Origin of the sequence: Moorena sp. SIO3I8 (assembly GCF_010692325.1) — a bacterium.
Taxonomy (GTDB): domain Bacteria; phylum Cyanobacteriota; class Cyanobacteriia; order Cyanobacteriales; family Coleofasciculaceae; genus Moorena.
The window spans coordinates 1-57,671 of the sequence record NZ_JAAHHW010000034.1 but is presented as its reverse complement, the minus strand read 5'-3'; the positions used below and the strand labels follow the sequence as shown (position 1 = coordinate 57,671).

Below are 57,671 nucleotides of genomic sequence, written 5' to 3'. Positions count from 1 at the left end.
TCTATAGAATTGGGGGTTAGGTTCAGAATGACCATTGGAGTCTGTATAAAACTCTTTGAGTCCTACATCCAGACCAATCATTTCACCTGTGTGCTCTACTTCCTCTTTTACGTTAACTGCAACGCAAAATTGAACATAGTACCCATCAGCTCGTTTAACTATCCGAACCCGATTAATTTGCTTCTTGTCGAAGCGCCACAAGTCCCAAGTCCCCTTTAGCTTAAGCTTTCCAATCCCTTTTTTGTCTGTGAACGTTATCGACTTTTTATCAGGAGATAACTTCCATCCTGACTTCTTGTACTCGACAGAGCGAGCACGCTTTTGGAATCTAGGAAAACCCTTTTTGCCTGGAACTTTTTTCTTGCAGTTATCGTAGAAGCGAACAATCGATGACCATGCCCTCTCAGATGCAGCCTGACGAGCGGTAGAGTTTAATTCATTAGCAAAGGTAAACTCTTTAGCTAGTATTTTAGAGTACCGGCTAAGGTCACTTTTTCCTGTCCCTTTGTTGTCTAACCACAGGCGAATACAACTATTTCGGATAAACTTAACTGTCCGGATAGCTTCGTCTATAGCTGAATATTGATACTTTTTGCCCTTGGCTTTAAACTCTAGAATGATCATTGACCTTAGATCACGCTACGCGAACGAAATTCGACCTCCTCGACCTTGACCAACGGTCACGCTACGCGAACGGTCGCGCTACGCGAACGATATGTCTTTACTCTAGCAATTTTATATAAAAGCGTCAAGTACTAGTCAAGATTTTTTTCACGGCGACTCAAGTCGCTGCTAGTCTTCATCCCGGAGACGAAACCTTAGAATAGTGGAGCCTTATTACAAAAACCTTCAAACTTTTACTCATAACCTGCCGACTATAAAGGCTCCACTATTCTTGCGGTAAATTCTAACCCGGTTTAAAAACGCGGGGCTTTCGACTTGTGCGTCCCCTCGTAATGGGATTATGCTTCTGCCTTACTGGCGTTGCACAATAACAGGATGATGTACCTATTTGCCGAAGGAAGTTTGAACTGTAGACTATAAGCCACTTTTAGTTATGTGCAAAAAATGGTAACATCCCACAATTGTGCAACGCCCCCTCACTAACCTAAAGCTTGAGCGAGATCTTCTAGTAAATCGTCAGTATGTTCAAGACCAACAGACATCCGTAACAGATTGTCTGGGGTTCTGGTACCAGGAAATTCCATCGAAGCACGATGTTCGACTAAACTCTCGACACCACCCAAGCTAGTGGCTCGTGTAAATACTTTCACCTTGCCAGTAAAGGCAAAGGCATCTTCCCTGTTTCCTTTAACTTGGAAAGAAATCATACCCCCAAACAGGTTCATCTGAGCAGCAGCAATTCCATGTCCTGGATGGTTTGTCAACCCGGGATAATGAACAGCTTCTACTTGGGAGTGTTCTTCTAAAAACCGTGCCACCTTCAAGGCATTTTCTGAATGAGCTCTCATGCGGTAGGGTAAGGTCTGAATGCTCCGCAGGAGTAACCAACAGTCGAAAGGGGCGGCTACTGAACCGCCAGCCATCTGAATTGTTTTAATTTTGTGAAAAAATTCATCCTTAACCTTAGTAATCACGGCACCTCCTAAGACATCACTGTGTCCACCGAGATACTTGGTTGTGGAGTGGATAACCAAATCTGCCCCCAACTCCAATGGACGTTGGCTAATCGGTGTTGCCCAAGTGTTATCGCAAACACAATAGACATTATGCTGATTGGCAATGTGGGCAATTTTGCTGATATCGGTAACCCTTAACATCGGATTGGAAGGGGTTTCTATCCAAATCAGCTTGGTGTTGGGTTGAACTGCCTCCATGACTGTGGTAGGATTAGCCATATCTACAAAAGTAACCTCCAAATTCCAAGGGCCGAAAATTTCTCGCAAGAGAAACCCAGTTCCTGTGTAACTATCTAGAGGTGCAACTACATGGTCTCCAGGAGACAAAGCCTGGAAGATACTCAAGGTAGCTGCTGAACCAGAAGAAAAAGCGGCGGCGGCTGCTCCCCCCTCCAATTTAGACAGGCATTTCTCCAAACTATCCCGATTCGGGTTATTGTCTCGACTGTAGTTATAACCCTGAGGGTAGCTGCCGTCTGGCTGACGTTCAAATGTAGTAGATAGATAAATTGGGGACACTACTGCCCCTGTGGCTGAGTCAATATTATGGCCAGCATGCACTGCCAGTGTCTCAATTTTCATGCAACCTTTTGCTCAAATCACTGATAATACCTTTTCATAGGGAAGACGCCACATCATCTATATATGTATATATATAGAATATAGCTTTCCTCATACTTATGAGGTACAGTCAATTTTCTCCCGCCCTTATTAAGGGGGGCAAGGGGGGATTATTACTCCCTACTCCCTACTCCCTACTCTCTACTCCCTATTCCCTAAAACCCAGGACTTTGTACCTCACCCAATTGAAAACTACTATATATACATGTTGGCCATATCATGCCGCATTAATCCGGTCTACGTTGTGTGATTGACTACATAAGACTTGCTTATCACTGACAATAAGGGTAAAACTTAATCAAAACGCATATTCACTAAGGTTTGTTGCCAAATTGCCAGTACCATAATAAAAATTTACCAATCGTTTTAATTGGGTTGAGTTACTTATAGGCTTCCCATTGCCCCGGTATGATAGGGGAGTTGTTGGTAATTATAAAAAAATTGTGAAAAAAATTACACTCTTAGGTTCCACTGGCTCAATAGGTACCCAAACTCTCGATATTGTTAATCAATACCCCGAGCAATTCCAGTTAGTGGGATTGGCAGCTGGGCGCAATGTGGAAATGTTAGCCGCTCAAATTCGGCAATTTCGACCGATAATTGCCGCAATTCGTGATCAAGAGAGATTGCCAGAACTCAAAGCAGCAATTGCTGACCTTGACCCCCAACCTATCCTCCTAGGGGGCGAAGCTGGAGTGGTAGAAGTGGCACGCTATGGTGATGCCGAAGCTGTAGTTACTGGCATTGTCGGCTGTGCGGGTTTGTTGCCTACTATTGCTGCTATTGAAGCGGGTAAAGACATTGCTTTAGTGAATAAAGAAACTCTAATTGCAGGTGGTCCAGTGGTACTACCGTTAGTCGAAAAACATGGTATTAAGCTGCTACCAGCTGACTCAGAACATTCGGCAATTTTTCAGTGTCTTCAGGGAGTGCCAGCAGGGGGATTGCGGCGGATTATCCTAACTGCATCTGGGGGGGCTTTCCGAGATTGGTCCGTGGACAAGTTAGCTTCAGTGAAGGTGGCTGATGCCCTCAAGCATCCCAACTGGTCCATGGGACGTAAAATTACTGTGGACTCTGCCACTCTGATGAATAAGGGATTGGAAGTGATTGAGGCTCACTTCCTGTTTGGCATGGATTATGACCACATCGACATTGTGATTCATCCCCAGAGTATTATTCATTCCCTGATTGAACTACAAGATACTTCAGTATTAGCTCAGTTAGGTTGGCCAGATATGCGCTTACCTTTACTCTATTCCCTGTCATGGCCGGAGCGGATCTATACCGATTGGGAACCACTAGATTTGGTGAAAGCTGGTAATTTGACTTTTAGGGAACCGGATCATCAGAAATATCCCTGTATGAACATCGCTGATGCGGCTGGTCGGGCTGGTGGGTCGATGCCAGCGGTATTGAATGCAGCGAATGAGCAGGCAGTTGCCCTATTCCTAGAGGAGAAAATTGGTTATTTGGATATTGCTCGTTGTATTGAATCTGTATGCGATCGCCACCAAGCTGATAACTGTTCCAATCCTTCTTTAGACGATATCTTGGCAGCAGATCGATGGGCAAGACAGGAAGTTTTAGCTGCTAGTAAGTTGCTCCGGGATTCGATCACTTTTCCGCAGCCTGTCGCTTCAACAAGTTGATTGGCTTCAAGACCTGCTCAAAAATCCAAAAAACGTTTTGGGAATAGTCGCCCATAGCCCCGACCTCAAGGCATAGCTCAGTCGGGGTAGTTTACGCTATGTGCTTGCCTTAAACTTGTGAGTGGACAATAAAAGAAGTTGGAGAGCTACTTATGGACGCCGCTGCACTCTGGCAACGCTATCAGGATTGGCTTTATTACCACGAAGGATTAGAGCTTTACCTCGATATCAGCCGTATGGGGTTTGATGATGCCTTTGTGGAGGCGATGCTGCCTAAGTTTGAAAAGGCATTTAAGGATATGGATGCCCTAGTCAACGGTGCGATCGCAAACCCTGATGAAAACCGCATGGTCGGTCACTACTGGCTAAGAGACCCGGACTTAGCCCCAACTCCAGAACTCCAACAAGACATTGTCAACACTCTCGAAAAAATTGAAACCTTTACCCAAAATGTCCACACGGGTACCATCCATCCCCCTAGGGCAGAAAAATTTACAGATGTTCTTTCCATTGGTATTGGGGGCTCTGCCCTTGGTCCTGAGTTTGTCGCTGAAGCCCTTGCGCTAGACTCTCCTCCTTTAGCCATTCACTTTATTGACAATACTGACCCAGCTGGCATTGATACTGTCCTGACCCGACTCCAAGACCGATTGTCTAGCACTCTGGTATTAGTCATCTCCAAATCTGGGGGAACACCAGAAACTCGTAACGGCATGGTGGAAGTTAAAACAGCCTACGAGTCTCAGAATCTAGACTTTGCTGCCCAGGCTGTTGCCATTACGGGTGTTGGCAGCAAACTAGATCAATTGGCAAAATCTGAAGGTTGGCTAGCCACCTTTCCCATGTACGATTGGGTAGGAGGACGTACCTCTGAAATGTCCGCCGTGGGACTACTTCCAGCGTCACTACAAGGGATTGATATCCGTCAGATGCTGGCTGGTGCTAAAGATATGGATAGCGCGACCGGTAGCAGCCAGCTCAAAAGCAATCCAGCCGCCTTACTTGCCCTATGCTGGTACTTTGCTGGCAATGGTAAGGGGGAGAAAGATATGGTCATGTTGCCTTACAAAGACAGTCTATTGCTATTCTCCCGCTACTTACAGCAGCTGGTAATGGAATCTCTAGGTAAGGAAAAAGACCTAGAGGGCAATACGGTTTATCAGGGCATTGCAGTTTATGGTAACAAAGGCTCAACGGATCAACATGCCTACGTACAGCAACTTCGGGAAGGTGTTCCCAATTTCTTTGTCACGTTCATTGAAGTCTTAGAAGACCGACAAGGCAAGTCTCCAGAAGTAGAACCTGGTGTAACTGCGGGAGACTATCTATCAGGTTTATTACAAGGCACTCGCCAGGCGTTGTATGACAATCAACGGGATTCCATTACCGTAAGCATTCCTCAGGTCAATGCTAGAACGGTGGGGGCATTAATTGCCCTGTATGAACGTGCTGTTGGTCTTTATGCATCCTTGGTGAATATCAATGCCTATCACCAACCTGGGGTAGAAGCGGGTAAAAAAGCCGCCGCTGCCATTCTGGATTTACAGAAACAGGTGATGGAGGTACTACACCAGGAAAGTGTTGCCATATCTATTTCAGAGTTAGCTGAGAAAGTGGGAGCCCCTGACCAAATTGAAGGGATTTACAAATTGCTGCGTCATCTGGCTTATAACCAGCGGGGTATTGTCTTAGAAGGGAATCTGGGGCAACCAAGTAGTCTAAAAGTTTCTGCTGTATAAGCTAAGACACATTTGACCTTTTTTGTTGACGGTTGACTGTTAATCCTTGACAGCCAACTGTCAAATTTAAGGCTAGTTAACAAAAAAGACGTTAGGCTTCCTAGTCAACCCAAGAAACTTGCTAGAATGGAAAGCATAAAAGAGCAAGTTTTAGGTTAGATGTAACGTTTTTTACAAAAAATTAACGTTTTTTAAAATAATTGGCATAAAGGTAGCTTAATTAAAGAGGTCAGAGGTGCAATGGCTCAGTCTGATGTAGTAACTGTCGGTCAATACCTTACTCAACGGCTGCAAGCCGCTGGTGTCAAGCATATTTTTGGCGTAGTGGGAGATTACGTCCTGGGTCTGATGGATGTCTTGCTAGAGAGTTCTGTAGAGTTAATCTACACCTGTAACGAACTCAATGCCGGATATGCAGCTGATGCCTATGCCCGCCTTAATGGTGTTGCTGGGTTGTGCGTTACCTATAATGTCGGTGGACTCAGTCTAGTCAATGCGGTGGCGGGTGCCTACGCTGAGCTAGTCCCCTTGATCGTGATTAGTGGAGCGCCTAACAGTTCCCAGCGGCAACAGAAGTTACTCCTACATCACACTGCCGGTAATTACAATCTACAGCTGGAAATTTTTGAAAAAATTACAGTGGCAGCCGTGAGGCTTACCAGCCCTAGTCAAGCGGCAAGGCAAATCGACCAGACTATTGCTGCTTGTTTGCGCCACCGGAGACCTGTATACATTGAAATTCCCTCAGACATAGTCAATCAACCTTGTCCTGTTACTGGGGAACGTGACTTACCAGAAACCCCAATTATGGATATCAACGCTTTATCAGAGGCAGTTGAAGAGGCTGTAAGTTTGCTAGAGCAATCCCAGCATCCCGTTATTGTAGCTGGGGTTGAACTCCACCGCTACGGAATAGCAGACCAACTTACCCACCTGCTGGAGCAGACAGGATATCCCTTCGCTACGACTCTGTTAGGCAAGTCAATCATCTCCGAAAGCCACCCACAATTCATTGGTAGCTATGCAGGAGCGTTTAGTCAGGAGTATGTACGCCAACGAGTTGAAACAGCAGACTGTATATTGTGCCTGGGTGCCTTCATGTCAGACATTAATCTTGGTGGTTTCACTGCCCAACTGCCCGAAGATCGATTAATTAACGCTAATTCTGACAAAGTTAAAATCAAACACCACTTTTATTCTCCAGTGTATCTAGCCGATTTTATGGCTGGTGTAACTGCCAAACTTAAGAAGAAAAAATCTGATGTCTTGGATATCAAGCCAGCTATAGAGTCTTTGTCTAAACGCTTTAAGTCACAACCTGACCAAAAGCTAACTAACGCCAGATTCTATGAGCGGATGACTCACTTTATTGATGATGACTCAATCGTGATTGCTGAAACTGGTGATGCTTTAATTGCTACTGTTGATTTGGTACTCCAAGGAGACAGCGACTACATTGGACAGGCGCTTTACACCTCTATTGGTTTCTCAGTTCCTGCCTGCCTAGGAGTCGCTTTGGCTGTTCCTAACCGTAGACCGATTGTTTTTGTTGGTGATGGTGCCTTCCAGATGACCTGTCAGGAACTTTCTACGATTATTAGGCATCAACTTAACCCGATTATCTTCTTAATTAATAATGACGGGTACACTATTGAGCGGGCTATCCATGAAGGCTCGTATAACAATATTCAACCTTGGAAATATCATCAGTTACCCCAGGTTTTTGGCAATAGCTGGAGTTGCCAAGTGCGTACTGAAGGTGAGCTAGAACAAGCTTTAGAACAAGCAAAAGTTAACCACAATAGTATCTCCTTTATCGAAGTTCATTTAGATCGCCTCGATTGCTCTGATGGTGTCAAGCGCTTGGGGAAAGCGTTAAGTGCTATGCAAGGATTATCAGAGTAGTAGCTGCTCTAGGCCAGAGGGGGGCTGAGTGACTAATTAATCACAAGGGTGCTTCTTTCAGCAAGCCTAAGCTATGTTGTTGTCTAGGTATCTATATTAATTTTACCAGGCAACTCCTATCTCCAGACAGTTCTGATTGAGCTGGCGTCGCCTTTCGGCGACGCTACGCGAACGAAGTATTTTTGGTAACCAATTGAGCACCAGATGACCTAGCTTAAGAGTAGGTTTGTTCTAAATGTCAGTACTATAGTTATCCCATGCCATTGATTATTCTGGTTGCAGATGACGACCTGGGCACTCGTCTGTCTGTAAGCGATTATCTGGAAATGTCAGGTTATTCAGTTATTACTGCTGAAAATGGTCAGCAAGCGCTGTCTATGATTGAGACTTATCACCCTCACCTTCTGGTTACAGATATTAATATGCCGCGAATAGATGGCTATGAACTGGTGAGAAAAGTGCGTCAGAAGCCCCCATTGCGGTTGTTACCTGTTGTATTTTTAACCGAACTCAATAGCACCAATCAACGCATCAAGGGTTATCAGTCGGGGTGTGATGTCTACCTACCTAAGCCCTTTGAGATGCAAGAATTAGGTGCAGTCATTCAAAGTTTGCTAGTGCGATCGCAAATGATTCATACGGAGTTACGATTCTCATCACCACAGACTACAAAAGAGCTAGTTGATAAATCGGCATCGAGATCAATCAACTCCGTAGAGATTAATCATCAATCAGGGAATAATACCCAAGCTCATGCTCTACAGCTGACCGAGCGGGAACAGCAAGTATTGAATTTACTGGCTACAGGTTTATCCAATGTCGAAATTGGTAACCAACTACACCTGAGTCCCAGGACAATCGAGAAGTACGTTAGTCGTCTGTTCAGAAAAACTGATACGAGTAACCGAGCCGAACTCTTACGATTTGCCTTAGAACACCATTTAATCAAATGAATTCATCCAGTTAACCGCCAATGGCACAAAAGCTAAGTTCACCATTGGCAATTAGTAGTAGTTGGCAGTTTTTAGTTTTGCCTAGTCTTGGTGTAATTGTCAACAACGTGTTCCAGCAGACCTTCGCAAGCGTCTAGCAGTAAATCAATCACCTTATTAAAACCCTCTGGTCCACCGTAGTATGGATCGGGGACTGAGCGCTCGGTGTGATGACGGGCAAAATCACACATTAGCCTTACTTTATCTTTATACTTCCCAGCTGGATCAAGAGAGATAATATCTTCGTAGTTTTGCTGATCCATAGCTAAAATCAGGTCAAATTCTTCCAAGTCAGACCGATTAAACTGCCGTGCTTTCCCCTGGAGTACAATCCCCCGACGTTTGGCAGCTGCTGTCATACGCCGATCCGGGGGAGAGCCAATATGATAACTGGAAGTACCAGCGGAATCGCCGACAATTTGGTCAGAAAGATTTGCTTGTGCTATCAAGTGATTCATGATGTTCTCAGCTGAGGGAGAACGGCAGATATTACCAAGGCAGACAAAGAGTAACTTGCAGGGCATGGGTATATTATTTGGTCAACTACGAGCTGCGCCGTGTTAAGTTTAGCAACGAAATTGCTCTATGGGATAGTTGAACCCATGTGGTGGGATGTCGCTTCATGGTTCAATGTCTAGCAACGCAGTGATTTAAAGACACCAACTTGTAAAGGGATACCTCCTAATTTAACGGTTATGCAAGGAAGAGATTTACTATTTAAGTCGCGCCGTAGCCTTTACCGCAAGCGCCGCCGACGGTTTAACCTACTGACGATGCTCGCAGGGATAGTTCTAAGTTTGATGATTGTGGAATTGTTGGCTCGTTTATTAGTGGCTGCGGTCGGCAAAATTAATGAGATAGCTACCTACAAGGGGGCACCCAGAGATTTCACTGTTTACCGTCCCAAGTTCCTTGACCAGACACAGCAGCTTTATGATGGATTACCAGACCTTGGTGATCTAGCTGTCCAACGGGATCTAGCTGTAGGTTACAGTTTATTAGGGAAGCAACAGAGTGATTTCTGGCGCATTAATGAGCAGGGTTTCCGGGACGACGACCCCGTTCCCTTGGTCAAACCCAAAAATGAAATTCGGATTTTTTTGTTAGGTGGCTCGACAGCCTTCGGTCAAGGGAATGCCAATAATCAAGTTACCATAGCCAGCTACTTAGAAGCTCGTCTCAATCAACGGATAAAACAGCAAAGGCGTTCCCCACAGAAATACCGGCCAATGACCTTACCCCCCTCTGAACCGGAATTAAAGCAAGCACTTGCTCTGCCGCCAAAGATTCGAAATGGTAAGTATCGTGTCATCAACGCCGCAGTACCAGGGTATACCTCTGGCAATGCACTAGCTCAGTTAGCTCTCAAAATTTTACCTTACAGCCCAGACGCAGTAATAGTGTTGGGTGGATACACAGATTTGATCACCCCCAGTGACCAAAATTTAACAGATATTCCTAACACAGAAGCCTTCTTACAAAATGCGACTGGGCATTTTTGGACTCATCTCACCCAGCAGTTGAAGCATTTAGTTACAAAAACTTATCTCGCTAAAGCAATCACATACTGGGTCTTTGATCCTCAGCCGTCAGTGAGTCAGCGGTCTCTAGTGGTGAGGGGGGAGGTTATGCCACTGAAGAAGTATCTTCCTCAGAAATCCGATGAACTGGAACGTCGATTGACGCGCTATCGCAATAACCTCAGACATATGCTGCGTTTAACAGCAGGACAGGGAATTCCTTTACTAGTTGCTGTCCAACCAGAAATAACTGGTCGTGGCAACAAAACGATCAAACCAGCAGAAAAGGAAATTTTGCAGCAGTTAGGAAAAGTTTACCAAAAACAAGTGCAAGCCAATTATCCCAAATTGGTGGTAGCGGGTCAGCAACTGGAGAAAGGCTTTCCCAAAAATATCAAGGTTCTCAACTTGTACACAATTTATCAAAACTTTCCCGAACTCGCCTTTAATGATGCCATTCACTTGACAGAAGCAGCCAATATAGAGGTGGCTAAGAGCTTATATTATGGACTTACGTCACTGCCAAAGCTACAGGTAGCTTCGTTTTACTCAAATATTGATAAATAGTCAGGCATTAATGGGATATTCGGCATGAGGTTTGGAACCATTGAGAATGATTAATTTCCTCATGCCTCTAGTTTTTTCCTACGGAATCCCGAGCGGGGATTGACCGATCAGGTTATAAACCTGGCAAATTTAACCCACTGGTAAGTTGTTCCATGCGTTCCCGCATAGTGGCTGTGGAGGTCTCATAGGCATTTTTCATGGCTGCTAACACCAGTTCAGATAAAACCTCAGCTCCTTGATTGATAGCATCCTCAGAAATCTCTACACGTAGGGGTTCCTGATTGCCACTGAGAAACACCTTCACCTTACCGTCTTCCCCTGATGTTCCCTCAATTTCCATTTGCTCCAACTGATCCTGGAGCTCTTTGGCACCCTTTTGAACTTCTTGAGCTTTTTTGAACGCTTCGGCTAGTTCTTTCATCTTGCCGAGACCGAGACCAAATCCTTTTCCTTTGTCTTGTGTCATAAAAAATCCCAGTTAAGTTTAGAAACCCCATGTCTAATGACCGGGGATGAAAAACAAACATCAAGCGCGGTTTGAACCGCTGCCCAAGTCGGCACGAAGTCCAGTCCATGGGCAACGGGTGCGCTGACATTAGAAATCCTGTGCTGATTTACCTTTATCTATTGTGTATCTATCGTGTATCTATTGTGGTGCTATTGGAATTTTCCTCACCTTAACAGCAATAGGAAATAGGGGAATAAATTCCCGGTGTCGTTATTCATACATGGGCTGAAGCGATATAGTTAACTTCCTGCCGTTCTTTTCTAGTTTAGCCAAGCACAAATATAAACTAAAAATTGATCATGTTGGTGATCAGCTTGGTGATCAGCTTGGTGATCAGCTTTGAACTGATTCCCCAACAGGATCGGTTTTGGGATATCCACTGGAACCATAGCAGGGGATAAATCCCCTCGCTAGTTTTTATCCCTGCTCTAAAGACATAGGGCTTTCAACTGCTAGTTTTTTGGTAAAATCACCTAAAATCCTCACTTCAGGCTCTAACCACAGTGACCAGTGCTTTTCTACTTGCTCCTGTATATGGTGGATCATGCGGAAGATATCGCTAGCCTTAGCATCACCACAGTTCAGTATAAAGTTGGCATGGCGTTCAGCTATTCTAGCACCACCAATTTGGTAGCCTTTTAGACCAATTTGTTCAATTAGCCAACCAGCAGCATAGGGGTCAGGGTTGCGGAACACACTGCCACAGCTAGGTAGGTGGTAAGGTTGGGTAGTGTGTCGTCTTGCCAAATGCTCCGATGTCAGTGAGCGCACCTGTTTTGGGTCAGCACCTGGTTTTAACTGAAATGTGGCCTGGGTGACTATGCGATCGCTACCTTGAAGGATTGAGGTGCGATAGCTAAAGCCTAGGTCTTCGCTACTGAGTTGCGCCATTGAGCCATCAGGAGATAGAACATCTGTATTAAACAGAAGATCAGCTGTGGAACTTTTGTGGGCACCAGCATTCATCACCACAGCACCACCAACAGTTCCAGGTATGCCCACAGCCCACTCTAGCCCTTCCCAGCCTCGTTTGGCAGCCTGCCATGCTAGACTGGCAATCGGTACACCAGCACTGGCGGTAATTCTGCCTGTATCTGCATCAAAGTGAGTATGGCGCAGATAGCGAGTACAAATTACCAAACCCGGCAAACCGATATCGCTGACTAGAAGGTTGGAACCCGCCCCTAACAGGGTTAGGGGTAATTTTTGGGAGTGAGCCCACTGGAAACTAGCTTGTAGGTCTTCTAGGCTCCGAGGGGCGACGTACCACTGAGCTGGACCTCCCACACGAAATGAGGTGAGTTTGGCTAAGGATACCTGGGACTGAAGTGGACAATTGGTTCCTGGAATATACAACTGTAACTGGGAAGGAGTTTTTTTCTGGGTTAGCACGCTAGTTATCATCAGGAAAATCAGGGTAGAGATTCGGATCTACACGCAATGAGAATAATGCCGATCCGTTTTTGGCAGTGAAATTGGCTGAAGTTGCTAGGGGGTAGAATACCTAGAAGAGTTTGTGGAAAGTTGATTCACGAATATCATCGAGACTTGAGATCATACTGACCTTCTCTTACGGTCTATAGTTAAAATTCCCTAGCTTGATTCACAATTATTGATGCTTTCGGGCTAAACTTTGGTTAACTAAGCCGTCATGCTGTTGGTAAAACCCCATTACCTTAGGAATAATCTGATTCAGATTACCGGCTCCCAAAAATAGGGCTAAGTCCCCAGGACAGAGAATTTGGTTCAGAAACTCTACCACTGATTCGAGAGTTGGTTTGTAATGTACATCCTTATGGTTAGATGCGATCGCCTGATAAAGGTTTTCCCCACTAATTTCTCCTAAATCTGGTTCCCCAGCACTGTATATATCACTGATAACCACCAAGTCAGCGTTACTAAAGGAAACACTAAACTCGGGGAGAAACCTCAGGGTACGACTATATCGGTGGGGTTGGAAAATTGCAATTATTCGCTGATCAGCGTTGACCTGGATTCTTGCGGCAGCTAGGGTTGCCTTAATTTCACTGGGGTGGTGAGCATAGTCATCCACAAAACTAATATCATTGCACCTGCCCCGCAGCTCAAATCGGCGTTTGGCTCCCTCAAAGCTAGCGATCCCCAAGGCAATTGCCTCAAACTCCAACCCCAAATTTCGTCCTACTGCTACTGCGGCTAGGGCATTGCTGAGATTATGTTTGCCTAGCAATTTCAGCTCCAACCGACCTAAAACCTGATTGCCTTCCCAAACTCTGGCGGTAGTGCCATTAGCTTCATAAGTTACATCATCAACGCTATAGTCGGCCCCCATATCTCGCCGTAGACTATAGCTGATATTCGGTTTTAGTTGCGATCGCACTGTCTCGCAATCAATACATCCCACTAACTTCTTACAGCGCTTGGCGAAAGCCTGGAATATTTCAACAACCTCCTCTAACTTCTGGTAATGGTCTGGATGATCCAGCTCAATATTGGTTACTACACCAATCTCGGCGGAGAGCTTAACCAACGAACCATCGGATTCATCAGCCTCAGCAACCAGTAATGGTCCATTTCCCAGCCTGGCATTACCACCGATAGCATCCACCTCACCACCGATAATCATGGTGGGGTCACAACCGGCTTGCCACAATAGATACCCGATCAAACTACTGGTTGTAGTTTTCCCATGAGTTCCAGCGACTGCTATACTGTAATAGTCTTCAATCAACGCCGCTAGTAAATCTGAGCGATGGAAAATTGGGCAACCTAGCTTTTTTGCTGCCTGGTACTCAGAGTTCAATGGGTTAATTGCTGTGGAACAGATAACTTGAGGCAAGCCTAAACAGGGGTCAGCTACAGATATAGTCGGACTTGATTGTGAGATTTCTGTGAGCGCTTTTGGATTCAAACTCGTGCTAACCCTTTTAGCTGCTACGTCTTCACAAGCTGGTGCGTTCCTGGATTGGAAAAATTCTAAGTTGGCGGCACACTGCTGTTTGAAGATATGAGCACCTACTGCTTGCAAACTTTGCGTGATATGCGTTGTCCGAGTATCTGAGCCGGATACTCGGAATTGGCGTTTTGCTAGGATGTAGGCAAGAGCTGACATCCCAATTCCGCCAATACCAATGAAATGAAATGGTTTATTACTGAAATCAACAGTCTTTGGCATTTTAACTCCTTACACACCACACCGCACACGCCTAATTTGCCAATAACACGCGCTATCATATCAGGAAAAATAGAGATCGAGGAATAATTTTTGATAAATAAGTACATCTGTACTGTCAAACAGGACAATAATACCTTAAGTTTGATAACGTAACTGTTACATAACTGATTTTTGAGTACCTAGATTATTGTCGTATATATTACACGTCAACCAGACTTCTCAATCCGGAAAAACGTCCCAAGACCCATAAACACCCAGAAAATAGCAGTAGAGCAGAGCTAGTGGTAATTTTTTGACTTATCTCTATCACTGCCTCCTTTGGGGGTAATGGACCTACATACCAAACTAATCGGTTGAGACTGGTTAGGGGAGAGGGGTTTGGGGATGGTGTGAGTAAAATCAGGTTGCCGAGGCAATATCAGATCTGTGCCATCCCCAGAGCGGACTCTCCTGCCAAAACTTCCAGCTTTAGGGTAAAGTATACCCATCTGGTTTAAAAACGAGTACATCAAACCACATAAGTTCAGTAAAAGTTTCAAATTGTTTCAGCCTTTGCGATATTATTGGGATCATTAAGAAAATATTTACTTTGAATTACAGAGGGCAAGAAGTAGTGATTAGAGTAGCGATCAATGGTTTTGGACGCATCGGACGCAACTTTATGAGATGCTGGCTGACTCGGGAGAATAGCCAGTTAGATATAGTGGGAATCAATGATACCTCTGATCCCAAGACAAATGCCCATCTGCTCAAATACGACTCAATGTTGGGCAAACTTGATGCAGATATCAGTTGTGATGAAAATTCCATAACAGCTAATGGAAAAACTGTCAAGTGTGTATCCGACCGGAACCCCTTGAACTTGCCCTGGGACTCTTGGGGTGTTGACCTAGTTATCGAAGCTACTGGTGTCTTCCGAGATCAGGATGGAGCTGGCAAGCATATAGCTGCTGGTGCTAAGAAAGTGCTAATCACTGCTCCTGGCAAAGGAGACGTCCCCACCTACGTCATGGGTGTTAATCATGAAGACTACATCCACGAAGGAAATGACGTGATTAGCAATGCTAGCTGTACTACCAACTGTCTAGCTCCCTTTGCCAAAGTACTGCATCAACAGTTTGGCATTATCAAAGGAACAATGACCACAACCCACAGCTACACTGGTGACCAGCGGCTTCTTGATGCGAGTCACCGGGATGTACGTCGGGCTCGGGCAGCAGCGCTCAACATTGTCCCTACCTCTACTGGTGCGGCCAAAGCGGTAGCCCTAGTGATTCCTGAACTGAAAGGGAAACTCAACGGTATTGCTCTGCGGGTGCCAACTCCCAATGTGTCTATCGTTGACTTGGTAGTTCAAGTGGAGAAAAGTACCATTGCTGAGCAGGTCAATCAAGTGCTCAAAGAAGCAGCTGAAGGCCCACTCAACGGAATTTTGGCTTACGGCGACGAACCTCTTGTTTCCTGTGATTACAGGGGTCATGATGCTTCGTCAATTGTGGATTCTAGCTTAACTATGGTCATGGGTGGCGATATGGTTAAGGTTGTTGCCTGGTATGACAATGAGTGGGGCTACTCTCAGCGGGTTGTAGATTTGGCTGAGTTAGTTGCCCAAAAATGGTCGAATTAGTTGTTAGAGCCTAGTTCGTAAAGCAAGAGACTGGGGAAGAGTGTTGATTCGTGATGGTTCATTGTTTATTGAACCAATACGTTGAACTTATTCCCCTCTCTCGCTCATCGGTCTCCCAATGTTGTGGTAGGTCTGTTTGATAGAATAATTTTCGTGCCTAGTTATCGAACAATTTAAGGTTTTGTTAGTCGTTTCAGTTGATTGAACCAGGCTAATTAGTCTGGTTTCAAAGAGTATATTGGCTTAGTTTTAATTAAATTTAGTTGTATTTCCTCGATTCCCCAAAATCACTAACTTATTGCATTTTGAAACAGCCCTGCTCCCAATGTCAGGGCTGTTTCATTTTCGTGGATTAGAAGTTGGTTGGGGTAAGGGTGACAAATATAGCACTACGGGCAAGGCAAGAGGCAAAAGGCAAAAGACATATGGTGTATGGGCCAGAAGCCTAAATTACCGACTCTAGCAGTTAAAATCAGGAGTAAGGTAGAAAACTACTATGTTAGACCTAAATCTTGAGAGTGACCAATGCCCTCACTTAGACGCTTGAAGCAAAAACAAGAAGACTTTGAAGAAATTTATGAAATATTAAGCGAAAAGTTGAGTAGGCTCAGGAGAAGGTACAATATTGAGACTGATACAGCAGTGAAGTTTAAGCTAAAGGAGGAAATTAAAGAATGTAAAGAAGAGATAGAGGAAATAGAAGAAAAACTTGATGATATAGAGGAAAAAATCGATAACTATCAGAAAGGCAATCATTCTCAGGCTATAGACAAACCTCAAAACGTTGATACCTTACATAAAGTTTTGCTCAAGTTGGGGTATTGGCAGCAACAACAGCTATTTGAAAAAATTGTCAGAACCCATCAACAATCTCACGGTGCATTTCTCATTCATGGTAAGTCTCGTGACTATGGTCAACGATGGTTAGCGAATCGATTAGCCTTTAATGCTGCCCGAAACTTGGCAGGGAAAACTATCCTTATTGATCTAAACCGAAGAACCTTAAGGACTGATATGTCCAGTATTTGGGAAGAATTTGCTGGTAGAATTAGTTTAGCAGAAGAAAGCTCTGCTGGTGAGATTGTGACTGGACTGTTAAAGTTATGGCAATCCCAGCATGTTTTGATCTGTTTTAATAATGTCGATGAATCCATTGAAGATAATTTGAGAGATTTAATTGATAATTTATGGACTGGGCTAGTTCAAAGGATATCCCAACATCAACCAAGTCAATTTAAGTTGTTAATCTTTTTTCTAGATTATCAAGGATTGGTAAAGTCATGGAATATTGGTTTTGTCACTGATTACCAACCTGATTTTAAAACTAGACTTCCCTTTGAATTACCAGAAATTATCCCCTTTTGTCGCGAAACCATTAGAACTTGGCTCGATTACCAAGAAGACTATTTACCAGAGACTCTTTCCCTTGATAAAGAGCAAACTGTTAAAATACTGTTGGCAAAGAAAGGCATTCCAGAGCCTACGTTTCGTAAAATTTGTGAGCTCTGCGGCTGTAATTGGTATGACCAGGAGGAAAAATGGTTTCGCCTGTAAATAAAGATTATCCTAAATACACCGGTCGAGTTCAACCCAAAAAGTCTGGAGAAACCTATCAGGGCAAACTCATTTATCCCTATCTTCCTAGCAAAGAATTAATAGACGCAGTGAATTTAGCGATTTACTTAAAGCGTCCACTACTGCTAAGGGGTGAGCCTGGATGTGGTAAAACCAAATTAGCGATCGCAGTAGCCTATGAGTTAGGACTGCCTTTCGAGGCTTGGTATATCAAATCCACTAGCCGAGCCAAAGATGGACTCTATACCTATGATACCGTGGGCAGGTTGCGGGATGCTCAATTGGCGGCATCTGGTTCCTTGACACAGGCAGAAAAGCAACGATTTGATCACCCAACCTCCTATGTGCGTCTGGGACCACTGGGACGAGCCTTTAATAATGACCAACGTACAGTAGTATTGATTGATGAAATTGATAAAGCTGATATAGATTTCCCCAATGACTTGCTTCTCGAACTTGAGGAACAAATTATTAAAGTTGAAGAAGTTAGAGTCGATGATCAAGAAATGGAAATCAGTGCCAAAGCCGCACCGATTATCTTGATAACTAGTAATGATGAGAAAGATTTACCGGATGCTTTCCTACGCCGGTGTTTATTCCACTACGTTAAATTTCCTAAATACCAGCAGATTGTGGAGATTGTCAAAGCTCGGTTTCCAGATATTGCCGATGACCTGACCCAAAAATCCGTTTCCCGATTTTTAGAATTGCGTGAATTAATGGCAGAGGAAACCGGACGATCTGCTAAAAAAGTAAGTACCAGTGAATTATTGGATTGGATTCAAGCCCTAAAGCAAGATACTCTGGAAGAGGCATTACGAAAATTATCCCAGAAACCGCTTCCCTATTTAGAAGTATTGCTAAAGAGTTGGGAAGCACATATTAGTTATCTCAGGCTAAGTGAGGATACGGAATGAATGAGCCAGCACTGCTAGAGTTATTCAATCGTCTCCGAGAAGCAGGACTACCCTTAGGGTTAGAGGAATATCACCTGTTGCTCCAAGCAGTGGATGGTGGTTTCGGTAAGGATGACCGCAATGCTTTAGCTCAACTTTGTTCCACCCTTTGGGTTAAATCTGATCAGGAGCAACTCATATTCCAAGAGTATTTTGACCAGTTCATCCCCGAAGATACTAGACAACAGATTTTACCAAGTACTACGGAAACAAGTCGATATCAAGAAAAGATTGTAGATAGATCAGAAGCTGATGATGCCAATACCAAAAAGCGTAAACATGTTCGAGGGATTCGATACATTATTTTGGGAGTTATTGCTTTATTAGTAACAGGTATCACTACCCCTTTCCTATGGCCAAAACCACTGCCAGACAATCCTGGAACCTTAAGCTTTTTTGATACTGATCCCTTGTCTAAATCCCTTGGCGATATACAAGAGAATGACAAAAATTCAAAAATTATGATTGCCCGCACTGGTGGCAGTAGAGGTGAGGTCAGTGCAACAATTATTATTGATGAAACAGATGATTATTATCTAGAAAAATTAGTTAATTATTGTAAATATAGGATATATAAAACAGATGATGATTGCATAAAATCAATAGACTCATTTAAGGACTTCAAAAAAACGTCTATCACTGTGACTTTTAATGATGGTAAATCTGGAGTGCAGGAAGTACCTCTTCCTATCTTAGATGACACAATTTTCGAGGGTGATGAGAAAATCACTCTGCGATTAACTAACCCTCAAAGGCAAGTCATAATAAGTCCAAAAGACACTGCAACTTTGACTATTAATGATCCAGAAGATAGAAGATCAACTGCTTGGTTTTATGATTTAGGAGAACGATTTGGTGCTTGGTGGGCTTGGTGGGAAAGTTATCTGATTACAATTGCAGGATTTTTGATCATACTGATTTTTGTGAAAATTGTTGTGAAAATGAGAAGTCTATGCCAAATAATTAGTGCTTCTGATCACGAAGATACTAAGGAGCCCATGAATCTACCCATAGGTAAACTTTCCCCTAATGTTATTCAGACCCTATTTGACGAAATACAAGTTGCCAAAGCAATCAAACAGCCTGACAGTCAGCTGGGAGAGACTTTCCTGATTATCAATAACGATCTTCCGGTTACCTATCGGCAAATGAAGCAAGGGTGGCGCTATCTGCGACATTTGATGGGAGAGGGGGTACCAAGGGAACTAGACCTGGAAGCAACCGTAGAGCAAATTGGACAACAGGGTATTCTACTCAATCCGGTACTAAAGCCTCGTCGCATTAATAAGATAGAGCTTTTATTGCTGATCGATCAAGATGGCTCGATGGTGCCTTTTCATCACCTTTCACAAGCACTGGTCGATACAGCCTCAAGAGGTGGACGTTTTAATCAAGTCAGGGTGTATTATTTCCATAACTGTCCCAGTGACTATCTTTACCAAGATCCATACCACTTAGAAGCAGTACCAATTGAAGATTGTCTGTCACAACTGCCAAAAACACGAGTAGTTTGCTTAATATTTAGTGATGCCGGGGCTGCTCGTGGACAGTTTAGTTCTAGGCGTCGTCGTCGCACCAAATTTTTTCTGAAGGAGTTAAAACACTATGTACCTCCCATTGCTTGGCTTAATCCTTTTCCCCGTCACCGTTGGGAATCCACCACTGCTGAGGAAATTGCCAAGCTAGTTCCTATGTTTGAAGTTAATCGTCAGGAATTTTATCAAGCTATAGAGACATTACGTGGACGGGATCGAAAATTCTACAACTAAAACTACTTCACCAGACATTATCCAAAGAATTCAATCCTTTAGGGATAAATTTGGTGAACCACATTTGTATTTTGCCTATCATGCGGCATTTCCCATTGCTCTGATGCCTGATTTGCTCTATTGTCTGTGGGCTAACTTTCAGCAAGATATACGAAACGAAAATTTAAAGATTCCCTGGATAGCGGTGGCAGATTTACTACTATCCCCTCTGTGTCATGAAGTGGGACGTGAATTATACGAGCTTGAGCCGGAGATGCGAAATGTATTGCTAGAGCAACTCAACAGTAATCCTCTATTTAACCAACATAATCATCAGCGCATTAAAACCCTAGCTTATTTCCTGCTGGCTTATATAAAACCACAACTCAATAGTCCCAAGAATTCTGTTCGGACTATTGCTCAAGCTCAACGGTGGACTGCCCTAGCATATATTGACCCTGAAGCAGCAGCTCGTGACTTAGCATTACAACTGACCCAATTAAGTCTAGCTCAAAAAACAGAGTGGGTGCGAATGTCTAAGCTAGCAGAAACACTGGCTATTCCCCTCAGGGAAGGGCAATTTCAGCCTTTGTTGACCTACCTTGAAGGGATGCGGGATTTGGCTCGTGGCCATGAACAAGCAGCAGCATCTAAGTTTGACCAGTTGCCAAACCCAAATAATCGCCTAGTCATAGCAGGAGTTATTTTACCTATTCCAGAATTTGAGGAGTCAGTTTGGACTATTAATACTGTTAAAGTCCCTCCTCCTTCCTTACATCCATTGGAGTTTGAAAGGGCTGAACTGATTAAACAACCTAGATTTATAGGATCGAGTTCAGAATGGGTGATCAATCGTGACCGGGGTCAGGCAGAGGTTTTTTATGAACAACTGGGAGAGAATACTGTATTGGAAATGGTGCAGATTCCAGGAGGAGAATTTCAAATGGGCTCACCAGATAAGGAGGGAGACTATCGAGAACAACCTCAACATTTAGTTAACGTTGCTCCCTTCTTTCTGAGTAGGTTTCCTGTGACTCAAGCCCAGTGGAAAGCTATTGCCAGGACAGATAAAATTAGGATTGACTTACCGTCTGCTCCCTCACGCTTCCCAGATAAAAACCTGCCAGTAGAAGGGGTTACCTGGTTCGAGGCAATTGAGTTCTGTGAGCGCTTGCAACTACAAACAGGTAGACCCTATCGCTTACCCAGTGAAGCAGAATGGGAATATGCCTGTCGTGCTGGCACAGCTACTCCTTTTCACTTTGGTGAAACCATTTCTCCCAAAGTAGCGACTTATGACGGTACTCAAAAATACCGTTCTGGACCAAAGGGTAAATTGAGTCAACAGACAACTGAAGTTGGCTCTCATCAAGCAGCTAATGGCTTTGGACTAGAGGACCTCCATGGTAATGTCTGGGAGTGGTGTGCTGACCACTGGTATGACAACTATCTTAATGCACCCGTAGACGGAACCGCTAGAATAACTAATGATAGAGTATCCCATCGAGTGATCAGAGGTGGGTCTTGGCTTGACAGTCCAAACGTGTGTCGTTCTGGCTATCGCAATGGCGTTCCCCCTGGCAATAAAATTATCACCATTGGATTTCGAATTGCTTTTTCCATACAAGCATAAAATTGAGATTAAATCCCATATAATTTAACCTTGTTTCTTGTAACAATAACCTTTTGTGTATCAATCAATATGAGTATTCTCTATGAACTTCAAAGTCGGAAACTCGGATTAATAGAATTAATGTCAATGAGTTTGTATGTTTATCTTAAGAACTTGAAACCTATGCTACTATTGTTTTCGACAATATGGTTACCTTTAATAGTAATTGAATCAGCTGTGTTATTTTATTTTAAAAATAATTTTTCAGGATTGTCATTGGAATTATTGGAGCTTGGTTTATGGGTTTTTTGGTTTTTGATAATAGAGATATATTTTATAGCCACATCAGTTATTATAGAAAATTATGTTTACGGAAGAAATACTAACTATCATAGTGTAGTCAAAAAAATATTTGCGAGCATATTTCCTTTAGTATTCCTATATTTTCGATTGGTTATTAACTCTTCTATACGAATTATGCTACTTATCATACCAGGTATAATTTATCTAATCAATAATCGATACTATCGGCTTGCTTTTATTCTCAGAAACCAAAGAGGAAAAGCCGCTTTTGCTTACAGTTGCTCTATAGTTAAAGGCAATTGGTGGATAGTATTCTTCTTTCAATATTTATTTAGTTTTGTTGCCTTGGTATTACAAACAATCTTTAGTAAATTATTGAATACTATTCCTTTTATCAATGATTTATGGGTTTACATTATTTCACAAACTTTACCCAGTTTTATCATAATTTGGTTTTCCCTTAGTACTCTAATTCTATTTCTTAACTTGGATTTTAATAAATAAAAATTTGGCCAGCTAATTACATCATAATCTACATGATTTAACCAAGCTTTTCTTCAATTTCCTCAATCTGCAACTCAAGTTTATCAAGTTCACCTTGTTCTTTTTCTATATCCATATCTAACTTATATTCAGTACTCGGGTCATTGGCAATAGCACGTTCATTACGCAATCTACGGAGTTTCTCTCTCGCTCTATCATAAGACTGTTGTAAATCTTCCAATTTTTGCTGAAGGCGACGACGCTTTCCAGATGTTAACCGTTGAGAATTAGTCAAAATTTCCCCCAATTGCCGTAATTCAGACCAAGATTGATTCAAAACCTGAGTAGGAACTAAAAATCCGGCTTTAACATTCTCTCTGCGCTTCTCTGCTGCTACTGCCATCCCCACCACTCCTGCTAACTCCTCATCCCACACAGGAGCACCGCTAAATCCTGGCTCAACTTGATACCCAGGCACTTTAATATCTTCTATCTGTAGCCAGCCTTTGGCATTTTTGTCTCGCAATACTGCCGATGCCCATACCCCATGATCATGCCCTTTGGGAAAGCCAAAAACTCTAATCAAATGGTTCCACAAATTCTCTGCTGTCACTAACTGCACTGGTTGAGCGGAGTCAGGTAATTTACTATTGAGCCTTAAGCCAGCAATATCTTCAATTACTTCAGTCTCGGAAACCGATTTCCAAAACACCACACTAGCGGTTAGTTTCTGACCGGGAGCAATGAAAGGAAAATCTAAGTGAATTGGTTCAGTAGGAGCGTCTTGAGTAGTTTGTAAAATTCCTAAGGCTTCAGTAATCACATGAGCACAGGTTAGCAAATAGCCGTTAGAGACTAAAAACCCTGCTCCCACAACTGCGCCATTACTATGATAAATTCTAACAATAGAGGTTTTAAACCCTTCAAAGGAATTAGTGTTATGGTTCGCCATTGACTTACAGTGGTTTGTAATTTCGGTGAGGTACTTTCGTTCTGGGTTTTAGGGAGCAGGGAGCAGGGAGTAGGGAGCAGGGAAGAAGCAAGAGGCAATAGGCAAGAGGCAAGAGGGAAAAAAGAAAAAATCCTGTATACCTCATGGTTATTAAAAACTCTGTATTGAGATTTACGGCGGTTTGCATAACTATCAGGTACACAGGATTGTTTTCCCTCTTACCTCTTTTCCCCTCCTGGGAGGGGTTAGGGGTGGGTTTCTGCTCCCTGCTCCCTGCTCCGAAGTCCCTAAAAACCCAAAACTTTGTACCTAATTGAATGGCAAACCGCTGTATCTTATTTAGATTTATCTTGGGACCATTTCAGAGTAATTTCGTAGCTAACCTCACCACCAACAGAGGTAAAGATTGCCCCAGCATCAGCCGTGAGCGTCAACCCAAATTTCACCTCTACTTGATCAGCAGGAGTATCAAGGTCACGCAATTTAGAAATAATCGTAGACGCCACAGGTTTAACCTTTTCCAATGCTTCTTCAAAGGACTGTTGAGCTTTGAGCACATACTTCCCGGAGGGTAAAGCTACCCGTTCAATGGCGTTGCTTTCTGGTTCTTCTACCTCCACCAGGAACGTAGTGCCATCGGACAATAAAAATTCAGCCAGCTGTTTTTCTTTCATTAAGCTATAAATAACTCTAAATAACTATATAGAATTCTACGACTTGTGAGGTACAAATTTCGGGTTTTTAGGGAGCAGGGAGCAGGGAGCAGGGAGCAGGTAAGAGGCAATAGGCATGCTAGCAATAGGCAATAGGCAAGAGGAAAAAAATCTTGTATACCTCATTAGACTAAAAAGCGCGATCAATAACTCTAACTAACTCTAAATAACTCTACTAGTAGGGTACGTTATTAACTCACCCTACTAGTTATCACATGCCTTATCACATGCCTTAAGACATCTTCTTGTCCCTGCTCCCTGCTCCCTGCTCCCTGCTCCCTACTTCTGCAAGAAGTCTACTATACTTCTCTTGCGATAAGTAACCACTCCCTTCACCCCTGACAACCTACCGTCACCAGTCAAGTCAACCAGCAAAATCAAAGTTTTATTGCGCAGAATAATTTTTGAAACCAAAATGCTTGATAATGAACTTCACGAATTTAACAGACTTAACTCAAGTTCACATCTACTACCGGATTCACTATGTCCTTACCCAACTTGATTGACAAGTCAATAGCTTCCGACCAACTCCAATTAACCCATCGGCCTCGACGTCTGCGCCGTACAGCAGCCTTTCGTCGGATGGTTCAAGAGAATCAACTGACGGTTAATGACCTGATTTATCCAGTATTTGTGATGGAAGGTCAAGGTCTAAAACCAGAGGTTAAGTCCATGCCAGGCTGTTACCGCTATTCTCTGGACTTATTGCTCAAAGAAGTAACCGAGGCATTTGAACTGGGGATTAATGCGATCGCACTTTTCCCTCTGATTCCCCAAGACTTGAAAGATGCTACCGGTACTGAAAGCTACAACCCGGATGGATTAATCCAACGCACCATCAGAGCAATTAAGCAAGAAGTGCCAGAGCTAGTGGTGATTACCGATGTTGCCCTTGATCCCTTTTCCAGTGATGGTCATGATGGCATTGTCACCGAAGATGGCACTATCCTAAATGACGCCACCGTGGAAGTATTGATAAAAATGGCCCTATCTCAAGCTGCAGCAGGGGCAGATATGGTAGCGCCTTCCGACATGATGGATGGACGCATTGGTGCAATTCGCAAAGCTCTAGATAGTGAAGGCTACACTGATGTCGGAATTTTGGCCTATTCCGCTAAATACGCCTCCGCTTATTATGGTCCATTCCGGGATGCCCTAGATTCAGCTCCTAAATTTGGTGACAAGAAGACTTACCAAATGGATCCCGCTAACGCCCTTGAAGCCCTCAAAGAAATCGACTTGGATATCTCAGAAGGGGCAGACATGGTCATGGTTAAACCCGCTTTAGCCTATATGGATGTTATCCACCGGGTTAGACAGCATACTAATTTACCCGTTGCTGCATACAATGTTAGTGGTGAGTACGCCATGATTAAAGCAGCCGGTCAGAATGGTTGGATTGATGAGAAAAAAGTCATGATGGAAACCCTGACTAGCATGAAGCGGGCTGGTGCTGACTTAATTTTGACCTATTTTGCCAAAGAAGTAGCTAAAATCCTGCAGTAAGGCATTGAACCGTAGTTAGCGCTCAGCGGTCAGTTATCAGCAGTCAGCAGTCAGCAGTCAGCAGTCAGCGGTCAGCCGTTGGCCTTTGGTTGATAGCTGATACGCGACACACTGATAGCTTGTAACTGATCGCTGATAGCTGATCGCTGACCGCTGAATGCTTACCTAGGCTGTAGTCTGTAGACTATAGGGAACAACACAAGCAAGCCTAGAGTTGATAGTCTAGAGTCGAGAAAGGAAAAGTCGCTAGGTTACACATAATATGGTGGTGAAGCAAAATGAGCTAGAGCAATGCTATAGAGTTCTTGAACTGGAGCCTGGAGCATCACCGGAAGAAGTGAACCAGGCTTACAAGGATTTGGCATTTATTTGGCATCCCGATCGTGTGCCTGAGGATAATCCTCGCCTCAAGCAAAAAGCTGAAGAAAAACTTAAGTTACTGAATCAGGCACGAGAAAAATTGCGATCGCATCATAAATCACCCACTGCTTCACAAAAGCAAGCTAGGGCAAGAACACCGTATCGGGATTATCGCAATCCAAATCCAAGACCAAAACCACCACCATCAGCCCAGCCAAACCCACCAAACTATTACAAATACAAACAACCAGAACGATCTAGAGCCCAAGCATCCACGACCGCTCAATCTCGGACCCCCAAGACCCCTGCTAACGCTAGAGCCCAACCATACACTCCCGCCCAACCTCGCACTCCCAAGACTCCTGCTAACGCTAGAGCCCAACCATACACTCCCGCCCAACCTCGCACTCCCAAGACCCCTGCTGAATCAAGAGCCCAACCATACACTCCCGCCCAACCTCGCACTCCCAAGACCCCTGGTGACTCTAGAGCCCAACCATACACTCCCGCCCAACCTCAGAATCCCAAGCCCCCTGCTGAATCAAGAGCCCAACCATCCACGACCGCCCAAACTCGGACTACTCAAGCCCAAGCTCGGACTGCCCAGCCCCCCGGTAACTCTAGAACCCAGCCATCCACTCCCGCTCAAACTCGGGCTCCCAAAGCCCCTCCTGACTTGAGTGGTGCTGATTTTAGGGGAGCAGACCTCAAAGAAAGAGACTTCTCAAATCGGAATCTCCAATCCGCTAACTTAAGTCAGGCTAACCTAAAAGACTGCTTTCTCCATCGGGTCAATCTTGCTGAGGCTAACCTCGAAGGTGCTAATCTATTTAGAGCCAATTTATTTCAAGCTAACCTCAGTAAGGCTAACTTACGAGAGGCTAATCTGATTGGAGCTGATTTGAGTGGAGCTGATTTGAGTGGAGCTGACATGAGTGGAGCTAAAGTGGGTTCTAATGGTAAGCTCTTAGTGAAACTGACAGGGGCAAACCTAAGGGGGGCAGTTTTGCCCGATGGCAGTATCCACGACTAATACCAACTCTGTAGTAGATCGATAGCAAACATAACAGCAAATTTCAATTATTGATCATCCCTTTCCAAATCTGGGAAGGGGAGAACAGGCAATCTCTGCCCTCGAAACACTTCCTCACTACTAATACCTGTGGTTTCTAACCATGAACCCATAGCTTTTATTGAGAGTATACCTAAGAGCATTGGAGCAGTCCCTAGACTTACAAAGAATTTTGTGGGCATTTCTAAATTAAAGAAGTCAGCAGACCTGATTTCTGGTATTTCTGGTTGAGAAGAAGACATCTGGGTTAATTTTAGTACAAATGAACTAAACAAAGCCGAAAATTTAACATCAGTTCCCTTGAGCAGAAGTTAGGCAGCAATGGGCTGCTACCTGAGTAGTATTGACTTGGGAACCGATTGTCATGTAGTCCTGTGAGTGAGGATTTCAACCTCTATTGTCAGCTAAATTAATTTTATTTGCCCAACAAATAAGTAGTCTTCAGAAAATTGTGCTTAAATCAAGGCGAGCATCTAAGATATGAAGAAATCATTCGTCCGTTACCAGTCCAGTTAATCAATTTGTGATGTTGGATGTCGATCAGCGTCTCCCAAAAGCTCCTCCCTCCTCCCTTGCCAAGTGGGCTTATTGTGCCATTAGGCAACCCGGGTTATCCATACGAATCCGTTTGCGAGGGAACAATTTGCACATTCTCTGTGAACACCCTCAGGGAGTAGAAGCCAATAAGGTGATCAACCCCCTGATCAAAGCCCTGAAACTGCAACAGGGAGAAGTTCAGTTTCCCCTAGACTTAGCAAACCCGATCTATCAAATAATTGTTTATGGGCGTCGAGTGGGGCAGAAACGTCCAGACTGGATTAAGCAAATCGCTATCAAACTACCGACCGATGATGCCACTAATGCTTATAACCAATCTTCCCAGACGTCTTTCGATGCCATAACCACTGATGCGGAATTAACTGTCTCAAACGAAAGTCTTGCCCGTTCTGGTTCTCCAGATGCGATCGCTCGTTATCTGAGTGAATCCCTCAGTTACCTAGGTGTCAGTGTTAAAGTCCGGATCCAAAACCAAGATTCCAAAGCTAGAAGATTTTCCGGGGCAAGTTCTAACCTTAAACAAACTAACCTTCACCCTTCACCCCCTAACCGACGGCTCTGGATAATTTGTAATTCTAACTACAGCCCCGATCCATCCTTACTATCTGAGTCCATCATCGACCGGTTACATTCCTTGCAACTCCAAGGGTTTCGAGATGCCGTGATTTGCTTTCAGGTAAGTGGCGAAGCCACTCCTGATTGGAAGCTGCGAGTAGATTTGACCCCTCCAGAAGAAGTCCTCAAGGAATGGGCTCGTTGGGGAGATGTAGAAGCAATCCAGCGGTTATTAAATCAGGGGTTAGCAGCGGTGGGAATAACCGTTCGGGCTATTCTTAAAGAAAGCACCCTACATGTATTTTGTAGCGTCATCCACCGCCGGAAAACTATTGCCCCAGAAAAAGAAACTGTAGTCAGTGCCATTGCCTCAGTACTGGATTTAATCGCTCCTCAAGGAATCCAGGGTGCAACTATTTATGGTGTAGACTCAAGTCAGTTCCCTAGTCAAACGTTACTGTCTCAGGAAGCTGAGTCTCTCCAATCCCCCTTTGGAAACAATGGTCAAGTTGCCAAAAATTCCTTACTGCCAGAAACCGAATCCCCAGCCTGGATTCACTGGCTCAACTTACCAGCAGCAGACCACCAGAGTTTAGGAGAATCCACCTATTCCTTAGCCCAAACAGGGCATCACAATGCCTTGACCTTTTTGTTGGAGCGCTTACTTAATCCCGACATTGACCAACGATTGGTAACAGGTGGAGTAAGGGTAAAAATTCGCCGTAAACAAGACTTGTTGCACATCATGAGCGAGGCAACGGTCTGTCCTCGAAAATCTCAGGTCACTCGAAAAATTACCCGCTTCCTAGAGCAGCTGGCTATGTCAGAAATTACTGGGTTACGGCTCTATGGACGTCGGGCTGGTGCTACCTCCCCCTCCTGGAACTATGGAGTTGATTTTGTTCATCGACAGCGTCTAGTCCCAGAAGCTACCCCAGAGTTTGCTGCCTCAGATGCGTACCTGAGTGATTTGGTAACTCCCACTGGGGAACCAGTACTGCGTCGTGATTTAACCCACGACGATCTCAACCAGGGTTTAAAAGGAGCAGTTGATGGTGTAGCTTACATACTCCAGCGTTTACTATGCTACTCTCAGCTATTTGTACCCACTGTAGAAAACCAAAACATGGCAGCCTTCTCAGACAAGAGACAGGCCAAGGGGAAATTATCTATCCAAGGCGTAGGAGTAGCCATGGTATGGGGCGTAGCAGGATTACTACTAACACTGATCACAGATTGGCGTTTTAGTGAGCTCCTACAGTCTCAAGCCTCACCGTCAGCGGAAGTAAAGGCAGTGACTAACTCATCACCCAAACCCATTGCTTTGCCCCAACTATCTTTGCAAAAAGGGGCGGGTCTTGGGACTAAAAACTTCAACACCTCTGGGTTTACTGCTCCTGGGGATACCATGGTGATTGTGAATGAAAACGGCAATGCCACCATGGCAGCCATGCTGGCTGCAGCGCGATCGCCCAATCCTTCATTCAATAACCAGATGTTAGATGAAAAGCTAGCTCTGTACCAACAACGCCTGCTTCAGAGTGGTATCCCTGATGTCCTGATTATGGGGAGTTCCAGGGCCATGCGGGGAATCGATCCCATTGCCCTGCAAGATGCCTTAGAAGAACAGGGCTATCCTGACATTGACGTGTTTAACTTTGGGGTTAATGGTGCCACAGCTCAGGTAGTAGACTTCATGGTTCGGCGCGTCTTAACTCCAGAGCAACTGCCTAAATTGATAATTTGGGCTGATGGGGTCAGAGCCTTTAACAATGGTCGAGTTGATGCTACCTACAACTCGATTATCGCATCACCAGGCTACGAAGCTCTAATGGCAGGAGTTTTTCCGAACCGCACTAAAGAACCGCCATTACCGACAGATACCACAGACCAACCTCTAGAGGTTTTGAATGATGGATATCAGTTCATCAGTGGCTGGCTAAATCAGTCAATAGCCAAAATTTCGTTAACTTATCCTCACCGAAGCCAGCTCAAATCCCTGTTACAGGAAAAGTTGGTTGACCTAGAAAAGTTCCTGCAACCAGACACAACCGAGACTGCCAAAAAGCCTCAAAATACATTATCCCCAACCTGGAAAATTGACTTTGATGGATTCCTTCCCCTGTCAACTCGTTTTAACACCGCTACCTACTACCAAAAACATCCTAAAGTTCCCGGTATTTATGATGGTGATTACCGGTATTTTCAGCTAGGAGGTCAGCAAGACAAAGCCCTAAGAAATTTGATGGAATTTGCCCAGAAGCATGACCTTAGTATCGTTATGGTCAACCTACCCCTGACTAAAGAATATTTAGATCCAGTGCGGACTAAATATGAAAAACAGTTTCAGCGATACATGTACAATTTTGATTTAGAAGGGGGATTAATTTTCAGAGATTTCAATAAAATGTTGCTAACTAAACATGACTACTTTTCCGACCCCAGCCATCTCAACCGGTATGGTGCTTACCAAGTTTCTAACCAGTTGGCTAAAGATCCAATGATGCCTTGGTCATTAGTGATTAGTGATTAGTGATTAGTGATTAATCATTAATCACTAATCAGTTTTAAATTGACGAACACCCAATAATTAGGTGTTGCTTAATAATGGAATGATTTTAATAGACAGTTGCGTAGGGTGCGTGATAAGACGGGACCGCTCTGACCGCCTCTTCGCGCCTTGTTAGGTTGCTGCCCGTAACGCACCACCTTATATTCATTCGAAGATTCAGCAATGCCAATAAGTATATAGCGGTTTGCCAACTTTATTAATTACAATTCTCTTGTTGCGCTTTCACGCTTGTCGGGAAACCCGACCGGGGTCGCACCGCTACGCAAACCGCTATAAGTATTCAAACCGAAACGATATTAACCCTTCAGCCTACCCTACCGTAACGGTATCAGGGGAACATCCTTCATCCTTTATCTTTATGTCATTTATTTCGATTACCTACAGCTGTTTCTTGTTAGCAGTTTTGGGAATCTACTGGTTGGTGCAACGTTCTACAGCTGCCACAGGTTCTCCGAAACTAAAACTTTTGCTTTTATTAATTAGCAGTCTAATATTTTATGCTTCACTACAAATCCAGTACATTCCCCTGTTGGTATTGATTACCTTAATTAATTTTTACTTTGGACAAGCACTAGGTACGAATACAGTTTCTGGTTCCCATGCTACTAATTATCATCTTTCCAATGAAGAATGGCTAGTGGCTGATAGTTTTTGGAATAACCGACGTTCAAGACTACTGAGCCTAGGTATTTTAATAAATGTTATCTTTTTGCTTGGCTTCAAGTATATTCCTTTTATATTGTCCAATTTAGCAGTAATTCTCAACTTAACAATTGCTCAAGATGGGGCTAATTGGATTAGGGATAACTTAATTGTTACTCTAGGAATATCGTTTTTTATATTTGAGGGCATTGCTTATATCATTGATGTCTATCGTGGGGCTCCAGCAACTCGTAATCTCCTCCAGTTTGCTGCTTATAAGTTGTTTTTTCCTAAACTTATTTCTGGTCCAATTACTCGTTATCATCCGTTTGCTATTGAACTGAAAACCTTACAATTTCCAAGTTTTGACCGAGCAACAGAAGGACTTTGGTTGATTACATCTGGTGCGATTAAAAAGGCACTGTTAGCGGACCACATTGGTATTTTTGTTGATTTGTGTTTTGGCAATATAGAACGGGCTGGTAGTGGAGATTTATGGTTAGCTATCTTTGCCTACGGTTTACAACTCTATTTCGATTTCAGCGGCTATGTAGACATTGCCCGTGGTAGTGCAGTGTTACTGGGCATTAATCTTCCAGAAAACTTTGATTTTCCCTATTTCAGTATCAGCATTGCGGATTTCTGGCGTCGCTGGCACATCACTCTAGGGGATTGGATCCGTAACTATCTCTACTTTCCCTTGGGCGGTTCCCGTAAAGGGGTTGCTCGTACCTGCCTTAACCTATTCATTGTAATGGTCATTATTGGTATCTGGCATGGAGCAGCTTGGGGATTTGTAGCCTGGGGTGGCTTGCATGGTCTAGCCTTAGTTATCCATCGCTTGACCGAAGCTTTCTGTGAAAATAGAGATGGGATAAAACGTTGGTGGCAAAGTTGGTCAGGGGTCTTGGTAAGCTGGTTTTTGACCCAATTTATGGTGTTTACTGCCTGGATTTTTTTCCGCATCCCCAATCTCACACAAGCCAGTTTAGTCATTCAGAATCTATGGGGTCACCCAGCTGATATCCAATTTGCTCAAAAAGTCTACTTAACCGCTATTGGTATGGAACGCTTCTGGGTGGTTCTCCTGTTAGTTAGCTTAGCAGCCTCAATGGCTGGGGTTTACACTATCCGAAGGGGTCTGAAATTACAACTCAACTGGCCGGTGAAGTTGTTGTTGGTACCAGTAGGTCTCTACGTAGTTTGGTTGTTTGCTCCTCAGAGTGGTCTCCCTTACATTTATTTCGATTTTTGACTTGCGCGTAGGGCTATAACGCACTAGAACTCTATCAAAAGGGGCAGATCGAAGGGATAGGATAGTAGTAATGCTGCAATAATATAAGCTTTATACAAGACTTGAGAGAGAACGCTGTATGGATCTGGTTACACTCCAGAACAAATTAGATAATATTGCCTTTTTCGTCCTTTTTGTGACGATGTTAATTTACTGGGTAGGAGCCGCTTTTCCTAAAATCCCTTATTTGTCAGCCTTAGGAACATCAGGCATGGCAACCGCCAACCTTTGCACTGCTACCTTACTCGGAGCAAGATGGCTAGAGGCAGGCTATTTCCCGATCAGTAATCTCTATGAATCCCTGTTTTTCCTAACCTGGGGAATTACCACAGTTCATCTAATTGCTGAAAACATGAGTCGCAGCCGATTGGTAGGGGTGGCTACTGCACCAGTCGCCATGGGAATTACCGCGTTTGCGGCTCTATCCCTACCACCAGACATGCAGGAAAGTGCTCCATTGGTACCTGCTCTGAAATCCAATTGGTTAATGATGCATGTTAGCATCATGATGCTCAGTTACGCCACCCTGATGGTGGGTTCCCTGGTAGCGATCGCATTTTTAGTGATTACTCGTGGTCAGAACGTGGAACTGCGAGGAAGTTCTGTCGGGACTGGTGGCTATCGCAGCAAGACTAACTTACCGAATAACTTACCAGGGAATTCCAATTTTAAACTACAGCGCACCGGTAAACAAGCAATTTCTCAGCCTCTAGTTACCTCTGATACCTCATCCCCTTTAGCTGAAGTCGGAGAGATTAATGCAGCTAGTACTACAGCAGTGCTAGATTTAGTCACTACCCCCGACTCACCCGTACCATCGGTATCCACAGCACCCACCCTCTCACCCCAGAGGCTAAATATTGCCGACACTCTCGATAATATCAGCTATCGTATTATTGGGCTGGGATTTCCTCTGCTCACCATTGGGATTATTGCCGGTGCCGTTTGGGCAAACGAGGCTTGGGGTTCATACTGGAGTTGGGACCCAAAAGAAACCTGGGCATTAATTACCTGGCTAGTGTTTGCTGCCTATCTCCATGCCCGCATTACCCGTGGCTGGCAAGGACGCCGACCAGCAATTTTGGCAGGAACAGGACTTCTAGTTGTCTGGGTTTGCTATCTAGGAGTCAATCTATTGGGTAAAGGCTTACATTCCTACGGCTGGTTCTTCTAAGAACTATATATTTCCGTGATTGAGTGCATGCCCTAAATTGCTTCTACTTAAAACCCGCTTTAATGCCTAGAGGCATCGGGGAATTAACCCTAGGAAACCGACCTTTGGCTCAAAGGAATATTTGGCTCCATGGTTGGGCAATGAAACTCCTGCCCTCTAGGCATGGAAGCTTATCGAAAAGTTTGATCGGGGAAAATAGTCGTGGATAATCAGTTCAAGCCACTCGCTGTTGGTGAAGTACTATCAGTGGATGAATCTGCTCAAATCTTTATTGGTAACCGTACCTTTAGGGTCGGTGAATTCTTAGTTGCTATCAAAAAGAAATTGGTAGAAGTTTTAGGGGATGAATGGACTCCAGAACAGGAAAGTTGGTTTAGGGAATCGGGTATTCCCTGTGAAGTGTTGCAATTTGCTGCTAATGACTGGCAGCAAGGCAAGGTAAGACTTAATCTAGAATTTTGCCTTGTCGAGACTCAGGATAAAGTTGATGATATATCAGCTATTGGTGGTAAAACATTGCAAAGCACATCAACCCAGGTAGCAGAACAGCCAGACCTTGCAGAGCCAGAAACTAGCAATGATTCTGGATTCGACCTTGGAGTTGGAGCAGCCACAGCCGCTGTGACTGCTACTGGAATATCAGTAGCTGAAGCACTAGAGGAAGATACCTCAACTACTATCTCGGATGAGATCACACTGAAACCTACACTTGATGCAGATGAAGACATTGCTCTCGAACAAACCCCAAGCAGTCAAGAAGATGACTTTGATTTAGGAGACTTTTCCGATAGTGCGGAAAGTCAGGAAGATATTGGTTTCGAACAAAACCCAAGCAGTCAAGAAGAAGATGACTTTGATTTAGGAGACTTTTCCGATAGTGAGGAAGATATTGGTTTTGAACAAACCCCAACCAGTCAAGAAGAAGATGAGTTTGATTTAGGAGACTTTTCCGATAGTGAGGAAGATATTGGTTTTGAACAAACCCCAACCAGTCAAGAAGAAGATGAGTTTGATTTAGGAGAACTTTCCGAAAGTGACGAAGATATAGAGTTCCTAGAATCACCGACAGCAGCGGAAGAAGATTTGCTGGATTTGTCAGCAGTATCAACAGACAGTAGTAATGATTTTGATCTGGGTGAAATGTCTGATGATAGTGATGAAGACATGTTTCAACTGGACGATATTTCCTTTGATGAGGAATCAGAAAACGGTGATGATAATTCCCTAATGGATGATGTCTGGCAAGAAATGAATGAGCTTAAATAAGCTTAAATAATAGTCTATTGCTAAATGTTGTGGTAAATGTTGACATGGGAGCATCGTAGTGAACATGCCGATTTCAAAGCTTTCAAGAACCTTGAGGGTTTAGGATTTATAGGATTGTTAGCTGTCCGGTAAAAGAAGCCCCACGTCTCAATCCGTAAGGATGAGCGTGGGATGAATTTTACACAGAGTATGCACGGAACAGGGAAACGAGCTATCAAACTCCTAAGTAACTCGGAGCAAGTCATTCCTCTGCGATTGACCGTAGGTCACGCTACGCGAACAGCTTCTTGCTTAAGTTGCTTTTTTTCAAAACTAGTCAATCTAATCATTAAGTTTTTATATTTAATTTTGCATTGACATATGTAAAGACTTTGGTTATCCTGATGATAGGTCGAAAAACAGAATGTGACAACAATGAGAGCAGCGTATCAATATCGATTAAGGTTGACCAAGAATCAAGAACGTGAAGTAGAAAGATGGTTGGACATGCTCCGACATCAATACAACTACCTACTTGCCGACAGGTTTAACTGGTACGAACAGAATCGCTGCTCTATCAACTCTTGTCCTATTGTCTGCTATTTACCAGATCTAAGGAATAATCCCGACTATTTTTCCCAAAAGAAAACTCTTCCTCAGTTAAAAAAGGATAGACCTTGGTACAAGGTGGTTCAATCACAAGTCCTGCAAGACTGTGTCAAAAGAGTCGATTTAGCTTTTAAGGGGTTCCTAAAAGGGGATAGCAATGGGAAGAAGAGTGGGAGACCTAGATTTAAAAGTAAAGATAGATACAAATCTTTTACATTTCCATCTCTTAGCAAAGACCCTATAAATGGCAATATTTTGACTCTTCCTAAGTTTGGGAAAGTCAAAATGATCTATCACCGACCTATTCCAGAAGGATTTAAAATAAAAACAGCTACTATAACTCGAAAATCTGATGGTTATTACGTCACGCTGTCCATCCAGGATGAGTTTGTCCCGAATATCATCCCAGTAGACAGTGCAACCAATCCTATTGGGGTAGACATGGGTCTTAAGTCATTTTTGATTAAGTCCGATGGTTCAGAGGTACCAATTCCTCAATACTATCGAAAAGCTCAAAAACGGCTAAAAAAAATCCAAAAAGCTGTCAGTAGATCAAAGAAAGGTAGCAACAACAGGAAGAAGGCTGTCAGTAGACTAGGCAAAGCTCACAAAAAAGTTGCTGACACTCGAAAAGACTTTCATTTTAAAACTGCAAAGGGCTTACTAGATAATCATGATCTAGTTGCTCACGAGAAGTTAAATATTAAAGGTTTGGCCAAAACTAAAATGGCTAAATCGATATTAGACGCTGGTTGGGGGCAATTTCTGTCAATACTATCAACCAAAGCCGTTCGCGTAGCGTGGCCTACGGCCTTAAATGCTGGGTTGGTCACAGTTGCAGTGAACCCTCGAAACACCAGTCAAAACTGTTCTAATTGTGGGACAAAAGTACCTAAAAAATTAAAAGACCGTATTCATTCTTGTCCTCACTGCGGGTACACAGAAGATAGAGATGTAAATGCGGCGATCAATATATTAAAGTTGGCGGTGGGGCATCCCGTCGGTAATAAAGCTTTCCGAGTATCCGAACCAGTAGGTGGAGTTGGAAAGAAGCCCACACTCAACCTGAAAAGGTGAGTGTGGGAGTATGTCACGGTATCTATGACCTACAAAATTCAAAATGTCAAAGTTTTGGATAACTATTCATAACAACTCTAATGTCTGAGATACCGAGTTGGACACCTCTTCATGCACGGCTACATAGAACCCTGCGGCAAAAGAAGCTACTACCCAAGAATCAGCAGGTCTTAGTAGCCGTATCCGGTGGGCAAGATTCCCTTTGCCTAACCAAACTACTCCTAGATTTACAGCCCAAGTGGAAATGGCAGCTAGGAATCGCCCACTGTGACCACCGTTGGCCCTATGATGAGGGAATTTCCCTTCATGTACAGCAAATTGCTCAAAGTTGGGGACTTCCATTTCATCTACGAACCGCCCCTGAAGTGACAAAGAGCGAATCAGCAGCGCGGCAGTGGCGTTATCAAGCCCTGATTGACATTGCCCAAACTCAAGGTTATCCCACTGTTGTCACTGGTCACACAAAAAGCGATCGCGCTGAAACAGTCCTCTATAACCTGATCAGAGGTTCAGGGACTGATGGCTTGCAAGCTTTGACCTGGGAACGACCTCTTGCTCCTGGAGTACATCTGGTGCGTCCCTTACTTGACACATCCCGTAGCGAAACTCTCCAGTTTTGCGAGCAGCAGCAACTTTCCATTTGGGTGGATGCTTACAATCAAGACCTTAACTATGCCCGTAACCGCATCCGCCAAGAGCTAATACCCTATATAAAAACCCATTTCAACCCACAAGTTGAGACAGCCTTGTCCCAAATTGCTGAAATCTTGCGAGCAGACGTGGAATATCTCGAAAACACTGCTGAGCAAATCCAAAAGCAAGCCATGGCAGTACCTACGGTCGAGGAAGATCCTGCTAGCAATAGCCCTCCACGATTGAATCGTCTGGTATTACAGCAAGCTCCCCTAGCTCTGCAACGTCGTGTGATTCGGAAGTTCCTTCAGGAAAACCAAACCAAAGCCCTCAGCTTTGAGCAAATCGAAGCGGTGACTGGTTTAATTGCTGCTCCCAACCGCTCTCGAACGTCATCCTTTCCTGGTGGAGTAACAGCCTTGGTAGAAGAGGAATGGATTATTCTTAATACTGAAGTATGAAGTATTAAGTATTAAGTATGAAACACTTCTATCTCTTAGTTTCCGAGAAATTTTTCTCCTTCAACCTACCCTACAACGAATACGGGGCGAACTACATTCAACCTTTAACATTCAACCTACCCTACACCGAATACGGGGCGAACAACATTTAATATTAAACCTTAAACCTAAGAAGCTGCCAACTCTGGAGATTGGCTTAAGCTACTGATGATTTGAGATATTTGAGCGATCGCTTGTTGTTGAGAACCACCTGTTTTCTGGATGTGATTCAGAGCATTTGCGATCGCATCCAGCTTTTGTCGAAGTTCATTGACACCATCTTGCAATGGCTGTAGGGTTTCTTCATAGAGATGAAGTTTGCCCCAAAGTTGAGCGACCTTCACCTGATTGGAGAGCCAACTTTCCTCCCAATTTTTTACCTGAGCCAGCTTAGCATCCTTTTCTTGGGTTTGTTGATTGATCAATTCTTCAGCTTGGCTAACCCTAAGGCGCATCTGTTCAATTTCTCGTTCTAGTTGTTGCAATTGATCTGACTGTTTTTTGCACTGTGCTTCTAGTTCGAGCAAAATTGGTCCTAAGTCAATTTTCTGGTTTTGTTGACCATTACTATCCACAATTCCTTGCCGCAGTCGTAACACTCGTAGATGCTGATTTATAATTTCTTCTCGTTCCCATAGAGTCCGGCGTTGACCCACCAAGGTTCTGTCCAGCATCTGGTAACGGTCTTGCTCATCTGCTAACTGGGTTTCTAGACTAATACGATCGTACTCACTAGCGACCCTAATCTGTTCTTGTAGTTCTTCAATCCCTTGGTGTTGGAGTGTTAGTTCTTCTTCTTGGTCATTGACGAAGCGTACAACTTTTTCCAAATCCTGCTGCAAATTCTGAACTATATCCTGTAACTCACCCAAGGGCATTTTTTCTAGTGCTGCAATATCCACCATTTGGCTAATTTTGACATCCCCTGATGTTGTTGCCATTCGAGCCAGTTCTTGGTATAATTTTTCCTGAGTTTGGAGTTGCAGACTCACCATCCTAGCTGATTCGAGCTTGATCTCTAGATTAGTTTGCTGCACTTGCCTTTCCCGGTTTGCCTGTTCACAGGATGCTTGTAATTGTTGTAACTTTCGGGTTTGATGTTGGACTTCCTGCCCTTGACCCTCAACCTCTGCTTCCAATTTTTGAGCTAATAGACGTTGTTCATTTAACTTCTTCCAGTGATTATCCAACACCGAATGCTGATGCTTGACTACTTCCAAGGCTTGATTCAGTGGTTCCCAGACAGATTGTGTTGATTCTGCTCCTCCTGATAAGCGATTGAGCAATTGCTGAATCACACCAGCCTGCTGAGCATCTAAACCAGCAGAGTACTGACCCTCTGAAACTTGCTCTTGTAAGCGTAGCTGCTGTCCCCGGAGTTGTTCCCAAGCACCTTCGAGCTCCTTACTTTTACGCTCCAATTCTTGTCTGAGTTTAGCAGTTTCTGCCTCAGTAGTTTCCAGTTCTTGGCGTTGTTGCTCTATTCTGGAAAAATCCTCCTCCATCGTTTGCATCTGCTCAAGCCGCGCTTCCATTTCCATCTCGCGACGGTTGAGTTCTTGACTTTGATAGGTCAAAGATTGCTTCCACTGCTCAATTTCTTCTTCCTGGTTTTTTGACTTTTCTAGCAAGCGAGAGAAATTTTGCAATAGATTGACTAACCTTCCCCCCGCTGCCTCGATTGTCCCCTGTATTTGTCGATTCCCACTCAGGTTAACAATCACCAACGCACCATCACCAAAGTTATTGGCTTGTTCTGTCGGAAGCACTTCCTCCCCAGACACCTTATTCCAACTCTGGTCAGTCCGCTGAAAAGCCAGCAGTTTGAGTTCGGCCTGAGCTCTACCCATAAACCCAGTTTTCTGCTTTCTTACCTCTGCGAGATACAGCACACTGATCGTCCTCTTTTAATTGTATTGTGCCCAATTCTTAATTAACACATTTGAACGCTTAACCCCTTTGGGGTTGCAGGGTGGTAATTTTCGGAGATGATTGGTCAACCGATTTTGTTTTGATCCTTAAGGCTATTAGTCCTTTAAAGGATGACGGTATTCAGTATATTTAGACACTAAAGGTATTTTAAGGTATTTCCCAGACTTGATCTGCCAGTCAATCAAGGTTAGCAGAATAAAAATAGATTTATGAGGATAGTCTTAGGAATCTTCCCACAGGGGGGGTCTAGTTTCCCCAATCTGTCTAGTTTCCCCAAGCATAGATTTTATCAACCCTAGTGGTCGATTTTTCTAGCTAGATTGAACATAACATCTTACCCCATCACTTTCTTACCTTGTGTCTAATCCCTATTCAAATAAATATACTTAATTTATATGCTTATATGCTATCCAATGGTGTTTAAAGTCCTAACCTAGAACCTTGGACATCTTAGCTTAATTTTCCAGTAACCGTCAAAATCCCACTCTTACCCCTAATCAGTTACTTCGCTCATGGTTAGCTGTCTGCAGCCATGGTAAGCTTCCACCAGTTGGCTTACAGAAGCGATTCCTTACCAACTATACTAGCCTCACCCAATTTTTTGGGATATTTTCAGTTTACAGTTAAGCGGTTTCTTGAGCAAAGATAGATCAGTACCAGTTTATGGGCATCCTTAAACTCAATGACAGGTCATAATCTCAGATTCATCAACAGGTTGTTAGGAGCACATTGTCTTTAAATGCAGGGAACTTTGAGTGAAATTGATATCCGTAGCATCCTGCAACTGATCGAGCTAGGTCAGCGAACCGGGGAACTCTTAGTCGAGGCATACAGCTCTCACCCTAGTAGCAAGGCTAGCAATAGTGGCAGTCATCGTTTTGCCTCAGGTAGACTTTACCAGCAGCCAAAACTACCAAGTCCCGGTCCTTATTGGTTTGTCTTCTTCCTGAATGGCCAGATTGCCTATGCTGCTGACAGCGATGGGAGCTTGTCGCGCCTGCATGATTATCTGCGCCGCTATAAAGCCAATGATGCTCTCAAGGAATTGGAAAGTCTGTCCATTGCCGCTACCAATGCTCTAGAGTATGGTTATCTTTGGGCTTTGTTAGAAAAGCATGTGATCACACCAAACCAAGGGCGAAGCATTATTCAAAGCATGGTTAATGAAACCCTTTTTGATTTGCTGAGCTTTCACCATGGCTACTTTGTATTTGAAATTGGTCCGGCATTAGCACCGCAACTTACTACCTTAGAAATAGGACCATTGGTCACAGAGATTATGAAGCAGGTGCAGGAGTGGAAGCAATTGTGCCCTCATATCCAATCTCCCCATCAGTGTCCAATGATTACTGCCCATGACCAGTTACAGGCTACACTGCCCGAAAAATCCTTTAGACTCATCAGCAGTTGGGTAGATGGCAAAACTTCTCTACGCCAGTTGTCCCGTTATCTCCATCGCGACCTGATCACCGTAGCTCGGGCTATTTATCCCTATGTACAACAGGGGTCAATCCAAATGGTGACCCCCAAAGAAGCAGATACGCCAGCCATTGAAGAGCAATGGGAGTTGAAGAAAGTTACACGATCTGTTGTCTGTGTTGATGATGATCTCGCAGTTGGAAAAGCTGTGGAATATACCCTAGAAGCCAAAGGTTATAAAGTCACAGCAATACAGAAGCCCCTAAAGGCTCTGAGTGAGGTTTTTCAACTCCAACCCGATCTCATCCTCTGTGACCTAGTAATGCCCGACCTAGATGGTTATGAGCTTTGTGGCATGTTACGCCAATCCACAGCATTTCGGCAAACCCCCATCATCATGCTCACAGGCAAAGATGGCTTTATCGATCGCGTCAGAGCCCGGATGGTAGGCGCAACTGACTACTTAACGAAGCCCTTCGGAGATCATGAGTTATTGATGCTTTTGGAAAAATACATTTGGTCCAGGTGATCTAGAACAATGCCAAGATAGTCATACCCTGACCAAAGAATTAGATCAAGGGGAGAATCTTGCTCTGTCAGCCTTTAACTTATTAATAGAGGCGTCTAACCCATCAGTTAATTAACCAACACTATCCTAATTAAACCCACTGGTCAAGCTAGAAGCTTCCACAAATTCAATAAAAATCTAGTCTTTCTTGGTATCACCACCAATAGATGAGCGATACTGTAATCATGATTTAATTTATAGACCCAAATCGGGCTGTAGTTTAATTTCACTACTATTTCCCGAGGGTCGAGCTAGGAGTTATGAGTAAAGTTTTAGTTGTAGAAGACAGCCTTGCTCAACGGCAGATGATCTCAGACCTCCTCAAAGGTAGTGGTTTGAAGGTGGATGTTGCCAGTGATGGTGTTGAGGCTTTAGAACATATTCTAGAGTCTTGTCCAGATGTAGTGGTCTTGGATATAGTGATGCCACGCATGAATGGCTATGAGGTCTGTCGCCGTCTTAAGGCTGACCCTAAAACTCAGAATGTGCCAGTGGTTATGTGTTCTTCAAAAGGTGAAGAATTTGACCGCTATTGGGGCATGAAGCAAGGTGCAGATGCATACATTGCGAAGCCTTTTCAGCCAACGGAGTTGATTGGAACAGTTAGACAGCTACTTAGAACATAAATATATTGGTATTTGACGGGAATGGTTGCTAATCCGGACTTTGTAACTGACTCTGCTCTTGAACAAGCCCCAGAATTGCAGGAATTGGAAAGTCCTGAAGGCGAACTATACCTGCGGTTTTATCTGCGATCTGGTGATGAATTTGCTCTGCCGGCTACTGGTATCAAAGAGGTAATTGACCCCTGCCCTGAACAAATTACTCCTATTCCTAATGCTTCCCCTTTATTGTTGGGGACTTTCAATCGACGTGGACGGGTAATTTGGGTCTCAGATCTAGGTCAGTTTCTGGGGGATAAAACGGTTTTAAATACAGACCGTATGGAAATCCCTGTTATTGTTATTGAAGATCAAGACACTATGCTGGGGTTGGCAGTTCAAGAAATTGTCTGTACAGACTGGCTGGATGTGGAAAAGTTACATATGCCTACCAATGTTGCCGATAGTATGGCTCCTTTCTTACGCGGTGAGTGGTTGCTAGAGATTGAGTCTAATCAAGTTCTGCGACTACTTGATCATGTGGCGATTATACGCTCAGCCAGGTGGGCAGCCTAAAACTAATTATTAAAAATTGAACATTAAAAATTAGTTGGATTAATTATTATTGGCTCTACCGAAATTGCTGTGTAAAAATGTTATGAAATAATTATTATAATCATCATGTGGCGGGAGTTTCAGTTTTTAATAGAATGATTTTTTATAAAAAAAACGTCCAATCAGACCTAGTCGGCAATAAGCGCGGTTTTATACACACTATGTCCGGTAGAGCCTTATTATTAAACATTAAATGAATTTTTAATGCTTCGGGAGGAGGTAAATGGCATCCAGTATAAATTACCCCCAGCTGTATGGGGAAGCCGAAAAAGCCTATATGCAGGGCAAATACCAAGAAGCGGCAACAATTGTTGATCGTTTGATTGAGGATTTCCCTAATGAACCCAGTGCGCTGCTACTGCGGGGTCATATTTACTGCTATGGTCTACAGCAGTACGATGTGGCTCGCCAACAGTATGAATCAGTACTCAATCTGACCTCTGAGCCAGATTTTGTGAATTATGCCAACAACGGTCTAGAGTACGCCCAGCAATCTACAAATGGTCATCAGGAGGCTGGGTTATCACCTGATGATGATGTCAATACATCACAGGTAAAACTAGATGATACTGAGGAGTTGAGTGCAGAACCCACAGCAGGAAATTGGCAAGACTTCGCTGATTTTAATGATATCAGTGAATTTGACCCGGAAAGCTTAAGTTTGGATAACACAGGGGTTGATGATTTTGCTTCAGAATCAACCTCACCCTTTAACGATTATTTTCAAGATTCCACTAGTGATGAAGGAGCCATAGAGTTACAGTCTGCTTCTAATCTAGACCCTTTTAGTATGGTCAGTGACTTAGAAGAAGACAGTGAGGATTTAGAGAGTTGGGAAATTGCCTCTGAGGATTTAGAACTCGATGTTAATGCTGTCAGTAGTCAGACTTCTTACAATGGCACAGAAGGACACTTTCCTGAACTCTCTCAAGAGGAGGGTCTACAAACATTTATGGTGTCTCCGGAGGTGAATTTAGACGAAGATCACTCTTTAGGTTCAGAACAGTTAACTAGTGAATCGAGCACAGTTGAGTTTAACATCCTGGGTGAAGAAGAATTAGAATCTCTGCCGGATTACGAGTTTAGCGATCTTGAGGAGCAATCAAAGAATTCCTTTGTTGAAGCCGCAACCCTGTTAATGAATTCAGAAGAGCTTGAGGGGCATTTTTACCCGACTCCAAGTTCTTATCCTACCCCTCCCAGCGAGCAGCCTTTGGAACCTGAGAAACCAACTTCTGGGGATACTCAAGCCTATGCTGACAATCAAGAGGACTTAGAATATCTCAATGATGAGGCGGCTGACTCTACTGAACCCTATTTAGGGGGAAACTATCGCTCGGATGAGCAACTTTTGGACTCAGCTTACGATCACAATGGGTTCAACTCTCCAAGCCCAGACCAAATTAATTTGGAATCCTTTGATGATGATTCTTGGACAATGGATGATGTAACGGAATCAGAAGAGGAAATATTGTCAGGAATTGAAGCACATCAAGGGGTAAAAGAGGGGTTTTTAGATGAGTTTGACCTATTTGATGATGATTTAGATTCAATCCCTGATTTCTCTGTTGATGATCAGCAAGCACTGTCCAATCAGAGTGATGACAATAGTGGTTTTGATGTATTAAGCACTACTGGCTCAACACTGGGAAGTACTGGGTCAATGGAGATGAACACCAGTGGTATTAGTGCTGTAGCCAGTCATGATTATCCGTCAGCCACTGGGAATGAGGAGCTATTTAGCCTTAGTAGTGCCACCGAGCCAATCCCAATTTATAATCCCACTAAAGACATTGACAAAGAGCTGGTTGTTAGTATTGACCAAGGTCCACTAGCTGCCATAGAAAACGCTCCTGTCAACCAGAAGAATTGGATGACTGCCTTGATTACTGGCGCGGTCTCAATGGTGGTGGTAGCGGCGGTTAGTGCTGGAGCACAATACATGGTTCGAGATGAGCCATCCTTCAAAAACCACCTGCGAAATACTAGTATTATAATGACCCTAGCCGCTGGTGTTGCCAGTTTTGGTACTACTCTGGCTGTGGGTAATATTACAGCTAGGCAGATTAGACGTAGTACCGAAAACCTGAAAACCCAGTTTGAAGGAGTCTCTCAGGGTAATCTCAATGCCCATGCTACGGTTTATTACCAGGACGAATTGGGTCAGCTAGCCCATAGTTTCAACCAAATGGCTAGAGTCATCTTGACAACGATGACTGAAGCACAACGAAAGGCAGAAGAGCAAGAACAGGCAAAAGAAGACCTCCAACGCCAGGTAATTCGATTGCTTGATGATGTGGAAGGGGCAGCACGAGGGGATTTAACGGTACAAGCAGAGGTAACTGCTGATGTTTTGGGGGCAGTTGCTGATTCCTTCAACCTGACCATTCAAAACCTACGGGAAATTGTACAACAAGTCAAGCAGGCAGTCCGTCAGGTGACCAAATCTTCCACCGATAGTGAGTCCTTTGCCCGTTGCTTGTCTTCTGATGCTTTACGGCAAGCTGAGGAACTGGCGGTGACCCTGAACTCTGTACAGGTGATGACCGATGCTATTCAGCGGGTGGCAGAGAGTGCACGAGAAGCTGAGGAAGTTGCTCGCTCAGCCTCGGCTACTGCTCTCAAAGGTGGTGAGGCTGTGGAGCGCACTGTGGCAGGAATTTTGCAAATTCGTGAAACTGTAGCAGAAACGACTCGTAAAGTCAAGCGTTTGGCCGAATCTTCCCAGGAAATAGGTAAAATTGTTACATCGATTTCTACCATTGCCTCCCGAACGAATTTGTTAGCGCTCAATGCTAGTATTGAGGCGGCAAGAGCTGGAGAAGCTGGTCGAGGCTTTGCTGTTGTTGCCGATGAGGTACGACAGCTCGCTGATAAGTCAGCCAAGGCACTCAAGGATATTGAACATATTGTGTTGCAAATCCAGAGTGAAACCGGTTTAGTTATGACAGCTATGGAAGAAGGCACCCAACAGGTGATTGAAGGTACTAAACGAGCAGAACAAGCCAAGCAATCCCTAGAAGATATTGTGCAAGTGGCAAACCGGATCGATGCTTTAGTACGTGCCATCACTGCGGATACTATCGAGCAAACTGAAACATCCCGTGCTGTTGCCCAAGTGATGCAATCCGTTGAGTTAACCGCTCAAGAAACCTCCCAAGAAGCCCAAAGGGTTTCTGGAGCTTTGCAAAACCTGGTCGGTGTGGCGGGAGAGTTGCGGACATTTGTTGAGCGTTTCCGTGTGGAAGCGAATGATGGGAAATGATTGATTAATGGCTAAAACTTCCAGCCTCGGGTTATGGAGTCAGCGTTTACTGGCTGCGATTTTCTTAGCTGGGCAAGTGATACTTCATCTACTAACTGGGAAGATTCACCGCCGCAATACTATCGAGCAAATGGTAACTGTTGGACCAGAGTCTCTGATAATTGCTCTGCTCACTGCTACTGTAATCGGTATGGTGTTTACCATTCAGGTAACACGAGAGTTCATTAATTTTGGTGCCACCAATGCCATTGGGGGAGTCTTGGCTCTAGCTTTGGCTAGGGAATTGGCTCCGGTGTTGACTGCTGTGGTTTTAGCAGGACGAGTTGGTTCGGCATTTGCTGCTGAAATTGGTACGATGCGCGTTTCAGAGCAAATTGATGCTTTGTATATGCTCAAGACTGACCCAATTGATTACTTAGTGATTCCTCGGGTTATTGCTTGTTGTCTGATGCTGCCAGTGTTGACCATTCTCGCCATTGTGACTGGTATGGTAGGAGGATTGGTGCTGGCTCAAAATCTTTATGGTATTCCCCAGTCTTTGTTTCTTGATTCGGCTCGTAACTTCTTAGGAATTTGGGACTTGTTCTCTGCTGCTATTAAATCTGTAGTGTTTGGGCTGTTGATTGCTGTGATTGGTTGTAGCTGGGGGTTAACCACGACAGGAGGGGCTAAAGGTGTCGGTCAATCTACCACCACTGCTGTGGTTACTGCTTTGCTAGCAATTTTTATTATCAACTTTTTCTTATCATGGTTGATGTTCCAAGGGATGGGTAGTGCGGTGATCAGCTAAATAGCTTGATGATGAGTTAACTTAAAATATATCAATCGACCGCTACAGGAAGGGTGACTCTTTTTCCTTTCGGAAACTTCCCATAGCTCCACTTAACTCTATTGTCCACACTTTTCAGTTATACAACTTCACTAATGTCCCAGTCGTATTTTGATACCGAAAGCAAAACTCACAAATCGTTTGAATTACCTGGTGCTAAACCCCAATACAATCCTGACCGCCCAGGACAAGTGGAGCATATTTTCCTGGATTTAACTCTGGATATCCCCCTCCAAAGCGTTAGCGGTACCTGCACTATCACCCTCAACCCAATACGCGGCATTAAACAGCTAGTAATTGATGCGGTCAACTTGACTATCGCTTCAGTGCAGGTTGACCAAATCCCCCAACCCTTTGACTATGATGGGGAACAACTAAAGATTCAGCTACTTAACCCGGTTGTTGTTGGAAAAGCGATTAAGATTGCGATCGCATACAGTGTAGACAACCCCCAGCGGGGTATTTACTTCATTCATCCAAACCAACACTACCCCAACAAACCCACCCAAGTTTGGACCCAAGGAGAAGATGAAGACTCTCGCTACTGGTTCCCTTGTTTCGATTATCCTGGTCAACTTGCTACCTCCGAAATCCGCGTTAGAGTGCCAAAACCCCTGATTGCTATCTCCAACGGGGAACTAATTGCTACAGAAGAAGACGGGGATGAAACCATATACCACTGGCGGCAACAGGAAGTTCATCCCACTTACCTGATGACTCTAGCAGTAGCCGACTTTGCGGAAATTCGGGATGAATGGCAGGGCAAACCAGTCAACTACTACGTCGAGAAGGGGCGAGAGCAGGATGCTCGCCGCAGCATGGGCAAAACCCCTGGAATGATAGAGTTCTTGAGTGAAACCTTTGGCTATCCCTACCCCTATCCGAAATACGCCCAAGTCTGTGTAGAAGACTTCATCTTTGGTGGTATGGAAAACACCTCCACCACTCTGTTAACAGACCGTTGCTTGCTTGATGAACGAGCAGCTATCGATAACCAACGGACTGAAAGCCTTGTGGTTCACGAACTTGCTCATCAGTGGTTTGGGGACTTAGTGGTGATTAAACACTGGTCCCATGCCTGGCTTAAGGAAGGCATGGCATCCTACACAGAAGTGTTTTGGACCGAACATGAGTATGGTAAAGATGATGCTGCCTACTACCTACTCAATGAAGCACGTAGCTATATCTCAGAAGATAGTTCTCGTTACCGCCGCCCCATGGTGACCCATGTCTATCGAGAAGCTATGGAACTCTACGATAGGCACCTTTATGAAAAAGGTGCTTGCGTCTATCATATGATTCGGGCAGAGTTAGGGGAAGACTTGTTCTGGAAAGCCATCCAAACCTTTGTTAAAGATAATGCTCACAAAACCGTAGAAACCATTGACCTGCTAAGGGCGATTGAAAAAGCTACCGGTCGTAATCTGTTATTCCTATTTGACCAGTACGTCTTCCGGGGGGGTCATCCTGAATACAAAGTTGCCTATTCCTGGGATGGGGATAGCCAGTTGGCTAAAGTTACAGTAACCCAAACTCAGGCAAAAGATAGTAACACGGGTAGCGATAGTGAGCTATTTGACCTCAAAATCCCGATTGCCTTTGGTTACACCCAGCTCGAAGACGATTCTCCTGTGGAAACGTCTAATGAAACGTGCCTACAGACATTTACGGTCAGGGTTCATGAACGGGAACAAAGTTTCTATTTCCCACTGGGGAAAAAACCTAACTTGATTAGTTTCGACCACGGGAATAATTACCTGAAAACCGTTTCCCTAGAATACCCCATAGCCGAGCTCAAAGCCCAGCTGAAATTTGACCCAGACCCCATCTCCCGTATCTATGCAGGGAAAGCCTTGGCGAAAAAGGGAGGATTAGAAGCAGTAAAAGCATTGTCTGATGCCCTAAAGAGTGAATCATTCTGGGGTGTTCGTTTAGAAGTAGCCAAACAATTAGCTAAGGTAAAACTAGATCAAGCCGAAGCCGCCTTAATTGCTGGCTTGTCCGATCAAAATCTCCGTGTGCGTCGTGCCGTTGTGCAAGCCTTGGGTGAAGTGAAGACTCCAGAAAGCTACAATGCTCTCAAGCAATTACTAGAAAAAGGGGATGCCAGCTACTACGTAGAAGCCTCAGCAGCTAGGTCACTTGGGGGAATGGTTTCGGCAAGCCTTAAGGATAGGGAAGATGAAGTAATCCAATTGCTGACAAAAGTACTCCAAGAACGGAGTGGTTGGAATGAAGTAGTACGTAGCGGTGCCATTGGTGGCTTAAGTCAAATTAAATCCTCACCCATTGCCCTAGACGTAATTTTAGAATATACCACTCCTGGCATACCTCAACCCCTTCGTCTAGCAGCGATTCGAGCTTTAGGAGACATTTCTAAAGGTCAGACTCCCAATAAAATAGAGTCGATCCTGGAGCAATTAGAAGAACTGTCCCGTGAAACCTTCTATTTGACTCAAGTCACCATAGTTGGGGCTCTAGGAAAAATGGAAACCCCGAAAGCTATGGATATTTTGCGATCGCTTTTAGAGAATACGCCTGATGGGCGAATTCGTCGGATTGCAGAAGAAGCCATTCAGAAAGTCCAGAAAAACATTGGCTCTGACAAAGCCCTTAAACAGCTACGGGACGAACTTGACAAACTGAAAAAAGATAATCAGGAACTCAAAAGCCGCCTCGAAAACCTGGAAGCCAAATCTAATTAAGTATGAAGTCTTTCTTTTACAGCTTCTAATTAAATTTCGTAAGCATTCAGCTCTCAGCTTTCAGCTCTCAGCTCTCAGCTCTCAGCCATTCGCGTAGCGTGGCCAACGGCCAAGGCTAAGGCTGACGGCTGACGGCTGACGGCTGAATGCTTACAATTTATACTTAAATTTCTACAGTGAACACTGACCCCGATGGTTGATTATTTTCTACGAATATTCTACCACCATGGGCTTCAACTGCCATTTTACAGAATGTTAATCCCAGACCAGTTTGATAAATTCCAGTCATTAAATTTCCCACATCGTACTTATCAAAAATACGTTTTCGCAATTCTTCATTAATCCCAGGTCCAGAATCAGCAATGCGAATTATAGCTTTGGTTTCCCGATCTACTGGATAATCTACTTGCAGTATAACTTTACTTTGTGAAGGAGAAAATTTGATGGCATTTGAGAGTAAGTTATCTAAGACACGGCGGATTAAATTAGCATCAATTAAAAGAGTCTTACTGGATTCTGGTAGATCGCTAACTAGCTGAATGTTTTTCTCGTGAGCAATGGCTTGGAAATCTAAGACTACCTCTTGTTCGAGTGCATTGATATCCACCAAGTCTCGATTAAGGGTAAGTTTTCCCGATTGTAACTTCGCCATCATCAATAAGTTATCCGTCATTGAGCGCAGCTGGAGAGCTAATTTCAAGATTTGTTCAGTCTTTCTTTGCTGTTTTTTTTGAAGTTCAGTTTGCTGCCAAATATCAAAATATATCATAATATTAGCCAAAGGATGTCTCAAATCATGCACGATCATATGACACATAAGTAGTCGGACAAAAGTAAAATTAACTGTTGAAATAGGGAGCAGGGACTGAGGCCGTGGGCCACGCGGGGCGCGTTCGGAGCTGGGAGCAGAGGGGCTTTTGGCAACTTTACAGAAGTTAATACAGCGATGCAGCTTCGGAACAGGGGGTTTCCCCCACTCGCGCTTTGCATCAAGAAGTGAGGTTTATTTTTGTCCAGGTACTTAGTGCCGATTTGGTTCGGGCAATCACGGAAACAGCATAGTGTAGATAAATCAACGTCGATAAATCAACGTCGATAAATCAACAGATTGCCCATGCTGCTTCGCTACGATACCAGCGGAATCGATATGACACCATTGTTGCTTTGTTGATTTAGCCCCGTCATGGAGGATTCTGCTGAAGTTTTAATTTAAAGACTGTCGGTGATAACACGCAAATCAGAGCTGAAATCCGAAGCTAGAGCCTCGGTTAATGTAATAATGGAAGTTGACAATTTTACCGATATATGCATCAAGAGGTGGGACCCGTGGGGAATTTAATTCTTAATGGGTCAAGCGCACCTAGAAAAAATCTATGACACAGGACTAGTAAACCTTGGCAGAAATTTGTGACCAGTTCCTCTGAAGATGACCAGATCAGGGAATGAGGGGATGAGGGGGTGATTTTGACTGGTCAGTTATTTTGAGCGTAATCTACTCAATTGACCATAATTGACTATCGGAAGTTCAGGAAATGGGCAAGTTTCTGGTGTAGGTTTCTATGGGACTCTCAATTGTCCTGGTAGCAAAACCTGCCCTAAACCTTCGATTGGACTTAAACTGAGATCTTGCACCATTGTCATTAATCGTAGGGTGGGCAGTGCCTACCAAAGTGGTTTGCAAGCTTCATTATCTGTCTGATGCACTGCCCACCCTACATGAACTATTGGACTTAAACACCGAATTATAGTATATGTACAAGTGTATACTTATTTAATAAAACGCAAAAGATAGATAAAAAACTATAAATTTCTTAGAGAGGCCTATACTCAGCGTGAGTCAGCATCAACTTGTATCTCCTGAACAGCGGTCTAATGAACCCCAAAGGTACTATGATCCACAAGCGATCGCCCGCTACTATCGTTCCAGACCTTGGGTAGTGATTTGGCGTTGCCTGAGGATTGTCTGGGGTTTCGCTAGCTTTGTTTTTAGTATTAAGTTAGACCAATGGCGCAACCGGACTGAGCAGAATAAGTTAAAACGAGCGACACAGCTGCGGGAACTTCTGACTAACCTCGGTCCAACCTTTATTAAAGTCGGACAAGCTCTTTCCACCCGCCCTGACTTGATTCGGCAAGATTTTTTAGATGAACTGATCAAACTACAAGACCAGCTGCCTCCCTTTGACAATGCGATCGCATTGTCCATAATCGAGCAAGAGTTAGGGCGCTCCATCCAAAAACTCTTTAGCCAAATTTCCCCAAGACCTGTAGCAGCCGCTAGTCTTGGTCAAGTCTATCGGGCTAAACTTCACACCGGTGAAGAGGTCGCGGTTAAGGTACAACGTCCTAACTTACGCCCTATCCTCACCCTAGATCTTTATTTGATGCGGTGGGCAGCTAGCTGGATTGCCCCCTGGTTACCACTCAATCTCGGTCATGACCTAACTTTGATTGTAGATGAATTTGGTACTAAGCTCTTTGAGGAAATTAATTATCTCAATGAAGGTCGCAATGCCGAACGATTTGCTCTAAACTTCCAAGACGACCCCACTGTGAAGGTTCCAGCAATATACTGGCGCTACAGCAGTATCCGTGTCCTCACCCTAGAGTGGATTGATGGGTTCAAGTTAACCGATACAGAACGTATTGAAGCCTTAGGACTAGACACCGCAAGCTTGATTAAAACCGGTGTCACCTCTGGTTTGCGTCAGTTGTTAGAGCATGGCTTTTTCCATGCTGATCCTCATCCAGGTAACTTATTTGCCCTTCCGGATGGACGCATGGGCTATATTGACTTTGGTATGATGGATCAGTTAGATCAAGACACCAAAGAAACCATTGTCAGCTGTGTCGTTGATCTAATTAATAAAGATTATCAATCATTAGCCCAGGCTTTTGTTAAATTAGGTTTCTTAGCACCCAACACAGATATCCAGCCGATTATCCCAGCCTTAGAAGCTGTGTTGGGAGAAGCAATTGGTGAAAGTGTCGGGGATTTCAACTTCAAGACGATCACAGATCAGTTCTCAGAGTTGATGTACGATTATCCTTTCCGGGTACCAGCCAAGTTTTCCTTAATTATCCGTTCTCTGGTCACTCAGGAAGGACTGGCACTGAGCTTAGATCGGAATTTCAAAATTGTCGAGGTTTCCTACCCCTATGTAGCTCAGCGTCTGCTTACCGGTGAAACCCCACAAATGCGGCGGCGTTTGATTGAGGTGTTGTTCAAAGACGGTAAATTCCAGTGGGAACGACTGGAAAATATGATTGCGATCGCTCGCTCTGATCAGAACTTTGATTTGCTACCAACCGCTCAACTTGGTTTGCAGTATCTCTTGTCTGAGGAAGGTCAGTTTCTGCGACGTGAACTGTTGTTAGCGTTAACCGAAGATGACCAACTCCATGGAGCAGAAATTCAGAGTCTGTGGAACTTAGTCAAAGATGATTTACCACCAGAACGTTTATTCAATGTAGCTTTGAATGCACTAAGTACTATTTCCAGTGATGGGATTGGGGCTATTTTACCCAAAGCTCCTGCTGTGAGTAGCAAATAGTATGTCAGACCAACTCCTAGTCAAAGCCTAGGCAATTCCCGGCAATTCCCGGAAATCGCCAACTAGGATGCAGACTGAGAATTAATTTTCTACGTTGGTTTGGTCATGACACCCAAGAGTAACCTCCAGCTCTTGGCTCTGTCGCTAATCATTAAGGTGAAGGCAAAAAGTGTGATTAGCAAAACACAAGCCATTCCAACATTGTCGTTCGCGTAGCGGGACGAAGTCCGGAACACTTTACCAAATTGAGATGCACTAATCATGCAGAATTATGTATTTGTCATTGACGCAAGCAAACAACCATTAAACCCCATTCACCCAAAGAAAGCTCGCCGACTGCTTGATATTGGCAAAGCTGCGGTTTTTAGAATGTATCCATTTACGATCATCCTTAAGACTGCGATCAATAATCCAACTATCTCACCTTGTAAAATTAAAATAGATCCGGGGAGTAAAACTACTGGGTTTGCCATAGTTCAAAACGACCAAGTCATCTGGGGAATGGAACTAGAACACAGAGGAGGATTAATCAAGAAAAAATTAGAGTATAGAAGAGCTGTAAGACACCGAAGGCGTAACCGTAACACCAGGTACAGGAAGCCCAGATTCCTTAACCGTAAGCGTCCAGAAGGATGGCTGCCTCCCAGTTTGGAGCACAGAATATTGACTACTGAGACTTGGGTTAAACGCTTGATTAAATTCTGTCCAGTCAACGAAATTTGGGTCGAAAGAGTCAAGTTTGATACCCAAAAGATGCAGAACCCTGAAATCAATGGTACTGAATACCAGCAAGGGGAACTAGCTGGCTACGAAGTCAGAGAGTATTTACTCGAAAAATGGGGAAGAAAATGCACTTATTGTGGCAAGCAAAATACCCCCCTACAGATTGAGCATATTCATCCAAAATCAAAAGGAGGAAGCAATAGAGTAAGTAATCTTTGTTTAGCCTGCGATAAATGCAATCAACGAAAAGGAAACAAGCCTGTAGAAGACTTCCTGAGAAAGAAACCAAGTCTGCTACAAAAAATAAAAACTAAGGCCAAACAACCATTATCAGATGCAGCAGCGGTAAATACGACTAGGAATAAGATCGTGAAAGTACTTAAAGGAATAAAACCTGTGGTTACTGGTACGGGTGCTCAGACTAAATACAACCGAATTAATTTCGGATTGCCTAAACAGCATTGGATTGATGCTGCTTGTGTTGGAGACGTTGAAGCTTTGGTATTGAAAACCTCTCAACCTCTACTAGTCACCTGTATTGGACCCGGAGGCAGGCAGAAAGCTGCACTCAATAAGTATGGCTACCCGATCAGGCACAATCCACTTAAACCTATTAAGGGCTGGATTACTGGGGACATTGCCAAACATCAGAAGTTGGGTATAGGTAAGGTAACCCCCAGAAGTAAGGGAAGTTTTGGATTTACTCCTCTAGGAGAGAAGGGTTATAAAAGCTGTAGACCTCAAGACATATCAGCGGTACACAGAAAAGATGGATATATCTACAGGTTCTGCCAGAGCCTACCAGGAACTGCCTGGAAATGATGCTCCTAGATTTTCCTGGCCTACAACGATATTCCTGATCATGACTACTTACTCCTGACTATTGACTACTTGTTGTTATTGTAATTAGCGCCGGTTCCCAAACGTTATAGCATTTGGTGGGTTACAGCCCGAAAAAAAATCAATGCTTCGCTTAACCCACCCTAGTAAATTAGAAAATTATAGTCACCACAACTACCGGATCGCATTCGCCGCTTTAGCAATCCGTGTCGGAATTGTGATAATTTCTGATACCATCTTCCCTACTCCCTGCTCCCTGCTCCCTGCTCCCTGTTCCCTATTCCCTATTCCCTATTCCCTATTCCCTATTCCCTATTCCCTATTCCCTTTGCTATCATTTTTTGTAATAATCTTCACAGGCACTAAAAGCATGAAGATTAGGAGTTATTTGTGTATAATTTTTGGCCAGACCCACCCTATTTTTTGTTAATTTTTGGTTTGTTTGCTGGGATTACCTGTGGGCTAGCTTTTGAAGCTACACTCAAAGAAAAAGTACAGGAATGGTATAAGACCAAATCCAGTGAAACCCTGGCTGAAATTAAAGGAATCCAGTTACTGTTCCCATTTGTGGGAATTGGTATTGGGATTTGCCTGTTTCTAGCCTCTGGGTTAGGAATTTTTGCCTTGCCCTATTGGTTGTGTTACTCAATTTCCATACCTATGACGTTGTTTATTAGTGGGCTAGTTTGGTCACAACTCGGTAACGTATTGATTCAGTTAGAGCGAGGTGGTTCCAAAGCTCTAGATTTAGATTCGTGGGAATAACTATAAACTGACTAATTTGTCATTAGTGATTGGGAGTTTTTTCCCATACTATCGGTCAGCTACTAGTGGGTAATCGGTAATCGGTAATCGGTAATCGGTAATTTGCCTTTTGCCCATTACCTACTCCCTACTCCCTACTCCCTACTCCCTACTCCCTAAAACTTAATAATCCTCATATTTACTATCCATTAAAAAATCCATAGAATAATGTTTAACATTACTAATACAAGCAACAGTAAGCCATTTATGATTAAATCATGACGACTTTCGTTGAGCTTTTTACCTAAAATTATGCTCCCGTGCTCAAGAAAGTATTTTTTCATAAACCCTGGAACTTTTTCATAGTATGGCTTGTACTTGAGCAGATTAATGATTAGCTGTATTAAGCCATAGGTAGTCAGAATAAATACGGTAATTCGGTATAAGGAATAGAGGTTAATCATGTCTGACTTAGGATATATTTGACCAAAATAGCGAGAATGGCTGCTGCAATGCTGCCGATTAAACTGATTCTGACAATCCGATTGTACTTGCGGACTTCTATCTCCGCTATCTTTTCTGCCTGTCTTTCCATATAATTTTCTAGTTCCTGAGCTAGGGTGGAAACTACGGCAATGATCAAGGCTGCATCATCGGCTAATCCAACTACGGGAATTACGTCTGGTACGGCATCAAAGGGGGATATTAAATAGATTAAGGCTGCGATCGCTAACGCTTTTCCCTTCCAAGCCGCATTAGGATCCCGGACCATTTTAGCTAAAGCTTGAATTTTCGGCCAAATTTCTTTAATTGCTCCCCGGTTCATCCGTTCTAAGTTCTTGTCAATTTTTTGGATGTCTTCTGGCTTGGTATTTTGGAGCAATTTGTGAAATATTTCTTTTATCCTCCCCCGGTTCATCTGATCCAGGCTCTGGTCAATTTTCTGGATGTCATTGGGGGAGATGTTTTTTTGTAATTTGTCCAGTAGTGTTCTAATCTTACCAGGGTTGCTTGGTGCTGAGTTTTCCGACCGTTGGGGGATGTCTTGTTCAGTGGTAGATTTTTGAAATTTGCTGAGTATCCCTCTAATCTTGCCTCTAATTTTGTCAGTATTGCTTGGTGCTGAGTTTTGGGACAGTTGGGGGATTTCTTGGTCAGTGGTAGATTTTTGAAATTTGCTGAGTATCCCTCTAATGTTACCTCTAACTTTGTCAGTATTGCTTGGTTCTGGATTGCTTACCGTTACTGAGGTGTCCTTAGGAGTTCCTGGTTTGGGTAATTTGCTCAGTAGTGACTGAATTCGCCCAGGGGGTTTTTGTTCTAAGGTCTGGTCGAGGGATTGGATATCCTCTGGTTTTTCCTCTGGTTTTTCCTGTTTTTGAAATCGCCGAAGTAGTCTTTCCCGTAAACCCATTACTATTAACCTTGTTATATCCGAGGATTTATCTGTTTTAGTTGTTATAGCAATTCTCTTTTCCATGAGGGACAAATGGATCCCCCTAAATCCCCCTTAAAAAGGGGGACTTTGAGCTTGATAAGCGTACCTCATAAATGCAATAAACACTATAACTAGTATAATGATATTTATGGTAAGCTTATTGCTAAATGGCTAGGGCGTGTCTTCAAACTCGGAGATACCCCATTATCCCCCTTAAAAAAGGGGGACGAGCGAGTATGGCTCCCCCTCGGAGATACCCCATTATCCCCCTTAAAAAAGGGGGACGAGCGAGTATGGCTCCCCCTCGGAGATACCCCATTATCCCCCTTAAAAAAGGGGGACGAGCGAGTATGGCTCCCCCTCGGAGATACCC

44 protein-coding genes (1 of these 44 running past the window's edge) are annotated in these 57,671 nt (G+C 43.8%); 29 read left to right on the top strand and 15 right to left on the bottom strand.

All coding sequences use genetic code 11. The annotated features are described in order from the left end of the window. Positions 1-624: the 5' portion of an RNA-guided endonuclease TnpB family protein gene (locus F6K51_RS15575; RefSeq protein WP_075897520.1), read on the bottom strand. Its footprint begins 591 nt before the window's first position; the window shows 624 of its 1,215 coding nt (coding positions 1-624); it begins with the start codon at positions 622-624; its stop codon lies beyond the left edge, outside the window. A gap of 479 nt (positions 625-1,103) precedes the next feature. Then, complete coding sequence (locus F6K51_RS15570) at positions 1,104-2,222, bottom strand: aminotransferase class I/II-fold pyridoxal phosphate-dependent enzyme (protein ID WP_293021569.1); 1,119 nt, start codon at positions 2,220-2,222, stop codon at positions 1,104-1,106. A 98-nt stretch (positions 2,223-2,320) separates the two neighbouring features. On the opposite strand from F6K51_RS15570, the gene F6K51_RS15565 reads away from it, so the two are divergent. The 5 genes from F6K51_RS15565 (at position 2,321) to F6K51_RS15545 (ending at position 8,510) form a co-directional block, all read left to right on the top strand. Then, positions 2,321-2,515, top strand: a complete 195-nt coding sequence (locus F6K51_RS15565) for a hypothetical protein (RefSeq protein WP_293021567.1) — start codon at positions 2,321-2,323, stop codon at positions 2,513-2,515. Positions 2,516-2,704: 189 nt separating this feature from the next. Next, a complete protein-coding gene (gene dxr, locus F6K51_RS15560; protein ID WP_293021565.1) occupies positions 2,705-3,913 on the top strand; it encodes a 1-deoxy-D-xylulose-5-phosphate reductoisomerase in 1,209 nt (402 codons plus the stop codon). Between the two features lie 152 nt (positions 3,914-4,065). Next, positions 4,066-5,652 (top strand): glucose-6-phosphate isomerase, encoded by a 1,587-nt coding sequence (locus F6K51_RS15555; protein ID WP_293021563.1) that lies wholly within the window; start codon positions 4,066-4,068, stop codon positions 5,650-5,652. A 240-nt stretch (positions 5,653-5,892) separates the two neighbouring features. After that, positions 5,893-7,557, top strand: a complete 1,665-nt coding sequence (locus F6K51_RS15550) for a thiamine pyrophosphate-binding protein (RefSeq protein ID WP_293021561.1) — start codon at positions 5,893-5,895, stop codon at positions 7,555-7,557. Between the two features lie 257 nt (positions 7,558-7,814). Further along, a complete protein-coding gene (locus F6K51_RS15545; RefSeq protein WP_075897512.1) occupies positions 7,815-8,510 on the top strand; it encodes a response regulator transcription factor in 696 nt (231 codons plus the stop codon). 71 nt (positions 8,511-8,581) lie between these two features. Here F6K51_RS15545 and F6K51_RS15540 read toward each other — a convergent pair whose 3' ends face one another. Continuing rightward, positions 8,582-9,073, bottom strand: a complete 492-nt coding sequence (locus F6K51_RS15540) for a low molecular weight protein-tyrosine-phosphatase (RefSeq protein WP_075897510.1) — start codon at positions 9,071-9,073, stop codon at positions 8,582-8,584. Positions 9,074-9,244: 171 nt separating this feature from the next. Between F6K51_RS15540 and F6K51_RS15535 the strand changes: the two genes are divergently transcribed. Beyond that, a complete protein-coding gene (locus F6K51_RS15535) occupies positions 9,245-10,636 on the top strand; it encodes an SGNH/GDSL hydrolase family protein (protein ID WP_293021558.1) in 1,392 nt (463 codons plus the stop codon). Between the two features lie 112 nt (positions 10,637-10,748). Here the strand turns inward: F6K51_RS15535 and F6K51_RS15530 are convergent, their stop codons facing one another. The 3 genes from F6K51_RS15530 to murC all read right to left on the bottom strand — a co-directional run bounded on the left by F6K51_RS15530 (position 10,749) and on the right by murC (position 14,298). Beyond that, entirely contained in the window at positions 10,749-11,102 is a 354-nt protein-coding gene (locus tag F6K51_RS15530) for a YbaB/EbfC family nucleoid-associated protein (RefSeq protein WP_293021557.1), read from the bottom strand. A gap of 459 nt (positions 11,103-11,561) precedes the next feature. Continuing rightward, the gene (gene murB, locus F6K51_RS15525) at positions 11,562-12,548 is read right to left on the bottom strand and encodes a UDP-N-acetylmuramate dehydrogenase (RefSeq protein WP_293021556.1); all 987 of its coding nucleotides are present in this window, start codon (positions 12,546-12,548) and stop codon (positions 11,562-11,564) included. Between the two features lie 205 nt (positions 12,549-12,753). Further along, positions 12,754-14,298 carry a UDP-N-acetylmuramate--L-alanine ligase gene (gene murC, locus F6K51_RS15520; RefSeq protein ID WP_293021555.1) on the bottom strand — a complete coding sequence of 515 codons (1,545 nt, stop codon included), beginning with the start codon at positions 14,296-14,298 and terminating at the stop codon, positions 12,754-12,756. 613 nt (positions 14,299-14,911) lie between these two features. Between murC and F6K51_RS15515 the strand changes: the two genes are divergently transcribed. The 5 genes from F6K51_RS15515 to F6K51_RS15495 all read left to right on the top strand — a co-directional run bounded on the left by F6K51_RS15515 (position 14,912) and on the right by F6K51_RS15495 (position 21,837). Further along, a complete protein-coding gene (locus tag F6K51_RS15515) occupies positions 14,912-15,925 on the top strand; it encodes a type I glyceraldehyde-3-phosphate dehydrogenase (protein WP_293021582.1) in 1,014 nt (337 codons plus the stop codon). Positions 15,926-16,450: 525 nt separating this feature from the next. Beyond that, positions 16,451-17,479, top strand: coding sequence for a hypothetical protein (locus F6K51_RS15510; RefSeq protein WP_293021554.1), 1,029 nt, complete (start codon positions 16,451-16,453; stop codon positions 17,477-17,479). Further along, positions 17,464-18,417: a MoxR family ATPase gene (locus tag F6K51_RS15505; protein ID WP_293021552.1), complete on the top strand. Its 954-nt coding sequence runs from the start codon at positions 17,464-17,466 to the stop codon at positions 18,415-18,417. The genes F6K51_RS15510 and F6K51_RS15505 overlap by 16 nt, the downstream gene beginning before the upstream one ends. Next, positions 18,414-20,225: a hypothetical protein gene (locus F6K51_RS15500; RefSeq protein ID WP_293021551.1), complete on the top strand. Its 1,812-nt coding sequence runs from the start codon at positions 18,414-18,416 to the stop codon at positions 20,223-20,225. Before F6K51_RS15505 ends, F6K51_RS15500 begins: the two co-directional genes overlap by 4 nt. Continuing rightward, entirely contained in the window at positions 20,197-21,837 is a 1,641-nt protein-coding gene (locus tag F6K51_RS15495) for a formylglycine-generating enzyme family protein (RefSeq protein WP_293021550.1), read from the top strand. The genes F6K51_RS15500 and F6K51_RS15495 overlap by 29 nt, the downstream gene beginning before the upstream one ends. Before the next feature lie 823 nt (positions 21,838-22,660). Here the strand turns inward: F6K51_RS15495 and F6K51_RS15490 are convergent. The 4 genes from F6K51_RS15490 to F6K51_RS15475 all read right to left on the bottom strand — a co-directional run bounded on the left by F6K51_RS15490 (position 22,661) and on the right by F6K51_RS15475 (position 24,393). Further along, entirely contained in the window at positions 22,661-23,554 is an 894-nt protein-coding gene (locus tag F6K51_RS15490; protein WP_293021549.1) for a serine protease, read from the bottom strand. A 4-nt stretch (positions 23,555-23,558) separates the two neighbouring features. Beyond that, entirely contained in the window at positions 23,559-23,699 is a 141-nt protein-coding gene (locus tag F6K51_RS15485; RefSeq protein WP_293021547.1) for a hypothetical protein, read from the bottom strand. A 190-nt stretch (positions 23,700-23,889) separates the two neighbouring features. Next, positions 23,890-24,228, bottom strand: coding sequence for a CU044_2847 family protein (locus F6K51_RS15480; RefSeq protein ID WP_293021545.1), 339 nt, complete (start codon positions 24,226-24,228; stop codon positions 23,890-23,892). Between the two features lie 36 nt (positions 24,229-24,264). Beyond that, positions 24,265-24,393: a hypothetical protein gene (locus F6K51_RS15475; RefSeq protein ID WP_293021543.1), complete on the bottom strand. Its 129-nt coding sequence runs from the start codon at positions 24,391-24,393 to the stop codon at positions 24,265-24,267. A gap of 357 nt (positions 24,394-24,750) precedes the next feature. Here F6K51_RS15475 and hemB point away from each other — a divergent pair, with 357 nt between their 5' ends. Then, the gene (hemB, locus tag F6K51_RS15470; RefSeq protein ID WP_293021541.1) at positions 24,751-25,773 is read left to right on the top strand and encodes a porphobilinogen synthase; all 1,023 of its coding nucleotides are present in this window, start codon (positions 24,751-24,753) and stop codon (positions 25,771-25,773) included. Between the two features lie 268 nt (positions 25,774-26,041). After that, on the top strand, positions 26,042-27,166 hold the full coding sequence (locus tag F6K51_RS15465) for a pentapeptide repeat-containing protein (RefSeq protein WP_293021539.1): 1,125 nt from the start codon (positions 26,042-26,044) through the stop codon (positions 27,164-27,166). Positions 27,167-27,213: 47 nt separating this feature from the next. Here F6K51_RS15465 and F6K51_RS15460 read toward each other — a convergent pair whose 3' ends face one another. Further along, complete coding sequence (locus tag F6K51_RS15460) at positions 27,214-27,447, bottom strand: hypothetical protein (RefSeq protein ID WP_293021538.1); 234 nt, start codon at positions 27,445-27,447, stop codon at positions 27,214-27,216. Between the two features lie 401 nt (positions 27,448-27,848). Between F6K51_RS15460 and F6K51_RS15455 the strand changes: the two genes are divergently transcribed. The 6 genes from F6K51_RS15455 to tilS all read left to right on the top strand — a co-directional run bounded on the left by F6K51_RS15455 (position 27,849) and on the right by tilS (position 38,025). After that, positions 27,849-30,851: a DUF1574 family protein gene (locus F6K51_RS15455; RefSeq protein ID WP_293021536.1), complete on the top strand. Its 3,003-nt coding sequence runs from the start codon at positions 27,849-27,851 to the stop codon at positions 30,849-30,851. Between the two features lie 397 nt (positions 30,852-31,248). Beyond that, positions 31,249-32,787 carry an MBOAT family protein gene (locus F6K51_RS15450; RefSeq protein ID WP_293021580.1) on the top strand — a complete coding sequence of 513 codons (1,539 nt, stop codon included), beginning with the start codon at positions 31,249-31,251 and terminating at the stop codon, positions 32,785-32,787. Between the two features lie 118 nt (positions 32,788-32,905). Beyond that, positions 32,906-34,000: a c-type cytochrome biogenesis protein CcsB gene (gene ccsB, locus F6K51_RS15445; protein ID WP_293021535.1), complete on the top strand. Its 1,095-nt coding sequence runs from the start codon at positions 32,906-32,908 to the stop codon at positions 33,998-34,000. Positions 34,001-34,201: 201 nt separating this feature from the next. Continuing rightward, the gene (locus tag F6K51_RS15440; protein ID WP_293021534.1) at positions 34,202-35,266 is read left to right on the top strand and encodes a KGK domain-containing protein; all 1,065 of its coding nucleotides are present in this window, start codon (positions 34,202-34,204) and stop codon (positions 35,264-35,266) included. Positions 35,267-35,680: 414 nt separating this feature from the next. Further along, positions 35,681-36,931: a transposase gene (locus F6K51_RS15435; protein ID WP_293021533.1), complete on the top strand. Its 1,251-nt coding sequence runs from the start codon at positions 35,681-35,683 to the stop codon at positions 36,929-36,931. A gap of 80 nt (positions 36,932-37,011) precedes the next feature. Then, the gene (gene tilS, locus F6K51_RS15430; RefSeq protein WP_293021531.1) at positions 37,012-38,025 is read left to right on the top strand and encodes a tRNA lysidine(34) synthetase TilS; all 1,014 of its coding nucleotides are present in this window, start codon (positions 37,012-37,014) and stop codon (positions 38,023-38,025) included. Positions 38,026-38,192: 167 nt separating this feature from the next. Here tilS and hmpF read toward each other — a convergent pair whose 3' ends face one another. Then, the gene (gene hmpF / locus F6K51_RS15425) at positions 38,193-39,956 is read right to left on the bottom strand and encodes a pilus motility taxis protein HmpF (RefSeq protein ID WP_293021529.1); all 1,764 of its coding nucleotides are present in this window, start codon (positions 39,954-39,956) and stop codon (positions 38,193-38,195) included. A gap of 791 nt (positions 39,957-40,747) precedes the next feature. Here hmpF and F6K51_RS15420 point away from each other — a divergent pair. The 6 genes from F6K51_RS15420 (at position 40,748) to F6K51_RS15395 (ending at position 49,999) form a co-directional block, all read left to right on the top strand. Next, entirely contained in the window at positions 40,748-41,944 is a 1,197-nt protein-coding gene (locus F6K51_RS15420; protein ID WP_364304510.1) for a response regulator, read from the top strand. A gap of 299 nt (positions 41,945-42,243) precedes the next feature. Continuing rightward, the gene (locus F6K51_RS15415) at positions 42,244-42,609 is read left to right on the top strand and encodes a response regulator (RefSeq protein ID WP_293021527.1); all 366 of its coding nucleotides are present in this window, start codon (positions 42,244-42,246) and stop codon (positions 42,607-42,609) included. Between the two features lie 21 nt (positions 42,610-42,630). After that, positions 42,631-43,161: a chemotaxis protein CheW gene (locus tag F6K51_RS15410; protein WP_293021525.1), complete on the top strand. Its 531-nt coding sequence runs from the start codon at positions 42,631-42,633 to the stop codon at positions 43,159-43,161. A 262-nt stretch (positions 43,162-43,423) separates the two neighbouring features. Next, positions 43,424-46,465: a methyl-accepting chemotaxis protein gene (locus F6K51_RS15405; RefSeq protein ID WP_293021523.1), complete on the top strand. Its 3,042-nt coding sequence runs from the start codon at positions 43,424-43,426 to the stop codon at positions 46,463-46,465. A gap of 7 nt (positions 46,466-46,472) precedes the next feature. Then, a complete protein-coding gene (locus F6K51_RS15400; RefSeq protein ID WP_293021521.1) occupies positions 46,473-47,255 on the top strand; it encodes an MlaE family lipid ABC transporter permease subunit in 783 nt (260 codons plus the stop codon). A gap of 134 nt (positions 47,256-47,389) precedes the next feature. Continuing rightward, entirely contained in the window at positions 47,390-49,999 is a 2,610-nt protein-coding gene (locus F6K51_RS15395; RefSeq protein WP_293021519.1) for a M1 family metallopeptidase, read from the top strand. Positions 50,000-50,162: 163 nt separating this feature from the next. On the opposite strand, the gene F6K51_RS15390 is transcribed toward F6K51_RS15395, so the two are convergent. Further along, complete coding sequence (locus tag F6K51_RS15390; RefSeq protein WP_293021578.1) at positions 50,163-50,807, bottom strand: HAMP domain-containing sensor histidine kinase; 645 nt, start codon at positions 50,805-50,807, stop codon at positions 50,163-50,165. Positions 50,808-51,831: 1,024 nt separating this feature from the next. Here F6K51_RS15390 and F6K51_RS15385 point away from each other — a divergent pair. Next, complete coding sequence (locus F6K51_RS15385; protein ID WP_293021517.1) at positions 51,832-53,553, top strand: AarF/ABC1/UbiB kinase family protein; 1,722 nt, start codon at positions 51,832-51,834, stop codon at positions 53,551-53,553. A gap of 89 nt (positions 53,554-53,642) precedes the next feature. Here the strand turns inward: F6K51_RS15385 and F6K51_RS15380 are convergent, their stop codons facing one another. Then, positions 53,643-53,816, bottom strand: coding sequence for a hypothetical protein (locus F6K51_RS15380; RefSeq protein ID WP_293021515.1), 174 nt, complete (start codon positions 53,814-53,816; stop codon positions 53,643-53,645). On the opposite strand from F6K51_RS15380, the gene iscB reads away from it, so the two are divergent. The 3 genes from iscB (at position 53,815) to F6K51_RS15365 (ending at position 55,881) form a co-directional block, all read left to right on the top strand. Then, on the top strand, positions 53,815-55,098 hold the full coding sequence (iscB, locus tag F6K51_RS15375) for an RNA-guided endonuclease IscB (protein WP_293021513.1): 1,284 nt from the start codon (positions 53,815-53,817) through the stop codon (positions 55,096-55,098). The two genes, F6K51_RS15380 and iscB, sit on opposite strands and share 2 nt — an antisense overlap. A gap of 142 nt (positions 55,099-55,240) precedes the next feature. Further along, entirely contained in the window at positions 55,241-55,546 is a 306-nt protein-coding gene (locus F6K51_RS15370) for a hypothetical protein (protein WP_293021511.1), read from the top strand. After that, positions 55,507-55,881 (top strand): hypothetical protein, encoded by a 375-nt coding sequence (locus tag F6K51_RS15365; RefSeq protein ID WP_293021510.1) that lies wholly within the window; start codon positions 55,507-55,509, stop codon positions 55,879-55,881. Before F6K51_RS15370 ends, F6K51_RS15365 begins: the two co-directional genes overlap by 40 nt. Before the next feature lie 439 nt (positions 55,882-56,320). Here the strand turns inward: F6K51_RS15365 and F6K51_RS15360 are convergent, their stop codons facing one another. Further along, positions 56,321-57,274: a YkvA family protein gene (locus tag F6K51_RS15360; RefSeq protein WP_293021509.1), complete on the bottom strand. Its 954-nt coding sequence runs from the start codon at positions 57,272-57,274 to the stop codon at positions 56,321-56,323. Positions 57,275-57,671 lie beyond the last annotated feature (397 nt).

Bases quoted from the DNA above. Each gene is read 5' to 3' on its own strand.
- F6K51_RS15410 (WP_293021525.1), top strand. From the start codon at position 42,631: ATGGTTGCTAATCCGGACTTTGTAACTGACTCTGCTCTTGAACAAGCC.
- F6K51_RS15550 (WP_293021561.1), top strand. From the start codon at position 5,893: ATGGCTCAGTCTGATGTAGTAACTGTCGGTCAATACCTTACTCAACGG.
- murC (WP_293021555.1), bottom strand. From the start codon at position 14,298: ATGCCAAAGACTGTTGATTTCAGTAATAAACCATTTCATTTCATTGGT.
- F6K51_RS15390 (WP_293021578.1), bottom strand. From the start codon at position 50,807: ATGATCGTGCATGATTTGAGACATCCTTTGGCTAATATTATGATATAT.
- F6K51_RS15415 (WP_293021527.1), top strand. From the start codon at position 42,244: ATGAGTAAAGTTTTAGTTGTAGAAGACAGCCTTGCTCAACGGCAGATG.
- F6K51_RS15475 (WP_293021543.1), bottom strand. From the start codon at position 24,393: ATGAGGTATACAAGATTTTTTTCCTCTTGCCTATTGCCTATTGCTAGC.
- F6K51_RS15565 (WP_293021567.1), top strand. From the start codon at position 2,321: ATGAGGTACAGTCAATTTTCTCCCGCCCTTATTAAGGGGGGCAAGGGG.
- F6K51_RS15530 (WP_293021557.1), bottom strand. From the start codon at position 11,102: ATGACACAAGACAAAGGAAAAGGATTTGGTCTCGGTCTCGGCAAGATG.
- F6K51_RS15490 (WP_293021549.1), bottom strand. From the start codon at position 23,554: ATGGCGAACCATAACACTAATTCCTTTGAAGGGTTTAAAACCTCTATT.
- F6K51_RS15380 (WP_293021515.1), bottom strand. From the start codon at position 53,816: ATGATTAGTGCATCTCAATTTGGTAAAGTGTTCCGGACTTCGTCCCGC.
- F6K51_RS15485 (WP_293021547.1), bottom strand. From the start codon at position 23,699: ATGAGGTATACAGGATTTTTTCTTTTTTCCCTCTTGCCTCTTGCCTAT.
- F6K51_RS15540 (WP_075897510.1), bottom strand. From the start codon at position 9,073: ATGCCCTGCAAGTTACTCTTTGTCTGCCTTGGTAATATCTGCCGTTCT.
- F6K51_RS15570 (WP_293021569.1), bottom strand. From the start codon at position 2,222: ATGAAAATTGAGACACTGGCAGTGCATGCTGGCCATAATATTGACTCA.
- F6K51_RS15480 (WP_293021545.1), bottom strand. From the start codon at position 24,228: ATGAAAGAAAAACAGCTGGCTGAATTTTTATTGTCCGATGGCACTACG.
- F6K51_RS15510 (WP_293021554.1), top strand. From the start codon at position 16,451: ATGCCCTCACTTAGACGCTTGAAGCAAAAACAAGAAGACTTTGAAGAA.
- hemB (WP_293021541.1), top strand. From the start codon at position 24,751: ATGTCCTTACCCAACTTGATTGACAAGTCAATAGCTTCCGACCAACTC.
- ccsB (WP_293021535.1), top strand. From the start codon at position 32,906: ATGGATCTGGTTACACTCCAGAACAAATTAGATAATATTGCCTTTTTC.
- F6K51_RS15505 (WP_293021552.1), top strand. From the start codon at position 17,464: ATGGTTTCGCCTGTAAATAAAGATTATCCTAAATACACCGGTCGAGTT.
- tilS (WP_293021531.1), top strand. From the start codon at position 37,012: ATGTCTGAGATACCGAGTTGGACACCTCTTCATGCACGGCTACATAGA.
- F6K51_RS15395 (WP_293021519.1), top strand. From the start codon at position 47,390: ATGTCCCAGTCGTATTTTGATACCGAAAGCAAAACTCACAAATCGTTT.
- F6K51_RS15555 (WP_293021563.1), top strand. From the start codon at position 4,066: ATGGACGCCGCTGCACTCTGGCAACGCTATCAGGATTGGCTTTATTAC.
- iscB (WP_293021513.1), top strand. From the start codon at position 53,815: ATGCAGAATTATGTATTTGTCATTGACGCAAGCAAACAACCATTAAAC.
- F6K51_RS15435 (WP_293021533.1), top strand. From the start codon at position 35,681: ATGAGAGCAGCGTATCAATATCGATTAAGGTTGACCAAGAATCAAGAA.
- F6K51_RS15545 (WP_075897512.1), top strand. From the start codon at position 7,815: ATGCCATTGATTATTCTGGTTGCAGATGACGACCTGGGCACTCGTCTG.
- F6K51_RS15405 (WP_293021523.1), top strand. From the start codon at position 43,424: ATGGCATCCAGTATAAATTACCCCCAGCTGTATGGGGAAGCCGAAAAA.
- F6K51_RS15370 (WP_293021511.1), top strand. From the start codon at position 55,241: ATGCTTCGCTTAACCCACCCTAGTAAATTAGAAAATTATAGTCACCAC.
- F6K51_RS15450 (WP_293021580.1), top strand. From the start codon at position 31,249: ATGTCATTTATTTCGATTACCTACAGCTGTTTCTTGTTAGCAGTTTTG.
- F6K51_RS15400 (WP_293021521.1), top strand. From the start codon at position 46,473: ATGGCTAAAACTTCCAGCCTCGGGTTATGGAGTCAGCGTTTACTGGCT.
- F6K51_RS15360 (WP_293021509.1), bottom strand. From the start codon at position 57,274: ATGGGTTTACGGGAAAGACTACTTCGGCGATTTCAAAAACAGGAAAAA.
- F6K51_RS15535 (WP_293021558.1), top strand. From the start codon at position 9,245: ATGCAAGGAAGAGATTTACTATTTAAGTCGCGCCGTAGCCTTTACCGC.
- murB (WP_293021556.1), bottom strand. From the start codon at position 12,548: ATGATAACTAGCGTGCTAACCCAGAAAAAAACTCCTTCCCAGTTACAG.
- F6K51_RS15460 (WP_293021538.1), bottom strand. From the start codon at position 27,447: ATGTCTTCTTCTCAACCAGAAATACCAGAAATCAGGTCTGCTGACTTC.
- F6K51_RS15500 (WP_293021551.1), top strand. From the start codon at position 18,414: ATGAATGAGCCAGCACTGCTAGAGTTATTCAATCGTCTCCGAGAAGCA.